The 57,671-nt window shown below is 44.9% G+C and carries 48 protein-coding genes (2 of these 48 cut by a window edge); 25 read left to right on the forward strand and 23 right to left on the reverse strand.

Features of this window, described 5'->3' with window-relative positions; all coding sequences use genetic code 11:
- The 3 genes in view from EYS00_RS00300 to EYS00_RS00310 are tightly spaced (each overlapping or abutting the next) and all read right to left on the reverse strand, a layout consistent with a single transcriptional unit that may run on beyond the window.
- On the reverse strand, positions 1 to 136 hold the 5' portion of the coding sequence (locus EYS00_RS00300; RefSeq protein ID WP_130634585.1) for a DUF3526 domain-containing protein. The gene continues 1,157 nt to the left of window position 1, outside the view; only the first 136 of its 1,293 coding nucleotides appear in the window; its start codon is at positions 134 to 136; its stop codon lies off the left edge, out of view.
- Positions 133 to 1,569: a DUF3526 domain-containing protein gene (locus EYS00_RS00305; RefSeq protein WP_130634586.1), complete on the reverse strand. Its 1,437-nt coding sequence runs from the start codon at positions 1,567 to 1,569 to the stop codon at positions 133 to 135. The genes EYS00_RS00300 and EYS00_RS00305 overlap by 4 nt, the downstream gene beginning before the upstream one ends.
- On the reverse strand, positions 1,569 to 2,288 hold the full coding sequence (locus tag EYS00_RS00310; RefSeq protein ID WP_130634587.1) for an ABC transporter ATP-binding protein: 720 nt from the start codon (positions 2,286 to 2,288) through the stop codon (positions 1,569 to 1,571). Before EYS00_RS00310 ends, EYS00_RS00305 begins: the two co-directional genes overlap by 1 nt.
- 329 nt (positions 2,289 to 2,617) lie before the next feature.
- On the opposite strand from EYS00_RS00310, the gene EYS00_RS00315 reads away from it, so the two are divergent.
- Positions 2,618 to 4,582, forward strand: a complete 1,965-nt coding sequence (locus EYS00_RS00315) for a methyl-accepting chemotaxis protein (protein WP_130634588.1) — start codon at positions 2,618 to 2,620, stop codon at positions 4,580 to 4,582.
- A gap of 9 nt (positions 4,583 to 4,591) precedes the next feature.
- On the opposite strand, the gene EYS00_RS00320 is transcribed toward EYS00_RS00315, so the two are convergent.
- The 3 genes from EYS00_RS00320 to EYS00_RS00330 form a co-directional block, all read right to left on the reverse strand.
- On the reverse strand, positions 4,592 to 5,593 hold the full coding sequence (locus EYS00_RS00320; protein WP_130634589.1) for a LacI family DNA-binding transcriptional regulator: 1,002 nt from the start codon (positions 5,591 to 5,593) through the stop codon (positions 4,592 to 4,594).
- 73 nt (positions 5,594 to 5,666) lie between these two features.
- Positions 5,667 to 7,211 (reverse strand): MFS transporter, encoded by a 1,545-nt coding sequence (locus EYS00_RS00325; protein ID WP_130634590.1) that lies wholly within the window; start codon positions 7,209 to 7,211, stop codon positions 5,667 to 5,669.
- Between the two features lie 47 nt (positions 7,212 to 7,258).
- Entirely contained in the window at positions 7,259 to 8,596 is a 1,338-nt protein-coding gene (locus tag EYS00_RS00330) for a GH1 family beta-glucosidase (protein WP_130634591.1), read from the reverse strand.
- A gap of 396 nt (positions 8,597 to 8,992) precedes the next feature.
- Between EYS00_RS00330 and EYS00_RS00335 the strand changes: the two genes are divergently transcribed.
- From EYS00_RS00335 to EYS00_RS00365, 7 genes are all read left to right on the forward strand, one after another.
- Positions 8,993 to 11,995, forward strand: coding sequence for a TonB-dependent receptor (locus EYS00_RS00335; RefSeq protein WP_130634592.1), 3,003 nt, complete (start codon positions 8,993 to 8,995; stop codon positions 11,993 to 11,995).
- A 99-nt stretch (positions 11,996 to 12,094) separates the two neighbouring features.
- Complete coding sequence (locus tag EYS00_RS00340) at positions 12,095 to 13,657, forward strand: tryptophan halogenase family protein (protein ID WP_130634593.1); 1,563 nt, start codon at positions 12,095 to 12,097, stop codon at positions 13,655 to 13,657.
- Between the two features lie 15 nt (positions 13,658 to 13,672).
- Complete coding sequence (locus tag EYS00_RS00345) at positions 13,673 to 15,181, forward strand: tryptophan halogenase family protein (protein ID WP_130634594.1); 1,509 nt, start codon at positions 13,673 to 13,675, stop codon at positions 15,179 to 15,181.
- 79 nt (positions 15,182 to 15,260) lie between these two features.
- Positions 15,261 to 15,665 carry a hypothetical protein gene (locus EYS00_RS00350; protein ID WP_130634595.1) on the forward strand — a complete coding sequence of 135 codons (405 nt, stop codon included), beginning with the start codon at positions 15,261 to 15,263 and terminating at the stop codon, positions 15,663 to 15,665.
- 137 nt (positions 15,666 to 15,802) lie between these two features.
- On the forward strand, positions 15,803 to 16,522 hold the full coding sequence (locus EYS00_RS00355) for a hypothetical protein (RefSeq protein WP_130634596.1): 720 nt from the start codon (positions 15,803 to 15,805) through the stop codon (positions 16,520 to 16,522).
- A gap of 450 nt (positions 16,523 to 16,972) precedes the next feature.
- Positions 16,973 to 18,079 (forward strand): ATP-binding protein, encoded by a 1,107-nt coding sequence (locus EYS00_RS00360; protein ID WP_130634597.1) that lies wholly within the window; start codon positions 16,973 to 16,975, stop codon positions 18,077 to 18,079.
- A complete protein-coding gene (locus EYS00_RS00365) occupies positions 18,079 to 20,259 on the forward strand; it encodes a S8 family serine peptidase (RefSeq protein ID WP_130634598.1) in 2,181 nt (726 codons plus the stop codon). The genes EYS00_RS00360 and EYS00_RS00365 overlap by 1 nt, the downstream gene beginning before the upstream one ends.
- A gap of 404 nt (positions 20,260 to 20,663) precedes the next feature.
- On the opposite strand, the gene EYS00_RS00370 is transcribed toward EYS00_RS00365, so the two are convergent.
- Entirely contained in the window at positions 20,664 to 21,527 is an 864-nt protein-coding gene (locus EYS00_RS00370; RefSeq protein WP_130634599.1) for a YicC/YloC family endoribonuclease, read from the reverse strand.
- Positions 21,528 to 21,774: 247 nt separating this feature from the next.
- Between EYS00_RS00370 and rph the strand changes: the two genes are divergently transcribed.
- From rph to tusA, 3 genes are read left to right on the forward strand one after another with little or no spacing between them, the layout of a single operon-like run.
- Positions 21,775 to 22,488 (forward strand): ribonuclease PH, encoded by a 714-nt coding sequence (gene rph, locus EYS00_RS00375; protein WP_130634600.1) that lies wholly within the window; start codon positions 21,775 to 21,777, stop codon positions 22,486 to 22,488.
- Positions 22,489 to 22,497: 9 nt separating this feature from the next.
- Complete coding sequence (gene pyrE / locus EYS00_RS00380) at positions 22,498 to 23,139, forward strand: orotate phosphoribosyltransferase (protein WP_130634601.1); 642 nt, start codon at positions 22,498 to 22,500, stop codon at positions 23,137 to 23,139.
- Positions 23,129 to 23,389, forward strand: a complete 261-nt coding sequence (gene tusA, locus EYS00_RS00385; protein ID WP_130634602.1) for a sulfurtransferase TusA — start codon at positions 23,129 to 23,131, stop codon at positions 23,387 to 23,389. Before pyrE ends, tusA begins: the two co-directional genes overlap by 11 nt.
- A gap of 8 nt (positions 23,390 to 23,397) precedes the next feature.
- Here the strand turns inward: tusA and EYS00_RS00390 are convergent, their stop codons facing one another.
- From EYS00_RS00390 to EYS00_RS00405, 4 genes are all read right to left on the reverse strand, one after another.
- On the reverse strand, positions 23,398 to 23,853 hold the full coding sequence (locus tag EYS00_RS00390; protein WP_130634603.1) for a hypothetical protein: 456 nt from the start codon (positions 23,851 to 23,853) through the stop codon (positions 23,398 to 23,400).
- Between the two features lie 173 nt (positions 23,854 to 24,026).
- On the reverse strand, positions 24,027 to 25,349 hold the full coding sequence (locus tag EYS00_RS00395) for an amidohydrolase family protein (RefSeq protein ID WP_130634604.1): 1,323 nt from the start codon (positions 25,347 to 25,349) through the stop codon (positions 24,027 to 24,029).
- Between the two features lie 120 nt (positions 25,350 to 25,469).
- Positions 25,470 to 26,039 (reverse strand): DUF1285 domain-containing protein, encoded by a 570-nt coding sequence (locus tag EYS00_RS00400; protein WP_130634605.1) that lies wholly within the window; start codon positions 26,037 to 26,039, stop codon positions 25,470 to 25,472.
- Positions 26,026 to 26,880, reverse strand: a complete 855-nt coding sequence (locus tag EYS00_RS00405; protein ID WP_130634606.1) for a DUF3014 domain-containing protein — start codon at positions 26,878 to 26,880, stop codon at positions 26,026 to 26,028. The genes EYS00_RS00400 and EYS00_RS00405 overlap by 14 nt, the downstream gene beginning before the upstream one ends.
- Before the next feature lie 252 nt (positions 26,881 to 27,132).
- On the opposite strand from EYS00_RS00405, the gene EYS00_RS00410 reads away from it, so the two are divergent.
- Positions 27,133 to 27,441: a DUF6482 family protein gene (locus EYS00_RS00410; RefSeq protein WP_130634607.1), complete on the forward strand. Its 309-nt coding sequence runs from the start codon at positions 27,133 to 27,135 to the stop codon at positions 27,439 to 27,441.
- On the opposite strand, the gene EYS00_RS00415 is transcribed toward EYS00_RS00410, so the two are convergent.
- The 4 genes from EYS00_RS00415 to EYS00_RS00425 all read right to left on the reverse strand — a co-directional run bounded on the left by EYS00_RS00415 (position 27,435) and on the right by EYS00_RS00425 (position 30,178).
- Entirely contained in the window at positions 27,435 to 28,340 is a 906-nt protein-coding gene (locus EYS00_RS00415; protein WP_373995549.1) for an ABC1 kinase family protein, read from the reverse strand. The two genes, EYS00_RS00410 and EYS00_RS00415, sit on opposite strands and share 7 nt — an antisense overlap.
- Positions 28,333 to 28,734, reverse strand: a complete 402-nt coding sequence (locus EYS00_RS21240) for a hypothetical protein (RefSeq protein WP_373995550.1) — start codon at positions 28,732 to 28,734, stop codon at positions 28,333 to 28,335. Before EYS00_RS21240 ends, EYS00_RS00415 begins: the two co-directional genes overlap by 8 nt.
- Before the next feature lie 106 nt (positions 28,735 to 28,840).
- Positions 28,841 to 29,113 carry a hypothetical protein gene (locus EYS00_RS00420; protein WP_130634608.1) on the reverse strand — a complete coding sequence of 91 codons (273 nt, stop codon included), beginning with the start codon at positions 29,111 to 29,113 and terminating at the stop codon, positions 28,841 to 28,843.
- Positions 29,114 to 29,188: 75 nt separating this feature from the next.
- Entirely contained in the window at positions 29,189 to 30,178 is a 990-nt protein-coding gene (locus tag EYS00_RS00425) for an AraC family transcriptional regulator (RefSeq protein WP_165399271.1), read from the reverse strand.
- Positions 30,179 to 30,450: 272 nt separating this feature from the next.
- Here EYS00_RS00425 and EYS00_RS00430 point away from each other — a divergent pair, with 272 nt between their 5' ends.
- Entirely contained in the window at positions 30,451 to 31,317 is an 867-nt protein-coding gene (locus tag EYS00_RS00430; RefSeq protein WP_130634610.1) for a DUF2306 domain-containing protein, read from the forward strand.
- Positions 31,318 to 31,397: 80 nt separating this feature from the next.
- Here the strand turns inward: EYS00_RS00430 and EYS00_RS00435 are convergent, their stop codons facing one another.
- Together EYS00_RS00435 and EYS00_RS00440 are read right to left on the reverse strand one after the other, a co-directional pair.
- Entirely contained in the window at positions 31,398 to 31,943 is a 546-nt protein-coding gene (locus EYS00_RS00435; RefSeq protein WP_130634611.1) for a DUF6702 family protein, read from the reverse strand.
- Positions 31,933 to 34,395, reverse strand: coding sequence for a M1 family metallopeptidase (locus EYS00_RS00440; RefSeq protein WP_130634612.1), 2,463 nt, complete (start codon positions 34,393 to 34,395; stop codon positions 31,933 to 31,935). The genes EYS00_RS00435 and EYS00_RS00440 overlap by 11 nt, the downstream gene beginning before the upstream one ends.
- A gap of 181 nt (positions 34,396 to 34,576) precedes the next feature.
- On the opposite strand from EYS00_RS00440, the gene proB reads away from it, so the two are divergent.
- Genes proB through EYS00_RS00455 form a run of 3 tightly spaced genes read left to right on the forward strand, consistent with a single transcriptional unit; the run spans position 34,577 to position 37,077 of the window.
- Complete coding sequence (proB, locus tag EYS00_RS00445) at positions 34,577 to 35,674, forward strand: glutamate 5-kinase (RefSeq protein WP_130634613.1); 1,098 nt, start codon at positions 34,577 to 34,579, stop codon at positions 35,672 to 35,674.
- Between the two features lie 51 nt (positions 35,675 to 35,725).
- Positions 35,726 to 36,166 carry a thioesterase family protein gene (locus EYS00_RS00450; RefSeq protein ID WP_130634614.1) on the forward strand — a complete coding sequence of 147 codons (441 nt, stop codon included), beginning with the start codon at positions 35,726 to 35,728 and terminating at the stop codon, positions 36,164 to 36,166.
- Between the two features lie 14 nt (positions 36,167 to 36,180).
- Positions 36,181 to 37,077 (forward strand): DMT family transporter, encoded by an 897-nt coding sequence (locus tag EYS00_RS00455; RefSeq protein WP_130634615.1) that lies wholly within the window; start codon positions 36,181 to 36,183, stop codon positions 37,075 to 37,077.
- 179 nt (positions 37,078 to 37,256) lie between these two features.
- On the opposite strand, the gene EYS00_RS00460 is transcribed toward EYS00_RS00455, so the two are convergent.
- Positions 37,257 to 37,529, reverse strand: a complete 273-nt coding sequence (locus EYS00_RS00460; protein WP_130634616.1) for a hypothetical protein — start codon at positions 37,527 to 37,529, stop codon at positions 37,257 to 37,259.
- A 185-nt stretch (positions 37,530 to 37,714) separates the two neighbouring features.
- Between EYS00_RS00460 and EYS00_RS00465 the strand changes: the two genes are divergently transcribed.
- Genes EYS00_RS00465 through EYS00_RS20470 form a run of 3 tightly spaced genes read left to right on the forward strand, consistent with a single transcriptional unit; the run spans position 37,715 to position 38,775 of the window.
- A complete protein-coding gene (locus tag EYS00_RS00465) occupies positions 37,715 to 38,212 on the forward strand; it encodes an RNA polymerase sigma factor (RefSeq protein ID WP_130634617.1) in 498 nt (165 codons plus the stop codon).
- Positions 38,205 to 38,606 (forward strand): hypothetical protein, encoded by a 402-nt coding sequence (locus EYS00_RS00470; RefSeq protein ID WP_130634618.1) that lies wholly within the window; start codon positions 38,205 to 38,207, stop codon positions 38,604 to 38,606. The genes EYS00_RS00465 and EYS00_RS00470 overlap by 8 nt, the downstream gene beginning before the upstream one ends.
- Positions 38,607 to 38,631: 25 nt before the next feature.
- Entirely contained in the window at positions 38,632 to 38,775 is a 144-nt protein-coding gene (locus EYS00_RS20470; RefSeq protein WP_165399272.1) for a hypothetical protein, read from the forward strand.
- A gap of 20 nt (positions 38,776 to 38,795) precedes the next feature.
- On the opposite strand, the gene EYS00_RS00475 is transcribed toward EYS00_RS20470, so the two are convergent.
- Positions 38,796 to 42,491, reverse strand: a complete 3,696-nt coding sequence (locus EYS00_RS00475; RefSeq protein WP_130634619.1) for a translocation/assembly module TamB domain-containing protein — start codon at positions 42,489 to 42,491, stop codon at positions 38,796 to 38,798.
- Positions 42,488 to 44,254 (reverse strand): autotransporter assembly complex family protein, encoded by a 1,767-nt coding sequence (locus tag EYS00_RS00480; protein WP_130634620.1) that lies wholly within the window; start codon positions 44,252 to 44,254, stop codon positions 42,488 to 42,490. The genes EYS00_RS00475 and EYS00_RS00480 overlap by 4 nt, the downstream gene beginning before the upstream one ends.
- 211 nt (positions 44,255 to 44,465) lie before the next feature.
- Here EYS00_RS00480 and EYS00_RS00485 point away from each other — a divergent pair, with 211 nt between their 5' ends.
- Positions 44,466 to 46,409 carry a S9 family peptidase gene (locus tag EYS00_RS00485; protein WP_130634621.1) on the forward strand — a complete coding sequence of 648 codons (1,944 nt, stop codon included), beginning with the start codon at positions 44,466 to 44,468 and terminating at the stop codon, positions 46,407 to 46,409.
- A gap of 168 nt (positions 46,410 to 46,577) precedes the next feature.
- Positions 46,578 to 47,813, forward strand: coding sequence for a multidrug effflux MFS transporter (locus EYS00_RS00490; RefSeq protein WP_130634622.1), 1,236 nt, complete (start codon positions 46,578 to 46,580; stop codon positions 47,811 to 47,813).
- Between the two features lie 76 nt (positions 47,814 to 47,889).
- On the opposite strand, the gene ilvC is transcribed toward EYS00_RS00490, so the two are convergent.
- A complete protein-coding gene (gene ilvC, locus EYS00_RS00495; RefSeq protein WP_130634623.1) occupies positions 47,890 to 49,368 on the reverse strand; it encodes a ketol-acid reductoisomerase in 1,479 nt (492 codons plus the stop codon).
- 155 nt (positions 49,369 to 49,523) lie between these two features.
- Here ilvC and ilvY point away from each other — a divergent pair, with 155 nt between their 5' ends.
- The gene (gene ilvY, locus EYS00_RS00500; RefSeq protein WP_130634624.1) at positions 49,524 to 50,387 is read left to right on the forward strand and encodes an HTH-type transcriptional activator IlvY; all 864 of its coding nucleotides are present in this window, start codon (positions 49,524 to 49,526) and stop codon (positions 50,385 to 50,387) included.
- Here the strand turns inward: ilvY and EYS00_RS00505 are convergent.
- Positions 50,369 to 51,883 carry a YifB family Mg chelatase-like AAA ATPase gene (locus tag EYS00_RS00505; protein ID WP_130634625.1) on the reverse strand — a complete coding sequence of 505 codons (1,515 nt, stop codon included), beginning with the start codon at positions 51,881 to 51,883 and terminating at the stop codon, positions 50,369 to 50,371. The two genes, ilvY and EYS00_RS00505, sit on opposite strands and share 19 nt — an antisense overlap.
- A gap of 524 nt (positions 51,884 to 52,407) precedes the next feature.
- On the opposite strand from EYS00_RS00505, the gene EYS00_RS00510 reads away from it, so the two are divergent.
- The 3 genes from EYS00_RS00510 (at position 52,408) to ilvA (ending at position 56,917) form a co-directional block, all read left to right on the forward strand.
- Complete coding sequence (locus EYS00_RS00510; RefSeq protein WP_130634626.1) at positions 52,408 to 53,340, forward strand: branched-chain amino acid transaminase; 933 nt, start codon at positions 52,408 to 52,410, stop codon at positions 53,338 to 53,340.
- Between the two features lie 191 nt (positions 53,341 to 53,531).
- The gene (ilvD, locus tag EYS00_RS00515; RefSeq protein WP_130634627.1) at positions 53,532 to 55,382 is read left to right on the forward strand and encodes a dihydroxy-acid dehydratase; all 1,851 of its coding nucleotides are present in this window, start codon (positions 53,532 to 53,534) and stop codon (positions 55,380 to 55,382) included.
- Positions 55,379 to 56,917 (forward strand): threonine ammonia-lyase, biosynthetic, encoded by a 1,539-nt coding sequence (gene ilvA / locus EYS00_RS00520; RefSeq protein WP_130634628.1) that lies wholly within the window; start codon positions 55,379 to 55,381, stop codon positions 56,915 to 56,917. The genes ilvD and ilvA overlap by 4 nt, the downstream gene beginning before the upstream one ends.
- Positions 56,918 to 57,040: 123 nt before the next feature.
- Here the strand turns inward: ilvA and plsB are convergent, their stop codons facing one another.
- Positions 57,041 to 57,671 carry the final stretch of a glycerol-3-phosphate 1-O-acyltransferase PlsB gene (gene plsB / locus EYS00_RS00525; protein ID WP_130634629.1) on the reverse strand. The gene runs 1,823 nt beyond the window's last position, so 631 of the gene's 2,454 nt are visible here — the last part of the coding sequence; the start codon falls outside the window, past its right edge; the stop codon is at positions 57,041 to 57,043.

The raw sequence follows: 57,671 nt of genomic DNA on the forward strand, positions 1-57,671 counted from the left end.
GTTGCGTCTGTGTTTCAGTAATACCGCTCCATACGGCAAAAACTGATAATAGAAATGCCGCAAAAATGAAAGCTACACGATATTTTTGCTTGGCGATGAAACCAGCTTCCCGTTTTATATCTTTGAAATAGCTCATGGTTTAACCCTCCTCACTGCAACAACAAGGAGGCCGACAGTAAGTAGTACCCAAAACAATAGTTGTGTTGCAGCGCTCAAACTTTGTTGTATTCGAGCTGCAGCAGGGTCAGGAGTAAACGAAAACGATGACAAGACCTGCCAGTGACTGGCATCAACTTTTGCTGCTTTCGCAGTATCCTCATTCTTATATCGATTCACGTCGTGGCCATAGTCTAAATGGTCTGCATGAACTTTATTGAGAGACTGAACAAAGTCGAATCGCAAGGTTTCTGCTTCCCGTAAAAAGCGATGATGGGTTTCGATATTGGTTCCCGCCATTGTCATAGAAAAGGTGCGAATGGCTACGGTGGGCGATAACCATCCAAACCATCGTGAAACTTGTGTTTGTGCAAGCTCGGTATCCATTCTAGCTTCTGCAAAACGATTGAGTACGTCGGTAAGCTTTTGCTCTGAATACTGTGCTACTACACCACGGAAGTTAACGGGAAGCTCATCAACATCATCTGCATCATATTGTGCAAGTAAATTCGCTTTTAGTGCGGCAAATGCGGGGTCTTGTGCATTGTGCCCGTCACCGAGTTTTCTCAGCTCTTCAAGCACTGCAAAGTCTGCCTCTAGTTTTCCTTGAGAGGGCTCAAGGGCCGCAGCTGTTGAGCTACCAATGCGAGGTACCAAAATACAAAGCAGCACCCACACGCTGATCAATGATGCAAAACTCGCACTACCCTTACCGCAAAGCGACGATATGCCAATTACCACGCCGCACCAAATGGCCATGTAAAAGCAATATCCAACAAAAAATCCTAGGGTGATCAGCGCGGCCTCGCCACTCAGTGTTGCTAAAATACTGGCAATGCCCACGGGTAAAATAAACAGCAAAGCGCCGCAGAATAGCGCTAGGTATTTACCCAAAATAAGTTGTGATACTGGCAAACCCTGAGTGATCATAATATTGAGGGTTCCCGCTTCTTTCTCACGAGTAAGTGCCGCAAAACCAATAATAATCACAAAGAGTGGCGCCAAGATTTGCAACAAAAAGCTTGGTGATAAGCTACTGAATCGCGTCATGCCACTCGATTGTCTCTGATCGGCGAACATTGCAGAGTTTTGACGGTGACCTTCCAAGAATATCGATGTTCCGGTATAGGCATCTACACCGGGCTCTACCGTACTTAGCTGAGACGGTGCACGAAACACATAATGCCCATAGTGCACCATGCGATGGGGGTGTCTGTCTGGTTGATCGACAAACCTCGCCTCGGCAGTTTTTTGCAGCTGTGTTCTCTCGTTAGCTGCGTGTTGAATATTTATGGTGTTTACTACGACAGCTGCGAGTGTAAGTAGTAAACCGATCACCAAAACTGTGATACCCAGTTTGGTTCGTTGCCAGTACCGCCACTCGTCAGCAAAAATATGCTTTATCGTTTCCATTAGTGATCTCGCATAGAAAACGCAGTGTGCACAGCTTCGGTATCTATGGTGTCGTTGGAGCCGCGCTCGAACATTCCTACTATGCCGCCCTTGTGAAGCAGTCCAATACGGTGAGCAATTTGACATGCACCATAAACGTCATGAGTGACCATGAATACTGTAGTGCCCTGTTCCGATAAACTTGCAACCAATTGGTTGAATTTATCAATTGCACTGGGATCTAAACCCGATGTTGGCTCGTCGAGAAACAATACCGGCGCTTCTCGAAGTAAAGCTAACGCAATAGCCGTCTTTTGGCGCATCCCCTTTGAATAACTCGATAGAGGCTTGTGCCACGCATTAACTTGCAATGCAACACGATTGAGTGCCTGTTTGATGTCATCTTCAGTTCGGTTGATACCGCCGAGCGAGAGGAAGTACTCGATGTTTTCAATACCCGACAAGTGACCATATAAGGTGACTGACTCTGGAAGGTAGGCGATGTTTTTACGAATGCTATTAATGTCTTTTTTGACTGACCTATCTAGCACGTATGCATCACCGGAAGTGGGAGATACCGTGCCCAAAAACGTTTTCAACGCTGTGGATTTACCGGCACCATTACCTCCCAGTAAAGCAAATACTTCACCTTGTTTTACTGAAAAATCTACGCAATCTAGCACAGTATGATCTGCAAAACTTACAGTTAAAGATGAAGCTTTGAGTATGTCTTTAGGCATGTTTCACTCAGTAATTTCATGAAATGTTATATTATAACGATTTGCATATGTTAGGTGGTTTGCGTAGTTAAAATCAACAACTCTGATGAGGACTGTTCAAAAAATACGATGAGTTGCAAAGAGTTAGACGCAACGGCTAAGAATTAATCATGGTATCGTTTTGTAAGTTAAAGGTTTTGTTAACCATGTTGCGACCATGTGCTGATTTTATAAACATTGTGGTCTTAGCCTAATTGTTAGTTGTTATCTCATAATTAGTGTGTAACGTAATGAAAAATATATGTTCTTTTTGTCGATTTATGGGTTATTACTCAATGTAGGGGCAAGGTGTGAGACAACTATTTTCAAAGTACATCAACTACGTAATTTTGCTTCCAGCGTCGATTTTGCTGATCATGTTGTTGTTTGACTCAGTCAACGCGGTTAAACGTATTCAAAGTTCCAACGCACTTTCAGATCACGTGTCGTTGGCAATTGTCACTAATCAGCTTGTACACGAGCTGCAAAAAGAGCGAGGGATGTCAGCCGGTTATATTGGATCAGGTGGTCGAAAATTTGCTGATCTTTTGCCTAAGCAACGACAACTCACCGACGGTGCCCTACAAGATCTGACAGAAGCTTTCTCAGAGCAAACATACAGTGAAGAAGTCACCGTTGAGCTAAACGCCGTGTTCCGCGCCTTGGAACAACGTACCAAGGTAAGGCGGGAAGTCGACAATTTGTCGATGAGCCTAGGTGAAGCACTTAGCTATTACACATCAAATAATACTCGTATTCTCGAGCTCAATGGCGTGCTTGCCGATTATGCACAAGATCCTGAAGTAAAACAGGCATTGATCACCGTGTTTAATTTTGCATTTGGTAAAGAACAAGCGGGTATTGAACGCGCCGTGCTCAGTAATGGCTTTGGGGCAGATAGTTTTAGCGACAATCTGTTTACCCGCTTTATTCAACTCACTACCAAACAGAGCTCATATTTAGGCGAAGCAAGCCTATTTAGTGAGGGAGAAGCGAAACGTGCTATTGATAGTTTCTTTTCATCTTCTGAACATAAAGCTGTATTGGAATATAGAGCTTTGTTAGACAACAAACGCTCTGGCTTTGGGGTTAATCCTGAAGAGTGGTTCAGCGCCAGTACAAAGCGAATCAATGTGCTGAAGAAAACTCAAGATGACCTACTTAACTATGTCATCGGACAGTCAGATGCAGCTGTAGCAAGTAGCTACTCTATGCTGTTGATGTATGCTGTCATCCTGTCTTTGTCTGTTGGATTGAGCTATGCACTTTTTGCAACCCTCAATCTAACCAAGTTACAGTCAGAGGAAATTGCGCGAGTAACCGATGATATCGTGAATAAAAAGGATGTATCAGCGCGGGTGGCTCGTATCAGCAATGATGCATTAGGTCAGGCAACAGAAAGAATTAACTACATATTGAGCTTGTTTCAAAAAGACCTCAAAAAATTCCAAGAATACAGTCATGAAATCGCCTCTGCGACCCACGAGACCTCAGCGTCTGTGGATCAAAGTGAGCGGAACTTAAGAGAGCAGCAGCGCGATGTTTTAGACATTGTCAAAGCGGCGGATGAAATGAGTGCGAGTGCCAAACGTATTATCGATCTAATGCAACTTAACTCAGAAAGCGTGAATCTTGCGAAGGATGAAACTCAAGCAGGTAATATGTCGGTGGAGCAGTCTGTTGGCGGTATTGAAGCATTGTCGAATGAGGTGGACGCGCTGTCTGGCACCATCGACAACTTGAGGTCTAAAACTGACAGCATTTCTTCTATGGTTGATGTTATTCAATCGGTAGCAGAACAAACCAATCTCTTGGCATTGAACGCAGCTATCGAAGCGGCACGTGCTGGTGAACAAGGTCGTGGTTTTGCAGTGGTGGCCGACGAAGTAAGAGCATTGGCGGCGCGAACTAGTCAATCAACGGAAGAGATTTCAACCATTGTAGAAGAGCTTCAAGAGGGCTCACGTAAAGCAGATGAAGCCATCGGTCGAAGCAAACACAAAGCAAGTGCCGCAGTGGACGACTCCACGAATATTCTTACTTCATTGAAAAATATCGTTGATAAGATGCAAGACGTTGACGGTGCAACCGCAACGGTATTCAAATCTGCTTTAGAGCAAACCGCCGCAGTTCGAAATATTACCGATAAAATTCACAGCATCGATAATCAGGCGGAAGAAAACGTGGCCGGTGCAACGCAAATTGGTCATGCGGCTCATCAACTCGCCGCCATCTCAGAAGACATGCAAAGCATGGTAGAAGAGTATAAAACCTAGTATTAACGCTTAGCCTTCGAACCGCATAGTCGACTCGCGTAAGATTAACTGCGGTTCGAATACTGGGCGTAAACTCAATGAATGGTTGTATACATTATTGAGAATAAAACGAGAGGCCATTTCCCCCATTTGATAAATAGGGTTACTCACTGTGGTCAATCTAGGAAATATATGGTGAGCAAATACCGCGTCATCAAACCCCACAACTGACAAATCGTGTGGCAAACTCATCCCCAAATCTCGAGCGCAACTCATCGCACCCGAGGCCATCCAGTCATTCGCGCACACCAGGGCTGAAAAAGGGATATCTTGAGAAAGGAGTTCGAGCAACCCAAGTTTGCCATCATCTTCGTTATAGTGCCCTTCATAGATAAGTGCTGGATTCACGGGAAGACCTGCTTCTTCTAGTGCGCGACGATGGCCAGCTAAACGTTGATTCGCATCTCGTTTGTCTGATGGCCCGGATATGTAGGCAATATCTTTATGGCCTAAGCTGATGAGGTGCTGGGTTGCGAGATAACCACCCATTTCATTGTCTAAGCTAATACAGCTATTTTCTAGGCCTTCTACTTGGCGGTTAACCACAGAAATAGGCAGGCGGGTGTCGTTAACTTCTTTTAAGTAGGCATCAGGCATGGCTTCAACATGCATAATTAGCGCATCACAATTTCTGCTAATGAGAAACTCAACGGCATCTTTCTCAGTTTCTAAATTATTGTGACCTACCGTAATAATTACGTGCTTATCAGCATTGCGAAGGGTTGATTCAATGGCTTGCATCAAATCGCCAAAGAAGGGAGTGTTTAACTCTGAAACAAGAACACCAATACTATCTGAGCGGTTGGTCGCTAAACTTCGCGCTACCGAATTGGGGCGATAGTTTAACTCGCGCATGGCTTGCTCTACTTTGGCTTTTAACGCTTTATTGACGGTTGTTTTGCCATTGAGAACACGAGACACGGTAGAAAGTGAAACTCCTGCCCGTTCTGCCACTTGATAGATTGTTGCCACGCGTTTTATTCCCCACTACATTAAAAGGTTCACACTTGTGCTCAACGTTACTATTGAGCACATAAGAGAACTATTATGCCGTGATTGTCTGTGCTTCGCTACGGCGCTTGTGAAGTGTGTCCGTTACTTCTTGTTGTTTGGCATCAGTGAGAGGGTAGAACCAAATGAGAACAGCACCAGCAATACCGAAACATGCGGGGATCCAGCTCATTAGTGCCTTCATACCTTCCAAAGACTGTGTAATAGTTTCGGGTTCCATGCCGTTATATCCATAGCTACCAAGAACCAGCAATACCAGTGCTCCCGCGAAACCACCACCTGTTTTTTGAACAAATGAACCGGCGGAATAGGTTAGCCCGGTAGCTCTTCGTCCCGTTCGCCATTCATTGTAATCGGCAGAGTCACCCAGCATAGAGAAGAACAGTGTAGGCATTATGGCGGCAAAGAACTCAGCGCCACATCCAAGAGCAAATATCCCCATTACTGCGTTTTCCGGAACAAAGTAGATGGCACCTGTTAATGCGCTACTAACGAGTAAAGAGAGTATGAAAAGCGGTTTTCTTCCCATTCTTTTGGCGAGTATTGGCGTGGCTAACGCGCCCAATATAGATACCACTAATAATGCTATGAAAAAGTAACCCGTTAACAGTTCATCGCCCATGTAATACTTAAAGTAGTAGGCAATAACCCCATACTTAATACCGTTGAACATCATTGTGAGAAAGCCCATTCCCAATAAAATTAACCAAGGTTTATTGGAAAGTAGGTCAATGATGTCTTGTTGTGAACGGCTATTTTGCGATTCCGGACGCTTAATGAGTTTGCGGATAGCCAATGTCATGGCGATCATGACGACAACAAAAACGGCACCAGTTTCTACGTTACGGTAGTAAAAGAATGCTGTGATAGCGCCCAGCGGAATAAGTATTAAGGGCAGTTGGAAGGAAAGGTCTTTTAATTCTTTAGACAAGGTCGTCGTTGTGTCTTGCGGAACGGAGATTCGTTCTTTGGTAGTGGCCACGGTAGTGAGCATTAAAGCGATAAGCAAAGCTGCAAAAACATACATGGTATATTGGTACCCTTGGGCAGAATTCCCTTCACCAAAAAATTCTACCAGCATGGGAAGGCAGCCCATAACAAGCAAACCGCCTGCAAATGCCCCTGCAAACCGAAAGCCAGACAATGAGGTTCGCTCTTTATCGTCTGTGGTCATAACGCCCATGAGTGCTGAATAGGGCACATTGTTTACCGTGTACGCCAGAGTCAAACCTATATAGGTTAAATAGGCATACACCAGCTTACCGGTGTCTGAAAACGAAGGTGTGGTAAAACACAACACCATAAACAGCCCGAGAAATGGTGTAGAGGCTAAAATCCACGGTCTAAACTTACCCAATGAAGTATTCGTTCGATCGGCAATCATACCCATAATGATATCGGTGATACCATCCGACAATCGAACCACTAAAAAAAGCATGGCTGCGGCGGCAGCCGTTAATCCAAAGGTATCGGTATAGAAAACTGCAAGATAAGCGAGTGCTCCACGCCAAACTAGATTGGCTGCTGCATCACCTAGGCCATAACCTACCTTTTCTTTCAGTGACAAGGATGTTTGCATGATCCTCTCCTTAGAAATATTGTAATTATCGTTTTCTATAAAGTAGGTTAGTATCTACTTACTAACAGCTTCTTGAAGGCTTTTGCACTGGCTTTTAACGTACGCTTTTGAGTCTCAAAATCTACGTGAACAATACCAAATCGTTTTAAGTATCCTTCTGCCCATTCAAAGTTATCCATGAGACTCCACGCAAAGTAACCACTTACTTTTACACCGTGATCAATCGCTTTTGAGACCGAAGTCATGTGCCCTGAAAAATACTCAATACGATCCATATCATTAACTTCTCCATCTACCATTTCATCGGCCATGGCCGCTCCATTTTCAGTAATGTAAATGGGGGGAAGCTGATAGCGGCTGTGTAAAGACGTTAACAGATCATAAAGGGCTTGAGGATAAATTTCCCAACCAATATCGGTTTTCGGTTGGTTGTGCTCGTGCTCAAAATAAAGCTTGCTTTGGTCTTTTGCCGCTGAGTAATGTAATCGTGTGTAAAAGTTAATGCCGAGAAAGTCGATAGGCTGACAGATTTCCTGCATGTCGCCTGGCTCTATTGGAGGCTTGTCATTGTCATCGACTAAGTCTATAACCTCTGGATACGCGCCCTCCATTACCGGCTGCATATACCATTGGTTGATATATTCATCAGCATTTTTAGTCGCTTCTAAATCCTCTCGCTTGTCAGAACTTGCGTAACATGGTGTAAAGTTGAGTACGATACCGCTCAATGCTTTGGGAGCATTTTTTCTCAGTACTTTCATACCTTTACCATGAGCAAGTAGTATATGGTGAGCGGCAGCACGCCCCAGTTTACGGCCCACTTTTCCAGGGGCATGAACACCAATCTCATAGCCTAGAAACGCCGAACAAAAGGGTTCGTTAAAGGTCGCATAAGAATACACTCTGTCACCTAAAGCTTTTGTGATTACATCCACATAGTGCTCAAATGCAAAAACGGTGTCTCGGTTAACCCAACCGCCTTTATCTTCAAGATATTGCGGTAAATCCCAGTGGTAAAGGGTGACAAAAGGCTTAATTCCAGCATCGTTTAAAGAATCAAGCAATTGAATATAGAACGAGAGCCCTTCTTCACGAAGCTCACCACTGGCACTGACTACACGTGGCCAAGATATCGAAAAACGGTACGCGTCTACGTTTAAGTCTTGAAGTAGTGCTACGTCATCTTTCCAACGTTCGATGTGCTCGCAAGCTCGAACACCATCAGACTTGTCAGCAATAGCACCCTCTTTCTCGCAAAAGGTGTCCCAAATGCAGGGCTCTCTTCCTGCAATATCACCTTCTATCTGAAATGACGATGTGGCAGTGCCGAATAGAAATGACTTTCTATTCATTTCGCTGTTAGAAGGTATAACGATATCTTTCATAATTTGGGTAAACCTTTTGACTCTTACTATCAATGGGCCTGTTTATAACATGAACAACTCTTATTGAGAAAGCGCTTTCTTTAAATTTGTTAAAACTTTTCTTATGTTGACGTACAGAGTCGTGATTATGTTCATTGATTTCCTAAATAAATTCTATGAATCTGAATGTCAATAAGTCTTTGTTTTTAATCGGTTAATGTGTATTTTTTGTAAATTTTATTATGCTGCTATACTCTTTGTAGTGAAATAATTGTAAAAAAGATGTTGATCTTTGTTTCCTGATCCCTTAGCTTGAGAAAGCGCTTTCTCTTTTGGGGTTTTTATTTCAGCGGTTGAGAAAGCCCTTTCTTGGGAGCGCGAAAACTCAACACAGCAACACAACAAGAGAGAAAGACCGTGACACAGAAGAAATTACATAAATCCAAATTAGCGACGAGTCTGTCTTTAATACTAGGGACTAGTCTGCTTGCACCAGTGTATGCGCAAGACACACAAGATGATGATGTAGAGGTTATCCAAGTAACGGGTATTCGTGGAAGTGTTCAAGAATCAATGGGCATCAAGCGAGACTCAGCCGGTGTCGTTGATGCAATTTCTGCGGAAGATATTGGTAAGTTCCCAGACACCAACTTAGCCGAATCACTACAACGTATCACTGGTATTTCAATTAGCCGAAATAACGGCGAAGGTGATCAAATTACAGCGCGTGGTTTTGGTCCAGACTTTAACATGGTGACGTTGAATGGCCGTACTATGCCAGGTTCAGCGTTACCCGGTGGTGGCGGTACACCAAACTCTCGCGCGTTCTCATTCTCTGATTTAGCCTCAGAAAGTGTTCGTGCGGTAAGTGTTTATAAAACCGGTCGTGCAAGTATTGCTAGCGGCGGTATTGGTGCAGTTGTTGATATTAGAACGGCACGTCCATTTTCATCCTCTGAATCTGGTTTCACTGCAAGCGTTGGTGCAAAAGCGCTAGCAGATACGACCAATCGTGTTGGCGACGACGTTACCCCAGAAGTGTCAGGCTTCATCAACTACGTCAATGACGACAATACCTTTGGTGTTACATTTACTGGCTCATTCCAAGATCGTGACAGTGCTGCTCAAGGCGCATTTGTTAACCAGTGGCGTGTGAATCCTTTTGATGGAACCATTCCACAATCACCAAGTGCTGATAACCCAGCAAGTGGCGATCCTGTAGTACTTAACAACGCACCAGCTATGGGTCAACTATTCGCAATCCCATCTGACTTACGTTACTACATGGCAGACCGTGAGCGTGACCGTACTAATGCTCAGTTAACATTGCAGTTTGCACCAAGCGATAAAATGACTGCAACACTTGACTACACCTACTCACGCCAAGACTTATTCGAAGCTCGCGCAGAACAGTCTATCTGGATGGATGACCGTTACTTTGCCGAACTTACGTTTGATGATGAAACGGTGAAAACACCGGTTCTTATCTCTCAAGAACGTCGTGACCTATTGCCTCGTGACTTAGGTTTGGCAATCCAAGAGCTAAACCAAGTTAACGAAAACAAATCGATTGGTTTTAACCTTGAATATTTCGTTAACGACGACCTAACCCTAGTATTCGACGTTCACAATTCATCTGCAGAAGGCCGTCCAGATGCACCTTATGGTACTTGGACTAACCTTGGTCTTGGTGCAAACGTTGTGCGTGGTCAAGGTGTTGATTTCCGTGGCGACTTCCCAATCATGCTTGTGGACTTCGATGACGTATCTCGCACTAACTTAAATGGTAATGGTGTTCTTGACGAGTCTGATGTTGGTACCTCTATTTTGGATATGAACTTCAGTAACCAAGATACTGAAATCACTCAAGCACGTATCGACGGTAGCTACACCCTTGATACAGGTAGCATCAACTTTGGTATTGAATCTCGTTCCATGGAGAGTACATCACTCCAGTCATTAACTCGTCATACTATGGGTAACTGGGGTATTGAAAACCCAGGCGAACTACCTACTGGTTCATTGACGCCTCTTGATCTTGCAAGTGAGTTCAGTGACTTCAATACTAACGGTATCTTTTCTCAAGGCTTTACAGGAAGTGTATCTGAAATTGGTGCATTCGCTGGTCAGGCATACGGCTTCAACCTTGTTGCAGACAACCCATTTGCGACTAACCGTACCATCGAAGAAGACATCACGGCAGTGTACTTCGAGTTCGACCTTGAAGGCGAACTCAGCGGTATGCCATATAACATTCTTACCGGTGTGCGCTATGAGAATACTGATGTAACTTCAGTTGCTAACATCAGTTTACCTAGCGGTATTGCATGGGAAGGTAACAACGACTTTAACGTACGCTTCGGTAGCGATATGGAAGATGTGTCGGTAGATTCGAGCTATGACCACATATTGCCTGCATTGGACTTCGATATTGAGCTGAAAGAAAACGTGATTGCTCGTTTCTCTTACAGCAAAACTATTGCTAGACCAACCTACAATAACTTAAGTGCAGCAGCGACAGTGTCACCACCGAGCGGTCCTACACTGATCACTGGTGAGGCTACCGCTACAGCAAGCTCAGGTAACCCATCATTGGTTCCGCTAGAGTCTGATAACCTAGATATCTCAATTGAATACTACTTCGATGAGACAAGCTATGTGTCGTTAGGTTTCTTCGACAAACGCGTTAAGAACTTCATTGGTAATGAGCAGGTAGAAGAGAGCATCTTTGGTTTAACCGATGCCACTGCAGGTCCTCGCGCACTTGCTGCGCAAGCGGAACTAGAGCGTCTTGGCATTCCATTGAGCGATACTACCTTGTTCAACATGGTGGCTGCGATGGAAAACAACGTAGACTACTTCTCATTAACGGATGAACAGTTTGAAGCTGCTTATGATGTGCTTCCAAACAGCAGTGACCCAGAATTAATATTTATTAATTCTAAACCTGTAAACAACAAGAGTGCGAACATCTACGGTTTCGAGATTGCCGGTCAACACTTCTTCGGTGATTCAGGTTTTGGTGTGATGGCTAACTACACATCGGTAACGGGTGATGTAGGGTTTGACAACAACGCCGACCCATCAATTACACAGTTTGCTCTCGTTGGTTTGAGCGATACCGCAAACATTATCTTGATGTATGAAATGGATGAAATTCAAGCACGTATCGCTTACAACTGGCGTGATGAGTTCCTAGATACAACGTCTCAATACGTTAATGAGCCGGGGTATACAGAAGCTTATTCGCAAATCGACTTCAGTGTTTCTTACGAAGTAATGGAAGACCTTACCGTGTCATTTGAAGGTATAAACATTACTGAAGAGAACCGTCGTCGTCACGGTAGAACAAGCGCTATGGTGTGGAATATTGACGAACTTGGTGCTCGTTATGCACTAGGTGTTCGCTACAAGTTCTAAAAAGTGTGGTGTGCCTTGCCCGCCTTTAAGCGAGAGTAGGTTGCTTTTTGGCGGGCACTTTTGTCATATTGATGTTAAATACAACAAAAGTGAAAGCATGTGAGTCAACAATCTATTAAAAATGTTGTGATTGTCGGTGGTGGAACCGCAGGCTGGTTAAGCGCTGGTGTGTTAGCTGCGAAACTCGGCCAGCAATCACTACAAAAAACATCTGCAATAAACGTAACCTTAGTGGAGTCTCCAGAGGTCTCAACTATAGGCGTGGGTGAAGGGTCTTGGCCTTCGCTCAGAGATACGCTTCTTGATATTGGTATAAAAGAGTCTGAGTTTATTACTCAATGCCACGCTTCATACAAGCAAGGGTCAACATTTAGTCGCTGGAAATACGACGACAAACCCCATCAATACCAACATCCATTTACTACTCCATCGGGCTATGTGGAAATGGATATTCATGCGCAGTGGCAAAATTTATGTGCCGAAGAATCTTTCGAGCAAAGCTTTTGCATTCAACCTGAAATGTGTGATTTAGGAAAAGCGCCTAAACAGGTAAAAACCCCTGACTATGCGTACGTTCTTAATTATGGCTACCACTTTGATGCCACGGCACTGGCTCATTTACTCACCAGTCACTGCGTGAGTAATTTAGGGGTTAACCATATTAAAGCGCATATTAGTTCGGTTAATAGCGCAGCAGATGGGAACATTGCGTCACTAACCACTAATGAAGGTGACGTGATAGAGGGCGACCTATTCATCGACTGTAGCGGCGGAAAAGCCCTACTGATTGGCGAACACTTCGGTGTTAACTGGCGCTCTATGTCAGGCGTGCTTATGAATAACAGGGCGATGGCGGTGCAAGTGCCGTATGAAGATTCTGATAACGACATATCATCTACAACAATTGCCACCGGAAAGCCTTTTGGTTGGACATGGGACATTGGTTTACAACACCGTCGCGGTGTAGGCATGGTGTATAACGACCAGTTTGCCTCAAGTGACCAAGTACAAAGTACCTTACTTGCCCATGTGGGTGAGCGTGCTTCGCAAGCCACCATAGATCAATGCACCATAAGGTCGCTTTCATTTGACCCAGGTTATCGAGAGCAATTCTGGGTGAAGAACTGTTTAAGCTTGGGAATGTCATCTGGCTTTATCGAGCCCCTTGAAGCGTCTGCAATCGCCATGATTGAGTTGGGATTGCGTATGTTATACGAACAATTCCCGAAAGATATGTTTCACATGGAACGTTTGTCAAAGCGCTACAATGATCGCTTTACCTATCGTTGGGAACGGGTAATCGATTTCCTCAAACTTCACTATATTTTGAGTGAGCGAAGCGACCCATATTGGTTAGCGCAAAGAGACCCAATGAGTATTCCCGATTCACTCAAAGAAATGATGGAGATGTGGAAATACCAACCTCCCAGTCGTTTCGACTTTATTCAAAACGAAGAAATCTTTCCTTCGGCAAGCTACCAATATGTGCTCTATGGCATGGGTTACCACACTCAGGTAAATCATTTGCTCAGCACAACGCCAGAAGCCAAAAAAGCCATGGCTATTCGAAAGCAATTAGAGCAACAACGGCCTCAGTTTATGGCAGGGCTTCCGACCAACAGGCAGCTTCTTGAACAGTTAGTTGCAATGCACAGTAAGTAACAAGGCAATAAAAAAATGATTAATGAGTCAGCACAGTACAATGTTAGCGCCAACGCAGTAAAAAAAGTGGTTATTGCTGGTGGTGGAACTGCCGGATGGATGGCAGCCACAGCATTGTCTCGGCTCATTGGAAAATCAGTGAGTGTAACGTTAGTTGAATCAAAAGATATCGGTATTGTGGGTGTTGGAGAAGCAACAATCCCGCCTATCCGAACGTTACACAAATTGTTGGGTATTGATGAATCACAATTCATGCAAGCAACTCAAGCTACCTACAAATTGGGCATAGAATTCGAAAACTGGCGTGACAAAGGTCATAGCTACATTCACTCCTTTGGTATTACGGGTAGAGAGTGTTGGGCTGGGGAATTTCATCACTTTTGGTTACGAGCACAGTCACTAGGGTTTGGAGGAGAGTTTGGCGACTACTGTGTTGAACTAAAAGCAGCACTTGAGAACAAGTTTGCAACCAGTGACAAAGCACCATTAAATTTTGCCTATCATTTTGATGCTGTAGCTTATGGTAAGTTCTTACGATCTATTGCCGAACAGTCGGGTGTAAAACGTATAGAAGGCAACATTGCTAAAGTTAACAAGTGTGTTGAGCGGGGCTATCTTACCTCGTTGCTCCTCGAGAGCGGCGAAGTGATTGAGGGTGACTTATTCATCGATTGCACAGGCTTTAAAGGCTTACTCATCGAGCAAGCATTGCATACGGGTTATGAAAACTGGCAACACTGGTTACCATGCGATACCGCAATGGCCATGCAAACTGAAGCCGTTGAACCACCTCCTCCTTACACCAAAAGCGTGGCCCACACTGCTGGATGGCGTTGGAAAATACCCCTACAGAGTCGCGTGGGTAACGGCTTGGTGTACTGCTCTAAATACATGACCGACGATGAAGCAAGGGAAACCCTAACTGCTCAGGTTACGGGCGCGCCGATAAACGATCCTCGAATTATACGTTTCACGCCAGGTAAACGCCGATTAGGTTGGAACAAAAACTGTGTTGCTTTGGGGTTAGCCAGTGGCTTTATTGAACCGCTGGAATCTACCAGTATTCACCTGATAATGACGGGTATTATTAGGTTACTCCGTAATTTCCCGTTCGATGGTATTACACAGTCTGCGATAGACGAATACAACAATAAGTTTAACAGTGAGATGGACGCGATTCTCGATTTCATCGTCATGCACTATAAAGTGACCAACCGAATGGACTCTCCGTTTTGGCAACACTGCCAAACCATGGATATACCTAAATCACTCCAACATAAAATAGCACTGTTTGCAGACACGGGCCGCGTGTTCTTGGATGATGGCGATATATTCCGTGTGGATTCATGGACCCAAGTTATGCTTGGCCAAGGACTTACACCTCGCCAGTATCACCGCGTGGCCGATGAGATGAGTACTGAAGAGCTACAACGCTTCATGGCTGGTTTAAAACAACATGTTGATCACCATGTGTCTCAATTACCCCAACACAGTGATTTTCTAAAACACAGGATGGGCGCTTAAAGCTAGGTGAAAGCTGATCCTATTTTGTCCCCTTTGGACTACACTGGATAATAAGTCGATGTAGCGTTTAGGAAGGCTTTTGAAATTTGGTCCACACGGGACATACCGTGTAACAAGAAAAGGCAATATTATTGAAGTCATCGCTATCGATGAATGGAATGATGTGACTGCCAATCAGCTATTTTCCGAAGTGAATATTCTACGAAAAGAGATAACAACGAGTACCTGGGCTACGCTAATCGATGTAAAAGATTGGGTGCTCGGCACCCCCGATATGCAACAACTCACCATGAATGGCACTAAGATTATGCACAGCAAGGGAATGCTCAAAGAGGCCTTTGTTACTGGCTTGAATGAAGGTTCACTAACAATGGCGCAACTACACGCGATGACCCCAACCTTAGATGGTTATGAACGCAAGTTCTTTAAAAGCCACTTAGAGGCAATTGCTTGGCTTCTCGATGAAGGATACACCCTGTCGTAGCTACCTCAGTATTCAATGCTCTGCCAATCACTTGATTTTTAAAATGCGAATTGATTAACCTCTCCCGCCGAAAATAATTCTTATTTTTCAATTGTTTATAATTTACCCGATAATAATAAGTACTATGGAAAGGTCAAATGAAAAAAGCGGTAAGCACCCTTCTTTTGCCTCTATTGGCATCATTTAACGTAAGCGCGTCAATCGTCACTATTGGTGCTTACGAATTAGATACTACGACTAATATCGTTACCGATTCGAATCAAAACCTAGAATGGATGCAATGGGACGAAACCATTGGAATGTCTATTTCTAGCGCGTTGACTCTGCATGCAACGGCGGGTTGGCGTGTGGCTACTCAATTTGAGATGGCGAGCTTGATCGGCAATATATTTGATGTATCTCTTTCAACGGCAAATCTCTATTTAGGTGATGGAAATACGTGGGACTACAGCCACGGTAGTGCAGAAAGCGAAGCATTTATATCTTTGTTTGGTGAAACGAATAGCCACTGTTATGAAGATGTCAGCCTAACTTGTGTCGATGATCCATGGGAATCCACCAACGCGTGGTTCTATGAGTCTTTTGAGAATGGTGTTAATAACGCCGCAAGAGCGCAAGTGGAAGCAACAACAAACTACCTATTTAACAACGCTCATTTAATAGAAAAAGGGCAGTACGTTGGTTACCGAGTTTGGTCCGGCGAAGAGGATTATTGGTCTTACGATGATTACGGAGTAGCTTTGGTTCGCGATACTGTATCAAGCAGCGCAGCTACTGAAGTCACCTCACCTTCTCCACTTGCTCTGTTATTGGCGGGTGTTGGGGTAGTAGCGTTTAGGCGATATCTTAAACGATAGCTAAATAAAAAAGCCATCGTGCTGATGGCTTTGGATCTACTCGCGAAATTACCATAAAATCCGATTTTAATCAGAATATTAAAGCAAGAAACCCAAAACCTTTCTCCACCTACCACCAAACTTCTCACCATTTCTTCTATCAAATTCGACTTTTGAGGTAAGCTCTATTTTCAACCGACTCAGTTCTGCTCCCTTATCCTTTGCGCTTTCCACCCCAACACTACAGCACCACCTTTTACTCTCACACCTATAGCACATAAGCCTTTAGTTTTCGTACACGTACAATTGCTTTCAAAACAAAGTCCTCACTTAATATTAGTATTAATTGGTCAAATACCTTAAGAAAAAACTCCACTTTTTTCGTTTTGAGTGCCATAATTTAAAATATGTAAGCCATAACTTGCATTAATTATAAAAATAAAGCCATAAATTAACCTGAGGAATACCAAAATGGGTAATAAGGTTTCCATAGCAGACGGTATGCTAATTGAAATACTCAGAGACGGTATGAAAGGCAGTCTGGATAGTCTTGCAATGCGAGGGAGAAGATTAGCCAGCAGCATTAGGAAAGATAACCCTGAGCTCGCCTCGCAAATTCAAGAGGCTATTGGCCATTCCTCTAACATACGAGGAATTCAAAGCCACAAACTTCCATTACCTGTCGATAACGATACTCGACAGAACTTACTTGTTGAGACTTATCCCGTCGTAATGGATGTAAAACCAATGTGGGAAGAAAGGACTTTCTCAACCCTCCTTGAGTTTGTTAGAGAGAGACAATTTTCAGATAAGCTTATAGATGAAGGGCTTCTTCCAGCTCGATCCATGCTACTAGAGGGACCTCCAGGCGTAGGAAAGACTCTTGCTGCCAAGTGGTTGGCTCACACTCTAGATATGCCACTTTTAACTCTCGATTTAGCAACAGTAATGAGTAGCTTCTTAGGCAAAACGGGAAATAACATCAGAGCTGTTCTCAAATATGCACAGTCTTTCCCTTGCGTTTTGCTACTAGATGAATTCGATTCAATAGCTAAAAAAAGAGATGATGATTCTGATGTAGGGGAACTCAAGCGACTAGTCACAGTTTTACTTCAATCCATTGATGATTGGCCTGCCTCATCAATCATGATTGCGGCAACAAACCATGCAGAGCTTCTCGACCCTGCTGTTTGGAGAAGGTTTGACAAGATAGTAAGCTTTCAAGTGCCAAACTCAGCCACAACAAAAAACTATTTAGTACTAAATGATGTTAATGAATTTTTAGCAGATTTGATAAGCCATTCAACTGCTGGCTGTTCTTTTTCAGCAATTGAGAAAAAACTGAACCAAGCAAAGAAAAATACCGTTTTACAGAATTCTTCCTATTCCAGTGAACTGCTTCGAATCTTTAATGTAAGTGAAACTGATTTAGGTGATAGTGAAAAGCTCAAAAAAGAGTTTAATATAATAAAAATGACAAACGAGGGTTACTCTCAGAGAAAGATCTCAGAGAAGTTAGGAGTATCTCGAGGCTACATTAAGAACTACTTAGTCCGAGTTGAGCAAGGAAATAGCTAATGGATAATATGAACTTACTTTTAGGATATGGCGAAACTTTAGCATATGACATCCCTACCCCAGGCGGCGGTGGGCCCAAAAAGCATCCCTACACATATGCAGAAGCAAAATCTGGCCTTATATCTAAAACGGATAATTTTCTTGAGGCTATCAGTAATTTGCCCGAACAAGCCAAGCCAAGAGGACAGGCGGTCGCAAAAGTGACACTACACCCCGCGTACCTAGCAAAGTCGTACTACCCTCAGAGCTTACTGCATAATTTTGGCTTGGTAGATCTTGGCAGTAAGTCCGTAAGAGTTACTCCGAGAAAACAAACGACAAAAGTTAAGAGAGAAAACTTAGAGACTTCTTGTTTCTATATTGCGGGAAATGAATGTTCATTCGAAACTCTAAGAAATAGCGTAGAGTCTGACAATCTTAATAAAGGCCTTCAAGGCGATATTATTAAAATTGAAGAGTTTGACTACTTTGATCCCGAAGAAAAAATCAAATCGCTAAATGAAGAGCACGTTGAAAGAAAAATTGAAGTCGCCCTACACACGCCGAATAAGGACATCATCATTATTGATAGCTTTTATGAATTTGCTAAAAGCTGCGGTGTTGATGTCCATATCGACCGAAAAATATCAACGGGGGGTTTAACTTTTATTCCTGTTATCGGCGATGAGGCCGCAGCTCACGCACTGGCTCAATTCACTTTCTTAAGAGCTCTGCGAGATATGCCCAGTTTAAGAGTGCATACTCCTACCATAATACGCTCAACTGTTAGCTCAAACGCCCCAACTCTCCCAACCGTAAATGCTATAAACCCAGACCTAAATGTTGCTATTTTTGATGGCGGGATTGGGACAAGTCTTGTTGATCAGTGGTGCACTGAAACAGTTTACGACACAGGACATCGCACTCACCCTGATTTACTCTCTCATGGGTCAGAGGTTACCTCTACAATCCTTTTTGGATTGGCTCATGATAGCTTACGACAGCTTCCTACACCTTACTGCAATGTCGACCACTACAGGGTACTAGATACTGTCACAGGAAATGATCCCGACCTCTTTGACGTGTTATTAAGAATTACGGATGCTCTTGATAACAAGGATTATCAATACATAAATTTGAGTTTAGGGCCAAGAATCCCTATCGAGGACGATGACGTAAATGTTTGGACATCTACGTTAGAAAAGTACCTATCTAGTGGCCAAACTCTAGCTACTGTTGCCGTTGGCAATGACGGTGAATTAATGGGCCAAAACCGCATTCAACCACCAGCTGATTTGGTGAATGCCTTATCAGTTGGCTCCGCAAACTCATATTCTCAGCACTGGACTAGGGCACCATATAGCTGTATTGGCCCAGGGCGCAGCCCAGGCGTTACAAAGCCTGACGGTCTAGCTTTTGGAGGCTCAATTGAGGAACCTTTTACAGTTTACTCCCCATTTAGCAATTCAATAGTAGGAACTGGCGGGACAAGCTTTGCTTCACCCCTTGTTCTTAGAAATGCCATTGCCATAAACACTCTGCTAGACGGCGACATTAGTCCACTGACATCTAAAGCAATAATAATTCACAACGCAGAGAAGTCTTCATTAAGCAAGGCGGAAGCTGGCTGGGGACGATTTAGCGACAATCCAGACCATATGATACACTGCGACAATAACGAAGTAACTGTGATCTATAGAGGTGAATTAATACCGTCTCAATATGTCAGGATTCCCATCCCCTTCCCTGATATAGAGCTTAAAGGTGATATTACACTTAAAGGCACATTCTGTTTTGCTACTGACGTCGACCCAGAGCATCCAATCAATTACACAAAAAGCGGCTTAGTCATTACATTTCATCCTAAAGCTAACACCAAAGACACAAGAAGCTTCTTCAGCCTGAAGAACTTATATCCAACTGAACAGGAACACCGATCTGACGGTCACAAATGGGAGACAACTCTTCACCATGAGCAATGTTATAGGAAAACCTCGCTAGATAACCCCTGTTTTGATGTTGTATATCAGGCAAGAGAAAAAGGGCAACCTGCTGAGCTTGAGGAGTTATCACCTCTTCCTTACACCCTTATTGTAACCATGAATATAAAAAACACCCCAGGGGTTTATAACGCCATTCGACAAAAATATCAGACTCTGGCTCCTGTAGAGTTACGACAAAATATTCAAATCCAGATCTAACCAACTTGGTTACGCAAACTAATTCTCAGTATAGGAAAACAAAACTTCCCTGTTACTTAACAATGGCGAAGGTTCTAGAAAAGGCGCAATCAAAGTCGCAACTTTTCTCAAAGAATCTCTTCGCTTTTGAAGATAGTCTTATCGTTCATAGAAACCTTCGTCCTAAACAGCCTCCTCAACGCATAATTAAGCATATCATCAAAGATATAACACCTCCGCTTACTGGAGCGCTTTAAAATTATGGCGGAAGGGCTTTATTCTATATATACATCCCTCAAATCTCTCACTATCCCTGTCACGAATAACTTGCAATTAAAAGATGAGGCATGAAATCAAATGAATTCTACAAACATTGCAAGCTATTGATTTTTGTAAAAAGTGGCCGCAATAAGTAAAATGAAACATCACTCAATATTTTGAATCTGCTCTCGCATCTGCTCAATCAACACCTTAAGTTCAACCGCAGACTGGGTAATGTCCTTGCTGATAGACTTTGAGCCGAGGGTGTTTGATTCGCGATTAAACTCTTGCATCATAAAGTCTAAACGACGACCAATCGCGCCGCCTTTCTTCATGATCTTACGCGTTTCTGCAACGTGAGCGTTGAGTCTGTCTAGTTCTTCGGCCACATCTACCTTTTGGGCTAGTAGAATCATCTCTTGTTCAAAACGCCCTTCGTCGAGTTCTACTTTGGCTTCTTCGAAACGGGTTTGAATTTTCTCTCGTTGCCATGCCATCACTTCAGGCATGCGTTCAGTCACCACACTCACTTCTTGAGTAATGGCATCTAGGCGCTGTTCTATCATGGCTTTAAGGGCGTCACCTTCGGATGCTCGGGCTGCGATAAAGTCATTGAGGGCTTGGTCAAACGCGGCCATTACGTCGGCGTGAATGGCATCCATGTCAGCCTCTTCAGCGGCAATAACACCTGGCCAACGCAGCACATCTAACGGGTTAACGCCGGTCGATTGCCCTTGAGACTGCACCCATTCAGCCGCGTTTAACACCTGTTTGGCCAAGGTTTCATTGAGGTTGAGTTTACTTACTGCAGCATCATTGGCACTGAATCGTAGCGCACATTCCACTTTGCCTCGCGCTAAACGCTTGCGAAAACGTTCTCTGAGTACGGGTTCTAACGAGCGGAATTGTTCGGGAAGGCGAAAGTAGGTTTCTAAGAAACGCTGATTAACTGAGCGAATTTCCCAGACGGCAGAGCCCCACTCTTTTTTAGTTTCGGTGCGCGCAAACGCGGTCATGCTGTAAATCATGTAATTACCTCTGTGTGAAAAGCACCAGAAAAACAAGGTTGCGGTCAAACTTGTGTGGTTTAAGAAGCTGGCTGGTGCCCGTAAACGACAATAGTAGCCTAAAAGCAGTGATTAGGGATATGTAAATGGGTAAAAGTTGATTTTTAACACACAGCATTAGTGGGTTATACTTCGGAGCTATTGTGTTGTTTCAAATAAATGGAAACAACACGTCCCTATTTAAAGCATTTACGTTGTGGAGAACACTATGCGTCCAAGCGGCAGAACCGCCAGCCAGATTCGTCCGGTTACTATTACTCGTCAATACACGTGTCACGCTGAAGGTTCAGTGTTGGTAGAGTTTGGTAACACCAAAGTTTTGTGTAATGCAACGGTTGAAGAAGGCGTGCCTCGCTTTATGAAAGGGCAAGGCAAAGGTTGGATCACTGCTGAATACAGCATGTTACCACGCGCTACACATACGCGAAGTGGTCGTGAAGCTGCACGCGGTAAGCAAGGTGGTCGCACGCTAGAAATCCAACGCTTAATTGCTCGTTCGCTACGCGCTGCTGTTGATTTAAAACTGCTTGGCGAAAATACTATTACGTTGGATTGCGACGTGATTCAGGCGGATGGCGGTACGCGTACTGCGTCTATTACTGGTGCGTGCGTTGCACTCGTTGACGCACTCACCTATATGCGTGCGAAAGGTATTTTGAAGGCCAACCCACTTAAGCACATGATTGCTGCATTGTCGGTAGGTATTTACGAAGGTACACCTATTGCTGATTTGGAATACACAGAAGATTCAGAAGCAGAAACTGACATGAACGTAGTCATGACAGAAACAGGCAAGCTGATTGAAGTACAAGGTACTGCTGAAGGCGAGCCGTTCTCTTTTGAAGAAATGGACGAAATGCTAACTATTGCGAAACACGGATTGCGCGAACTTTTCGATATTCAAAAAGCTGCATTGGCCTAAGGAGTCATTATGAAGTCGTTTCAGCGCGAATTTATCGCATTTGCCATTGAGCGTGGTGTACTTAAATTCGGTGAGTTCACTCTAAAATCTGGTCGTGTAAGCCCCTACTTCTTTAATGCGGGTTTGTTTAATCGCGGCGGCGATCTAGCAAAGCTAGGTCGCTACTATGCCGACGCGTTAATGGACGCTGGCGTTGAGTTTGATTTGCTGTTTGGCCCAGCCTATAAGGGTATTCCCATTGCAACGACAACCGCGGTAGCCCTAGCCGACCATCATGACAAAGATGTGCCTTATTGTTTTAACCGTAAAGAGGCTAAAACTCACGGTGAAGGCGGTAATTTAGTCGGTAGTCCTCTTGAAGGCAAAGTAATGCTGGTGGATGACGTTATTACCGCGGGTACCGCGATTCGCGAGTCTATGACTATCATCGAACAGCAACAAGCTACGCTTTCAGGTGTGCTTATTGCCCTTGATCGTCAAGAACGTGGTAAAGGCGAACTGTCAGCCATTCAAGAGGTTGAACGTGATTTTGGTACTGCAGTTATCTCGATTGTGAGCTTGGCTGACGTTGTTGATTATCTCACCGAACTGGGCGGTCACGACGAGCAAATTAGCGCTATCAATAAGTATCGCGAAACTTATGGCATCTGATTTTGAGGCGCTGTTTAGCAGCGCCACAACCCACTTAGATGCGCTAGGATTGCGCTGTCCTGAACCTGTTATGATGGTGCGATTGGCTATTCGCAAAATGGCAGATGGCGAAACCTTGGCAATCAGTGCCGATGATCCATCCACTGCCCGTGATATCCCGAGCTTTTGCCGCTTTATGGATCACACGTTAGTAGCATCGCAAACCGAAGTAATGCCCTACCAGTTTGTGATTCAAAAAGGCAAAGCCTGACGTTTTGTCTAGTGAATACAACTAGTGTTCACAGAGTATTTAGACTGATTTTCTGCCTGTTCTACTACGTGTAATAGTTTGCTGATGACTTCGCAGTTCTGTGGCAGTAAAGCATGCAGCGGCAGCAGTGCTAGCAATTGTTTTTGGCAATCAGAGAGCAATTCACTGCTCTGAAGTAAATCCCCTGTTCGCTCGAAAATACCTGACAAGTAAATACACAAGGTAACGTAGGTAAAATAGTCTTGCCTGATGTGAGATTGGTCCTCTTCTGTGGCAAAGGGCGTTAGAAGGACAACTTTTGCGATTTCGTAGGCACAAGAGCACACACTGCTTGCAGCCTGAAAGTCTCCGTTCTTACACAAACCTTGTGCCTGTTGTAGCATTTGTGTGCGGTGTAACCGAGCGTTGTGAACGTTCTTGTGTAGCCATTTTTTGTAAACTGGGCAAAGTGCGTTTTGATTCATAGCATCACCTCCTATTAATTACATTATTGCAAATGATAATTATTATCAATTGGTGTGTTGCACTTCTCTTAGACAAATTTGTTTTAACGCAAGGTAATAATAGTACTAAGCAGCAGAGGTTGCTCGATGGCTGGATAGCGACACTATCCAGCACTAATTTAGGGGACGTTTAGCTATAGCTTATGAACTACCCCGTCTTTCATTACAAAGCTCACAGATTCGAGTAATGTAATGTCGTTGAGTGGGTTTCCGGCTACCGCGATAATATCTGCTAACTTTCCTTCCTCTATGGTGCCTAAGGTTTCGCTGATTCCAAGCAAGTCAGCGGTGTTTACCGTAGCGCTAAGTATGGCATCAGCTTCTGACATACCCGCTTCAACCATAAGAGCAAATTCTTGTGCATTGTCACCGTGAGCAGATACACCACTGTCGGTACCAAAGGCGATATTTACACCAGCAGCATGGGCTCTAGCAAAGGTTTGTTGTATTAGTGGGCCAATGGCCGCTGCCTTTGGGCGCACAATAGCAGGAAAGTATCCGTCGACTTTGGCTTTATCGGCAACAAACTTGCCGGCCAATATTGTTGGTACGTAGTAGGTACCATGTTCAATCATGAGGGCTATGGTTTCTTCGTCCATATAGGTGCCGTGCTCAATAGAATCAACGCCGGCAATAATCGCTCGCTCCATACCTTCTTTACCATGGGCATGTACCGCCACTGTCATTCCATAGTCCTTTGCGGTGTCTACAATCGCCTTGAGTTCATCCATCATAAACTGTGGGTTTTGACCGCTTTTTGCCACACTCAATACACCACCGGTTGCGGTTATTTTGATGAGGTCAGCACCGTTCTGATAACGGGAGCGAATAGCCTCTCGGGCTTCCACTTCTCCGTTGACTACCCCTTGCTCTGGGCCAACATCAGGGCGAAGCATGTGTGACATGCCATTGCTAGGATCAGCATGGCCACCCGTTGTCGCTATAGATTTACCGGCAGTATAGATACGTGGCCCTTGGGCGATGCCACGGTTTATGGCGTTACGCAGGGCGATGGTCTCGTTGTAGCTGTCGCCGAGATTGCGCACCGTAGTAAAACCCGAATCTAAGGTGGTTAGTGCGTAATCTGCTGCACGCAGCGCACGATCGGCTTCGTTAAGAGTAAAACGCTCTAAGTAAGTGGTGGGGCCGCCGTGTTGGGACGACAAATGCACGTGCATATCCATCAAACCGGGCAAAATGGTCGCGTGCTTTAAGTCGATTACGGTGTCTTCTTGTGTCGCGTCAGTGTAGCCACTGACAACGCTGGTAATTTTGTTTCCGTCAACGGTGATAGTCACCGGCCCAGACAGTTGGCTTGAGGTGCCAGTGAATGCATTTCCTGCGTGAATAAGCGTTGCACTATGGCTAGACAAAGATAGTGACACGGTAGTTAAACCAATGAAGACGAGTGGAAGCTTTTTAAACAATCGACGTAAAAAGGGGTGATCTGGTTTCATGGATATTCTTCTTGTAATTACCTGAATGTTAGAGCTTTTAATGTAGAGCACAGGCGTCTACAACGCAAAGATCATTGCATTAAAATAGGATGAATAACATGGCTGTGTATAACAGTGAAGCTAGGTATTAGGAAGTGTTCCGATAATGAAGTCAGTACCGCTACTTTCAATCATCAGTAACGTGCTTTCTTCACTTTCGTGAACGCGTGCAGTATCGATAAGTTGGTAATACACGTTTTGATGGAGCCTTGCCCACAGATTTCGGCGCACTTTTACATAAGGTATGGGTGTGGCATCTGTGTCTTGCAGTGCTGCTGGTGGCGTTCGCAGTGCTAGCTGAGCTTGATTGGTGAGGGTAATGCTATCATCGGTTTGCGTAGTAAGAATTAACTGACCTTCTTGTTGCTCCCACTTGGTAACAAGAAAGGGAACATCTTCAACACGAATACCGACTTTTTCGACGGGAGTGACGAGGAAATAGCTGTCGCCTTCTTTTTTAAGTACCGAGGCAAACAGCTTGACTAGGCTAGCGCGGCCAATTGGGCTGTTTTCGTAAAACCACCGACCGTCTAGTTTAATTTCTAGATTAATGTCACCACAAAAATCTGGGTTCCAATCCTCAACAGGAGGAAGCGCGCGGCCATTCGAGGCCGCGGACGTTAGTTGGTGCTGAAACTTAGTTAGATCCATTCGCTAGCAACTGAACTTTTAGCTCACGTAGCTTGGCCTTGATGCGTCTCATATTGTCTGGGCCGGTGCGAAGCAATTGCTTTTGTGGCTCATCCAAGTTTTGTAAACGCTCATCAGCATACTTGTACATTACCGAATCGGTATACACTTCAACAGGCACGGGTACTTCAGGTGTATCTAGCAGGTGATCAATCGCTTGAACAAATACGCGGTCAAAATCTCGACCGGGATCACCAATTTCATCGTACTTTGCCTGAATATCTTGCTTGTAGGTTTGGTAGAGCGCTAATAGTGCGTCTGTGTCAAAACCTTCCAGCAAATTTACGTATGACGTATAACGTTTATAGCTCGCAGCATCAATCCACTGTTTGCCTGCTTGAGAGTACACTCTAAAGCTCTGTTGTGGTGGTGTAAGCAGTTGATGGTTAGGGGCCATTTCATGGTCAGCTAGGTTTGTAGTGGTTACTACAAAGCGTTGAAGCAAACTGTCACTCACAAGAATGCGATTTGCCTCTTCCTGTTCGCTACCCGAAATATCCATAAGCGCATTGCGTACTGCAATGTCACTGGTATCTAATGGCTCTGGTTCAATTTCCATGGGCTCCGGCAAATCATCTACCGTGTCAGTGGCTTCTAGCTCTAACACTGGCGGTGGTGGTGCTGGCGCAAATACTTCTTGTTCTGGCTCTGGTTCAGGCTCAGGAAGCGCTACTACAGGTTCAGGCTCAACAGGAGGAGCCTCTGGCGATGGCCAAAAGGCAACGGCGAGAACGCCCACTAGCAGAACTGCAGCGATAATTAAATACGGGGTAAAGCTCCGATTTTCTGATGTTTCGCTCATAATGTCTCCACTACTCATGATTCCTTTCGATAATACTATCAGAGATAACACTTAAATTTAGAATATAAAGCGCAAGAAATGTTCCTTACATCGCGAATTTTGTCTTTTATCTTCGTTCCACTCGCGATGATGACGTTTATTACATTACATGAAATTAGCTGAACAAGGGATTAATACTCTTCTCTTTGTTGAACTGAACTTAGTTTACCGCCGTAAAATCTCAAGACCCCTTATCAAAACCCAGAGGTACTTGTGGACAAGCTCTTTTTCCGTGACATCGAAAATACACCCACCAGCATTGAGTATCTAGAGGTGCAATCTTTTGAGATGAATGTTTATCTGGTATACGCCACTATTAATGGTCGCAGCGGTATGGTGTACGACAACACTGATAAACCCATGCGCTTTCACAGCGCTGGGCATATTCGAAAGTCTTTCTCTCATTGTGATGTGGTGCGTTCTGTGATGAAGCACGATTCACCCTATGATGAAATGATTGGTAACCCACCCAAAAGCAAAGAGCAAATGGCACTGCCTTTTAGCATGCAAGAGCCCTATTGAGCGCTATCATTTAGCCAAGCGCCAGCGGCATATTTCATATCGACTTGTGCCTTTAAGCGTTTGGCGAGCAAAAACAAGCCGCCAAGTTTGCGATGAATAAAAATCGCATCCGCTGGTGGCGTATGCCAGAAGTCTAGTTCGTAGGTTAGCGCCATACCGCAGTCATGTAATCGAGTGACTAAGTCGCTTTCGCCAAAATCATAACTAGCGTCAGCTCTTATTGCCTCACAGGCAAGCATGCCAATACTGACCACTGCGTCTATTTGCTCGGTGGTGTGACTGGGTAGTATCAGGCCGATTGCCAGCGCCGCAGACTTCATTGCCTCATGATCGTTGTGATAGGCCGCATTTAGCAGCGCTTGATAACCCTGAGCTATTTCATCGGGAATAACGCGAGTCGCACCAAAATCCAATAGCACTATTTTTGCTGTGTCGGGTTGGTATAGGTAGTTGGCTAAGTTCGGATCGCTCTGAAGTAACTTGAATGAAAACAATTCATCAAAAAACAAAGCCATGAGCGCTGTCATTAAAGTGTTGCGGGTTTCCTGGGGCGCATCGATTAATTCATCGATGGGAACACCATTGATGAAGTCCATCGCTAACACATTCTGGGTGGTAAGCTCTGGTGCTATCGACGGTACTATAAAATATTCTGAACCTTCGAGATTAGCGGCGTAGGCACTTAGCATTTTGGCTTCACGTTGATAGTCTGCTTCTTGCTGTAGCTGGGCCTTCGCCTCATTAAGCAGTGGCTGAGTGTCTAACGTCTTTGGAATAACACCTGCCAGCTTGATTAAGGTCGCCACGTTGTTTACATCGCTATCAATACTCTTTTTAATGCCTGGGTACTGAATTTTGATGGCCAACATACGGCCTTTAAGCGTGATTGCTTTATGCACTTGTCCTATGGATGCCGCAGCAACGGGAGCAAAAGAAAGTAAGTAAATCGTCGTTCCAATCAGTTCCCCATTCGTTATCCAGTACTTCTTGAAGCTGTGCCTTGGGCATTGCGTCTGCATCATCTCGAAGTTTGCCGAGAATATCTGCGAGCTCTTTTGGAAGAAAGTCTCCAGCATCCATTGACAGTAATTGACCGACTTTCATTGCAGCGCCACGCATTGTGGCGAGTTGGTCGGTGATGCGAGTAATATTGCTAGGCGTCAGTACTAGATCTTTGAGTTGAGGGCGATTGCCTTTAAGCCACTGCTCTGCGCCTGAAGTAACCACGTTACCTGCTAGCTTGCCTGCGAGAAGGCCGAGTCGACCTACCCGTCCGAGTCGAGAAGTAGGCACAGGTCGTTGTTTTTGTGATCCGTCATGTTTAGCCAAGTAATATTTTAGCGTTTATACGAACTCACTTTACATCTTGTTCATTACCGTCGCTAGCAACGTGACGCATTCAGAAAAACTGTGAAATGAGCTGAATGATAAAACCGGCAGCACTACCCATGGCAAAGCCTGTCCAGCCGCTGGCTTGTCGATATCTTGCCAGTGACGCGCCAAACAGGCCACACCATAGCATTGCAGCATACACTGATAGCATACCGCCACCTGTGCCCGTATCAGGCAGAAACAACATGACGACAAAGGTGAGTGCCATAGCGCCGCTCAAACCTACCCAAGTAAAGTTTTTCTTGTTTGAAAACGCGGTGTTTGCTGGATTGTCGGTCATGGTTTTACCCTTTATTCAAACGCCAAAATCTCATCCTTACACACTACATTTACACACAGCAATAAGACTTCAGGCTTATACGGTTGCAGATAGCTGTTTGCGATATTGGTTTGGGGTACAGCCTAATTGCTGTTTGAACACGCGATTGAATGTGGCAAGTGATGAGAATCCCGACTCCATACTCACCACTAAGATCGTCCATCGCTGACTGTCTTTGTCAGTGAGGAGTGATTTAGCATGCTCAATGCGATGGTGATTTACAAAGTGATTGAAGTTATCAAAGGTGGTTTTCTCACGCAGTACTTTACTAATTTTGTACTCTGGTTGTGACAACGCATGGGCCACGTCGAGCATTTTTAGTTCGCTATTCAAGTACACCCGTTGCTCAATCATGAGTTGCTGAAGAGCGGTATAAAGTAATTCATCTTCATCAATGTCATCTTCATTCTGGGCCTGATGTAATGAATGAGCGAGCCTATCTTTGTGTTGTATCCAAAGTACGAGAAGCAACGTAATGAGCATTGCCGATGCGGCGATACCTCGAACAGTAAGGTACACAAAACGGCTAGTGTCGGGTTCCAAAGGAAGGCTAGGTACTACTATCCGTGTGCTAAAAACAGCAATAAACATCGTTACAGCAAGGAGTAGTTTTTGACCGCGAACTCGTTTGTTGCTGGTTTGATAGCCACGAATGATTTCCCAGAACGCCATCAATAGTACACCTGACGAGAGTAAGCGAAGGCATTCAGAAAGTATTTGTTTAAACCATGCTACTGAATCTTGTGATAACCAATCTACGCCAACGAATATATCCACTACTCTGCTGATTAAAATGAGTGCCGCAATGCCGCCCGCTAGTGAGTAATGTACCTTGGTGAGTGAGGTCCCCTTTCTGAATAAGCAGCGAGTTAATAACCAAAACACATTACAGGTGGCAAATGTACCTAGGGCAATAAATTGCTGTTCTACAACGAAGGTGGCGGGTAGTAGAGCGCCAACTGCAAGAAACAATAATGATATTGCCAAAATGGCGAAAAGTAGGTTCGCCATTGTTCTTGGTCGCATAAACACTACGGCGACTATGCTGCATAAAGCAGTAGCTAGCAACAGCGTGTGTATGGCATCTAGCAACATGAAGTAATAACTGCGAATGGCTTAAAGTACGAAGTTTATGCTATCACAAAGTGCAATGGCCTCTGCGTTTACTCGTGAGAACATTGGTAAAAAAATGTATCTAACCATGAGGTTTATATCCTCAAATTCAGAATTTGCAGAGTTTTGCGCTGCTTTTAACGCCAATGTTAAACCTCTTTGAGATTTTACGATGAGGTCACACAATGGGCGAAAATACTCCGCTTTCAGCAACACCCCAAACAACTCCCAAAACAACAGAGGACACCCTGTTTCCTTTTCTTCATTCATGGTTTTCTGGCGGTATAAAAGCCTGGGTGAGTGCTGTGCTAGTCGGGCAATGGATGTTTGGTATTTACATCCTGTTTAGATTTACGCTTCCGTGGTTGTTCGACACCATAGATGAGTCCCAGTTTATTCATATGATCCGTGGTTATAAAAACGGAGAAACCTTTAACAACGCTATTCTGCTTTTACACGTGATCCCCGTTATGGTTATTAGCATGAGCGCCACACTACAACTGGTGCCAGCGATTAGAAATAGATACCGAAAGTTTCACCGATGGAATGGACGACTGTTTTTAGCGGTAGGTTTTTTTGGGGCGGTCAGTGGGCTCTATATGACGTGGGGAATTGGCAGCCGATTAAGTGATATAGGCGCTATTGGTGTTACGCTTAATGGTTTGCTCATTCTGCCTTTCGTCTATTTTACGTGGCGTACAGCTGTTAAAAAGCAGTTTACCTTGCACCGTAGGTTAGCCGTGCATGTGTTTATCCTGATCAATGGTGTGTGGAGTGTTCGTTTGTACCTAATGGGCTGGTATATGATTAACCAAGGCCCTTATGGCAATACTCGAAATATTGATGGCCCAGCAGATATCGCTATTTCTTTTGCATCGTACTTATTGCCTATGGCTACCGCAGAGTTGGCGTTTTGGGCAGAGAAGCGAAAATCGCCAAAAGCACTCTTTGTTGGCGCCGTGGCTGTATCCCTCATAGCAATTATCACCGCCATTGGGGTATTTGCGGCAAGTAGCATGATGTGGCTTCCTCGGATTATGGAGAGCCTGTAGTCGTACTAATAAAAAAGCCGAACCCACTCTGCAGTACATACAGATATAAGGCTCGGCTTTTGTTGTTACGTTGCGACTGTTTAGTGGTGATGGCCGCTAAATGATACTTCTAGCAAGGTAACGTTGTCGGTAAAGGTTAAGGTTTTCAGTGGGCCATTACCCTCAACATTCAGCGTGTTGACCTGATCTGGCCACAAGTCACGCAGTGCGTTGTGCTGAATCTTTAACCCTTCTAAACTCGGCGTTTGTGCAGTTTCTTGGTATACCCAAAAAAACTTACCCTCCACTTCAAAACCCACCTGCGAGAGTTCGAGTGGTTGGTCATCATTACCAAGCAATACAAAATGTTCACCCACATAGTCAGCAAATTCTTGTTGAGTGTCTGCAGACTTCATAATGTCGGCTTCTTTATCAAACAAGGCTTTAACGGCATGCTCTGCGTCGTGCAAGTTAAAGCGATGCATCACTTCGATGTTTTCTGTTCTTGGATTGAACAACACTGTGGTGATGGCAGCTTTAATTTGATGCGCTTGAGCAAAGCTACTGAATAAGCTTAAACAGGCGACAATACCAAGCAGAGCGAAAACGCTCTGCTGGCCAAAACGGGGCAAAAACTTACTCGTCATCACTCTCGTCGTCTGTATCTAGTTCAGTGGTGCTGTCGTGCATAATGTCGCGGTACTCGTAAGTGTTACGAGGCTTAGACTTATATGCTTCGATACGCGAAGGAATGATGCGACGTGGGTAGTGGTTGTTTTCTACGTCAACGTCGGCAGTTTCCCAACGAGGGTCAACCGTTACACTTACCAACACTTGGTCTTTTTCAGTGATGATAAGTTTGCTTACCGCTTTAGGTGTACGACGCCAAATTTCTGCAGGAATGCGCATTTCTTGTGTTGAGCCATCTTCAAACTCAAGCTCAAGAATAATAGGCATGACCAAACCACCTAGGTTACTGAAATCCATAACGTAGTAGTTTTTGTCTTCACGAACAGCACGCTCAAACGCAGTGCGCTCCCAAGGCTCTAGTTTCTCTAGGAAGCTCTTGTACTTATTGCGCTCTTTGTTAGTTACTGTGTAACGGTCATTTTCATCGTAGAAGTCAGAGATATCGTCGAAGCGATCAACCCAAAGCTCGATACCTTCTTGTTGGTTACGCTCTTCGGTCAGTGACCAAGGCTTGTCTTCGTGGGCTTGACGCTCACGAGCAAAGTCGATGTCTGGATCTTCAGTGTCTAAGCGAAGCTGATACACACGGTCAAGGCTAATGTCTACGTGATCTGTGCTGTAGAACCAACCACGCCAGAACCAGTCTAGATCAACACCTGACGCTTCTTCCATGGTGCGGAAGAAATCAGATGGCGTAGGACGTTTGAACATCCAGCGTTGCGCGTATTCTTTGAATGCGAAGTCGAAAAGCTCACGGCCAAGAATAGTTTCGCGAAGAATATTAAGCGCTGCTGCTGGTTTAGTATAGGCGTTTGGACCTAAGCGCAGTACAGAGTCAGACTGGGTCATAATAGGCACCTGAGTCTCTGACTTCATATAGTCTACGATATCACGCGGCTCAACACCCCATGGAATGTTTGGATCCCATTCGCGACCGGCAACGCCGTCTAGGAAGCTGTTAAGACCTTCGTCCATCCACGTCCACTGGCGCTCGTCTGAGTTAACGATCATTGGGAAGTAAATGTGACCAATTTCGTGGATAACTACGCCGATAAGGAAACGTTTTTCAGCCAGTGAATAAGTACGTGTACCGTCATCACGAAGCTCTGTACGCGGGCCATTAAAGGTGATCATTGGATATTCCATACCACCTACAGGACCGTTGACTGATTGGGCTACTGGGTATGGGTAGTCAAAGCTAAAGCGGCTGTACACTTCCATCGTGTGGATAACGGATTCAGTAGAGTACTTCTTCCAAAGATCGCCGCCCTCTTTCGGGTAGAAAGACATGGCCATTACTAGTGGTTGTGTGTTTCCACCTTGCTGATAGCCACGGGCATCCCACATGAACTTACGTGAAGAAGCCCATGCAAAGTCACGCACGTTTTCAGCACTGAAGGTCCAAGTTTTAACATCGTCAGTACCTTCTTTTTCGTTTTCTAGCGCTTCTTCTTCAGTCACGATGAAAACGATACGGTCAGCAGTTTCCGCTTCTTTTAAGCGGTTGCGCTGCGTGCGCGTTAGTACGTCATTCGGGTTTTGAAGCGAGCCTGTTGATGAAACAATGTGGTCCGCTGGAACAGTAATATCAACGTTGTAGTTACCAAACTCTAGCGTGAATTCACCGCGACCGATGAATTCTTTGTTGGTCCACGCTTCATAGTCTGTGTACGCAGCAAGACGAGGGAACCACTGGGCTAGCAAGAAGATATCGTTGCCGCCTTCACGCTCGTCATCTGGGAAGTGCTCGTAACCTGCACGTGCAGATACGGCATCTTCTTCAACAATGTTGAATGCAAAATCAATATCGAAAGTCACAGACTCGCCTGATTTAATTGGCGTAGTGAGGTCTACACGCATTAGCGTTCCAACGATAACGTGGTTTAAATCGTTACCTTTACTGTCTTCAACGCGTGAAATAACGTAACCCAACTCGTTGTCGTCAACGAATTGTTGGCGACGAAGCGCACCCATGCTCAAACGCGCTGGTGAATCACCACTCGCGCCTTGTGTTGCTGGGCCTCGGTTACCAATACCGCCAAAGGTTGTGGTAAGGGCAGACATAGAGTCATCGCGGAATTTGTTTTGGTCTAGTTGAACCCAAAGATACTTTAGGGTATCTGGAGAATTGTTCTGATAAGTAATGGTTTCAGTAGCTTCGATACGACGAGTGTCTTCGATAAGCGTTACATCAATATCGTAGTCTACTTTTTGCTGCCAGTACTGATGGCCTGGTTCACCCGCCGCATTACGGTATACATTAGGTGTGGGAAGAGATTCGTCAAGCTGTCTAAACTTGTCTTCAAAATCCCCTTTGGTTTGCTGAATAGCGGCGTTAGCGATGGGCAGCTGTATTAGCAATGCCACCACTGGCGCTAACCAGTATTTCTGTCGTGTGCGCTTACTCATTGAGGTTCCTTTGCTACTTTTTCGTATACGTTAGCCGATTAGTATATAAGGCTGCTCTGGTTAATCCTAGTTTTTGAACGTAACTTAAGCGGTGTTTAACGCAAAAAACTTGATCAGAGGCATTTGTTTGCTAGCGCTTCTGACGTATTCTTAACCGATTGTTTTATCTTCTTTTCCGTTTATGCAGCAATTTTCTTGGCAACGCGCCGTTATTAAAGTGGGAAGTGCATTAATTGCACCCGAGGGCGATCGGGTTAGCGCACGTTATTTACTATCTATCGCCCGATTTATCACCGCGAGCAGAGAAGCGGGGAAAGAGGTGATATTAGTATCATCGGGGAGCGTTGCAGCTGGGCGCAGTATGGTGCCAGTAAAGCACAACGCCTCTATTGCGGAAAAACAAGCCATGGCCGCTATTGGACAAACCCAAATGATGGCTAACTGGCAACGCTTCTTTGACTTTCCGTGTGCTCAAGTTCTATTGACTGCGGGTGACCTTCGGGATAGAACGCGTTATGTAAATATTAAAAATACCTTGCGAGAGTTGCTTAACCACAATGCCCTTCCCATTGTGAATGAGAACGACACGGTTGCAATCAATGAACTTAAAGTTGGCGACAACGATAATCTAGCGGCCTACACAGCTTTGGTGTCACAAGCTGATACTTTGATTATTTGTTCTGACATCGACGGTCTTTATACCGCCGATCCTAGAAAGGATGATTCGGCTACCTTAATCACCAAGGTCGATACCATTGATGAAAGTATTTACGGTTTAGCGGGTGGCGCAGGAACGTCGGTGGGTACCGGTGGTATGCGCACCAAGATTGAAGCGGCGGATAAGTGTGCGCAAAGTGGTATTCAAACGCTGATTGTTAACGGTCGAAAAGGCGATACTTTTGACAGCCTGATTGAAGGGTATGTCCCAGGTACTTTGTTTAGCGCAGAGGTCAACGCCACCAAAGCACGCCATTTGTGGTTAACTCATACCTTGAAAACCAGCGGAAACATTAATGTTGATGCTGGTGCAAAAAAGGCCCTTATTGAACGCGGCGCATCTTTGTTGCCCTCTGGTGTTATTTCACTGTCAGGGAGCTTTAAAAAGGGCGAAGCGGTAAATATTAGTTGTGACAATACGGTGATAGCCAAGGGGTTGGCACTGTATAACGCGCAAGAATTGGCGCAAATCAAAGGTTTGAAATCAAACAAAATCGCTGACGTACTTGGGTATGACAGTGGTGAAGTTATTATTCACAGAGATGACTTAGTTTTGCTGTAAATCCCATAGGTTTTCTAGCTAAGTCACCCCATTAACTTTGGCGAGTAAACAATGACGGATATAACACCTGCATTAACAGATTACCCTTATCACATTGCTATCGAAACTCGGTGGCAAGATAACGACGTATACGGGCACATCAATAACGTCACTTACTACAGCTTTTTTGATACCGCAGTTAATCGCTTTTTAGTTGAAGAGGCCAAGCTGGACATACATCACAGCCAAACCGTGGCGTACGTGGTGAGTAGTCAATGCCAATACATTTCACCTGCCGCTTATCCTGAAACCATTTACGTGGGAGTACGAGTAATAAAAATTGGCCGAAGCTCTGTGACCTACGGTATCTCCGTATACGCCGGTGAAGAAAAGCGAAGAGTGGCTCACGGCCAATTTGTTCACGTGTTTGTCGACAAAAAAACGGACAAAGCTGTGCCTATTCCTGCATCAATCCAACGTTGCTTGTCTGATATTCATATCGACACTATTTAGTGGTACTCAATTAGATGAACAGTGCACTATTGTTTGTGCTTTGTACCCTTATTTGGGGTTCAACATGGATAGCTATTACATTTCAAATTGGTGAAACCTCCGAAGTACTCGCCGTCGCGTGGCGCTACACTATTGCCAGTGTTTGTTTAGGCGTTTTTTGCTTGGTTAAGCGGGATACATTGTCTTACCCAAGGCACATGCATATTAAAATGGCGGCAGTAGGATTATTCCTCTTTTGTTTGAACTATACCCTGTTGTACATAGCCCAAGAGCATATTGTTAGTGCACTTTTAGCCTTACTCAGTTCATCGATTATCTATTTCAATGTGGTGCTTCGCTGGTGGTGGTTGAAACAACCGATTAAGCGAGAGGTGGTTATAGGGGCAACCTTTGGGCTTGTGGGAATTTGTTGTTTATTTGCCCCAGAGTTTTCTACGGTATCCATGAGTGAGGGGTTAATCTTTGGATTAGTCATTGCCATGGTGTCTTTCGTTTCTGCAGCCGTTGGCGGTGTGGTTTCAGAGCGCGTGTTGAACTTGGGCGTACCTGTTATGCCAATGAACTTCTATGCCATGACTTATGCGACGGTGTTTTTGTATATCGCGGCTTTAATCAGTGGTGGAAGCATGGTTATTCCTACCTCGCCATCATTCTACTGGTCACTCTTGTACTTAGCGTTGTTCGGCTCTGTACTTGCCTTTGGGGCATACATGAAGCTGGTAAAACAGATAGGGGCAGATAAAGCCGCCTATGTTGTTTTAATGTACCCCATTGTTGCGCTGATCATATCGACCTTTTTCGAAGGTTATTCGTGGAGCTGGTTATCGGTGCTAGGTGTAGCCGTGGTGTTGTGGGGTAATGCCATCGCCATGGGCAAAGTGGCGATGTTCGTGCGTAAACCCGCTGAGTAATTGTCACCATTATTCATCTGTGTACTGTAAGCGCGATAGTGACATAGTCGGGAGAAAGCGTAGGTTTTTCACAGCCGTCTGAGGCATGGATGCCGAAGCCGAGCCCCCACGGATGGGTTTACGGCGTGCAGTGAAAAGACCTATGCTTTCTCTCAATGCGAGCTCTTCAATCAATACTTTTACTTAAGTGCATTGATTTTTTGGTTCAGCTCGTATGCAGGCTCAGTGACTATCTTCTCTAGTACTTGAATACGCTCTGTTAGCTCTGCAATTTTTTGATCTTTCTCTTTCATGGTTTGACTAGACGCGCCGTTACTTTTTAAGAACGGGTTAACGCATCTGCCATTAAACCAATCGGTGAATCTATATTGGTATTTCGCGTCAATGTAGTTTGTTAGCAACATTATCGAAATTAGGCCAAGCATCAATAAAACAATACCGATTGTAGACATAATAGGTCTCCTGTAATTTGGTCACAAACGCGTAAATATCATTAGAAAGAACACACAGGGAATTTCACGATATTTACTCTAGTAGTCATTGCTCCCCAAAAAAAATTACACAACAAATGTAATTTTTTTCAAAAGCCCACGACTATCAATAACAAACACCTTGATTGTTGATTTGGAGATTTCATTTGTCGCAGCAGTTTGAAGCAATATTCTCAGAGTATGGCGGTTTACTGAGTCGTGTTGCGAGTAGTTACGAGGCAAATGAAGCGTTGCAACAAGAGCTATTGCAAGAGATTGCTGTAGCCGTATGGCAAGCGATAGGGCGATTCAATGGCGATAGCAGTATAAAAACCTACCTGTTGAAAATTGCACATAATCGTGCGGTAACTCATGTTGCTAGCCAGGTGAAGCGTATTGATACAGAAGCCTACCCCGAAGGTGCTGATGCGTTTATCGGGCATCATGCAACCCCTGAGTTAACAGCCAGTCAACAGCAGTCTCTTAACACCTTGTTGAGTGCGGTTCGCGAGCTTCCATTGCAATCAAGGCAAGTACTTACATTGTCACTAGAGGGCTTATCCTACGACGAAATTGCAGACGTTTGTGGATTAACCAAGTCGCATGTAGGGGTAATTTTAAAGCGAGCGAAAGCTTCAGTTACAAAAGGGCAAACCAATGAATGATAACGACAATGACTTGTCAGCACTGTGGCAAGCACAACCCGTTAACGCCATTGATGTTGAGGAAGTAAAGCGCACTTTTTTTACCGAACGTAAAAAGCAAAGGCTATTCATGGTACTCGACTTTCTTGGGGTAGTGCCACCTATGGTGCTTATTTGGTGGAAGTGGTCATCATTCAGTTTGGTGGCGGGTGGAATGATTTTAGCGATGTTAGTGCTATGTGTGCCGGTGCTCATTTATCAATTGTGGCTGCGAAGAGTGACGGCCTTTGGTGGTGATTTACAAACTAGAGGTTACCTAGAGAGCCTCATTAAGCAGATGAAGAACAATGCTCGCATCGCATGGATGACCAAGCATTCCTGTTGGGTTGCCATGGCGTTTTTATTTAGTTTTTAGTGCCGTTCTATATCACCAAGGTGAGATGACATCGACCGAACATATGATGAAGTTTACAGTGTTTATGGGGCTCACTGCTGTGGTTTTGGTGTTTGTTTATCGTTGGGCCAATCGTCGTCAACAACTTGCTATGTCACGGTTAAAGCGCTTTGAGTCTATGCAGCAGTAGCTAAATACCAAAAAGGTATTCTAGTTTTCCTCTGAATCCGCAGCCGGGTCTTCATGACGGAAGAATTCATAGTAGATGTCGACGGCAAACTCAGTTTGCTCTTCTATGGTGTTTTGCACTGCCTCTAAAAATAACTGTGGGTATAGGCTGTATTTCAATGCGAGATCTGGAGGAACCTGGCGACGTCGTATGGCATTATTTGAATCGTCGTTGCTCAAACCTACGTCAACATTATATTGCACAGACAGGCGATCATTAATTTGCCCTGTCACCGACAACATAGACTCATTAGTGCCCAACTGTAAGCTATCAATACCGAGCGTATCACCAATTTGGCTGGTCACCCCTTTGGTATTTGAAAGCCCAAATCCTAAGAGTAACGCTGCGTAATTAGGGTCGCTACTCGTGCCGTCTGGCCCCTGTCCGGTAAGCAGGTAAGACAATACGTTTTGTTGGTCCATTGATGGTGTAGAAAACAGCTCAATGTAGGGAGCAGAGGCATTGCCATCAATTCTCACGCCCGCTACCACATTATTATCTGTCTTTTCAGGGTCTCTTATGGCTTCAATGAGCAGTGAAGGGCTCTCTATCGGGCCATTAAACTGCACTTCCCCTTTGTTAATCAGTAACTGCTGTCCATAGGCTTTATATTCACCATTTAACACTTGTAAATCGCCGTAAGCGACAAGTGCTGGCTGAGTTTTAATGTCGATTAAACCGTGCAAATGTCCGGTTAAGCCAAAAGCATTAATAGATACACTGCTGCTTTTGCTTGGGTCTACACCTACCGATACATTGGCGAAGATAGTATCTAAGGGGCTAGGCTCCTTGGTTTCTCCACGCAAGTAAACGTCGTTTGAAGGAGACACCGCACTTTCAGGTAAGGTATCGATCTCAATCTGAGCAAAGGGTATGTCCAGGCGACCGCTTATGTCAGTTCGATTAATATCTGACACTATGGTGATATCTGGTGATAGGCGCAGTGTCATATTGGGTTGAAGCACTTCAAATGCCTCGCCTTTTAATGACAAATTAGCCAGTGGATTGTCAGACCAATCAATGACACCATTTAATTCGCCCTGTCCACCACCGAGAACGAATTGACCTTCTAACTCTGCTCGCTGGTTTTCGAGTCGTATCTGTTGCTCCCAATTTTCTAACGTTAGTGGTGCGTCTTGAATGGCAATACCGCCATTGGATATGGCGAGTTGCCCTGCAATCGAAGGTGCAGATGCTTGCCCTGTTACTGTCATTTCACCATTCAGTGTACCAGTAAAGATCCGAAACGAGTTGAACAGAGGCTTTAATGGCGCGACGTTCAAATCTTCAATTTCGGCGTACCCCTCGATAGGGTACTCCATATCGAAAGGGTCAGCGGCTAATTCAAGATTTACGCGACCGGCATTTTGAGTGGATAACGAAATACTAGTATTTAGCAAGCCGCTGCTGAACCGGCTTTCAGTCTTGAACTCGTTTATGGTGAGTTCAACGATACCTTGCTCGCCTAAATGCCATTTTGCCGGTGACAAGGATGTGGAAAATGCCGCAGTCATTGTGTCGAGATCGGTGAATTCTCCATCGGATGAAAAAGATAGCAAGGTATTCGCCGGCTCTCCAAAGTGCATTGGTGCTGCACTGTATAGCCATTGACCCGCCGGGAGCTGGCTGCCATGTAACTTCCATAACAGAGTACTGCTTGAATAACCCAATTGGTCAGCACATAGCTCACCACTGTTGACGTTACTCCAGCAATGAGAGGTAACGTCAAATGCTTGAGCCGCAGTTTTCAAGCTTACATCAAAAGGAGCAACTAACGCCCAGTGAGACCCTAATATATCAATTTCGCTTTCTGATACTTGTCCTTCCCAATCTCCATTTAGCAATGCCCCTTGGGCAATGGCCTGTACCGAGTAGTCCTTGAGCGCAATGTCTGTAGTTAGCTTGTGATCCTCGTATGTGCCCTCAAAAATGACGCTACCATCAATGGAGCCTAAATCAGCGCTCGTTGAAACTAACGCTTCTGACACGTCCATATCTACAATGTTTATTTCAGCTTTTATTGTGGGATTTTCCCAAGGCCCGCTGGCCTGAATATCGCCGCGAAGACGACCCTCAACGTTTGGATAAAGATGGGCCAAGTGAGGTAGGTTGAGTGATGACGTGGCATTCAGGTGACGCTTGTTAAATAGCTGTGCTGACAAGGATACAATGTTCTCTTCTTGTACTAGGTTTAACGAGCCCACTGCGAGATCACTAACACTGGAATACACAAGATTTCCAGTCGCTATCATGGGGTGGTTGTTAAGTTCCCCACTAAAGTTAATCTCAGAAAGCTTGGCATCGATGCCTTTGTCAGATAGTTGAAACAAGCTAGAGAAACTGCCACTTATGGTTTGCGGAGCATATTCTGAAAAGGTTTTTGCGTTTATGTTATTCAACTGAGTAAGCCCATCCCAAAACAGACTCTCGTCAAGGTACAAGCTTCCTGTGTTAATCACCTCGCCACCCAACAAGCCAGCATTGACCCGGTTAACGTACACGTACTTTGTTTTCAATGAGACATCGATATCTAATGCAACGTTTCCGATTGAGGGCAGTGTGATGTCGCCATTACTGATTAAGCTGTAGTCGCCCATTTCACCATTAAGAGATAGCACGCCAGGGGCTATGGCTACCGGCGTGTCAGACTGTTGAGCAATACCTTGTTGTTGCCACTTAGCATCGAGTGAAATGGGTAGCTTAGCGTCTAAGAAATTGGTTTGTGCGGTGAGCTCACCGTCAAAGGCACCTGATAAGGTCGTGTTTATCGTTAAATTAGAGAGTGGACCTTGTAAAAACACTCTGGCAGATTGGGTTTGTTCGAGCCACTGCCAGTTCGCATCCAACGAGACTTGCGACATGAATTCATTTTTTAATTCAGCATCAATGTCACCTGCAAGCTGGCCTTTATCATGCTCAATACCTAATGACTTTAAGGCGATGGTATTTTGTGCAAACTCTAATGTTTCAAGCGATACACTGAATCTTTGCTCACCCTCTAGTTTTGACAGGTACACAATATCGTTGAGGTTCACACCATATACTGCAATAGGCAGTGGAGTGGATACCTCTGGCAGCACTGGAGGTGTATAACTTAGCGCGTAAGAGGTAGGGATATCCGGTAGCTGCACGGCATGAGTTAACGACTTTTCATTGATAGTCAATTTGCCCAAGTTGATTTGCGTGATGTTCAGGTCATCTTTGATGCTTGCGTTGTCGATGGAAAGTTTATCGAGTTGAATACCAAATCGAGGTAAGTCTAAAGCAATATGACTAATCTTTGGTGCTACTAAAGACAGTGTAATTGGAAGCGAAAGGGGCTCTGTTGGTTCTTCTGGTTGAGCGTCTTCACTACTCTCACCCATTTGGGCGATTGCAACGTTTTCTATCAACAAATCATTGATAAATAGATGAGGCTCTCGCAAGTTAGGCCATGTGATATCCAGAGATATATCTTCAATGCTTATGGACAAACTTTCGTTTTTCCACTGAATACTATCGAAGCTTATGGTATCGATTAACCCGCCTTTCGCACCCTCAATAGTGAGATTTGGTGTAAATCTAGTGGCAATGTATGCCGCAAATTTCGACCCAGCTGGGCTGATGAGTAATGTGAATACAATGGCAGCAACCACGATAGGCGCAACCAATACAATTGAAACAATACGGCGCTTCATATTTCAGGCCCCAGCATAAGATGGAATTGCCGTGTATTGCCGTTATCGGGTGGAAAACCAACTGCAAAGTAAAGCCTTACTGGACCTATTGGGGAAATCCAATGCGCACCTGTGCCCACACTAAAGGTCAAATCAGTATCAATGGAATTACTCGCGGTACCTGCGTCGGTAAATAGTGCGATTCGCCATTGTTCAGCAATAGCATAGGTATATTCAACACTCGCATTCATCAAGTATTTACCGCCCACAGAAGCTGAAATTGATTCTCCAGTATTTGGGTCGAGGACGTTCTCAATAGGAGATATTTCTCTAAAGTCGAAGCCGCGAATGCTTTGGTCACCACCTGCGTAGAATCTAAGAGACGCAGGTACTTTATCAAAATCATTGGTGTACAAGGCGCCCAGTGTTCCTCGCACGCTAATGCGGTGAACTTGATGATAGGTATTGATATACAGGGCGGATGCCTGCGCTCTGAAAAAGTCTATATCTGAACCAAGATCAGCGCTTCCTCCCTGCACAAACATATTGATGTAATGCCCTTGATTGATATTCAGGTCGTCGTCTTTTCGCTTATGAGTAATTGCATAACCAGGCATCGCCAATAAGGTTGTGTTATTGGTGAGCTGTATTTGGTCGTAGGTTTCTCGCAGCAGCGTAATGCTACCATCGTGTTGCCATTCGGAGTTATCGGGTCGCCAATACCGATGGGCAGCTATAGACAGTGTTTCGCTTTCAAATCCCGTGTTGGCATAATCAATAAACTGATAGCCACCCTCAATTTTCACACTGTCATCGGTGGTATTTTTCATAGGTATCCGGTAGCCCACGGATACTGCTTGCTCAGGCTGTGATACAAAAATATCTGAGGTAATGGAATGCCCTTTACTATTTACCCATGGTCTTTCCCAGCCTAAACGGACACGAGCTCCAGTATCGGTGGCAGCACCTAAACTCACGTCAAATTTGTCTTTAGGTTTGTGTGTAACCGACACTTCAATGGGTACTAAAAGGCCGTCAGCGTTGCTCACAACTGGTCTGGCGATAACGCGGTCAAAATAGCCCGATTTATTGAGAATACGATTAAATTCGCGCAACCTGTTGCCATTGTATGGCTCGCCCGCGGTAAAGTTTCTTAGCCTATTGATAATGTCGGAAGCTTTATCGTCGCCCACAATAACCAGCTCTCCAAATTGATAACGAGCACCACTTTGCGCAATCAGTAGAATATTTGCCTCGCGATCTTCTCGGACGAGGTCGAGGCGGGTAGCTTGCCAGAAAAAGTCAAAGTAGCCATGCTCTAACGCGTAGTTGAACATAGAGGTTTTATAGGCTGAATAGCGTGGTTGCAGCAGTACATCGCCCTTTTTTAAAGGAAAGGCGTCATATGTGGCTTTAAAGTCAGGATCTTGTCTCCCCTCGCCGATAATTTCACGGGTGATATTGGCAACACGCAAAGGACTGTTTAGGGAGACAGTTAGCGCTAGTTCTGTGGGACCATCTAGCTCAAATTCAGTCTTACTGTTGTAATAACCATAGGGCTCCACAGCTTTTTCAATGGTTTTTGATAGCTCATCTTGCCAAAATGGATCACCTATTTGGTCTTCAGTGATATCCACACTGGCTAAGTGTAATGCAATATTGTTCCGTACTTCTTCGTTATCCACGCCTTGAACGACATAACTTAACTTTTCCGCAGCAATCGCCGGCAAAAATAAGAGATGTAGAGCGATGAAAGTAAGAAGACGCAATGCAGCCCGTCGCATTTCGCTGTGAGTTCCTAAGGTTAATCGTCCTGCCCGTTTGGGGGGTATCGGTAATAGTATAGTATTGTGTGATAACGTCGATAGCTAAGTCATATTTGGATACAAAGCTTTTTGATAAACATAAGCTGATATAGTTCAACCATGAGTTTGACACTGGTTCTGCATGGCGTCATTATGGATTTTCAGATGTTATATTTATAAAGGACGATAAATGTATAAAACAGGGACAGTTTTATTCATCGCACTGCTCGCTGCGATGTTTTCAGTATCTAGCCATTCTGCCGATGTGGCAAGCGAGTCTGCTTTTGACTATCGTGCTTTTAGTGCCCTCCCCGCTTATCAAAGACCAAGGTTGTCACCAGACGGCGGTAAGGTCGTCTACGTAAGAAACATTGTTCAACCCAAAGATTTGTCGCTGTTGATGACGTACGACTTAAACAAGGGCAAAACCTACTCTTTGCTCTTCTCTGACAATGAAAAGGTTAAGATTAATTGGTTTCGCTGGGTTAGCAATGAGCGGATTGTCGTTAGCGCCAGGTACGAGTCTCGTCGCGGTAATACAAAAGTCTATGACACACGGTTGTTTGCGTTGGACTATGACGATGAATCTGCAAAGCCACTTAACTTAATCAATTGGCGGCGATTACGCAGATTGTCAGACGATTTAAATCACGTTCCTCAGTTTCAGGATAGGGTGATAGATTGGCTCCCCGATGATCCCGATCACATATTAATGTCCATTGATGTGGAGGTGCCAGCTTTGCCTTCAGTATTTAAGGTGAACGTAAAGACGGCAAGAACAACACGTATTCAGAAAGGTCGAAAAAAAATAAGGGAATGGATTACCGATCAACAGGGTAATTTAAGGGTGGGTGTTTCTCTTGATTACGATACCGGAGAAAGGCAAGTGTATCTTAAAGATGGAGAGGAATGGCGCGTGCTCTATGAGTACAACACAATGACTGAGAAAGGATTTTATCCGTTAGGGTTTGGGTTAGATCCCAATGTACTTTACTACAGAGCGTATAAAGGGGATTTTCTTGCTTTGTATACCTTAGATATAAACACGGATACCCATACTGAAGTCTTGTCTGATGATAATTATGATGTTGACGGCGCTTTGATTTACTCGCCAAAGACGCGAGATGTAGTTGGGATTTTTCATAATGGTCGTCACTATTGGAATGACGAATATGAAGCATTTGAGAATGGGTTAGATGAGGCATTACCCGACACTTCCAATAGCATTGTGAGTTTTAGCGAAGACGAGAGAAAGTACATTCTTTACACAGAGTCGGATGTATTGCCAGGTGGTTATTATTTTGGCAACAGAGATGATGGCTCACTGAGCTTTATCTTTGACCAGTATCCTAGTATTGAACCCGATACGTTAGTTCCTCATCGATTAATAACCTACAAGGCAAGAGACGGGATGGAAATCCAAGGCTACTTGTCTCTTCCCAATGGCAAGGGTCCTTTCCCAACGATTATTCATCCTCACGGTGGCCCTGGTTCAAGAGACTATGATGGTTTTGACTATTGGACATCATATTTTACGAGTAAAGGCTATGCAGTTTTACGTCCTAATTTTAGAGGCTCAGAGGGTTACGGTTTCTCTTTTGCACAAAGCCAGATGCAGGCCTGGGGATTACAAATGCAAGACGATATCACGGACGCCGCTAATTGGATGGTGGAACAGGGCTACGCTGAACAAGACAAGATGTGTATCGTCGGAGCAAGTTATGGTGGGTATGCTGCGCTTATGGCAACGGTAAAAACGCCGGACCTATTTAAATGTGCTGTGAGTTTCGCTGGAGTGAGTAGCTTGAATCACTTGGTAATACATAGCCGGAAGTTTTTTAATGGCGAGCTTGTAGAACAACAAATTGGTGATGATCGTTCGGATTTAAAATCTCGGTCCCCCTATTACAACGTAGAGCCAATTAAAACCCCGATACTGCTGATTCACGGTGAAGAGGACCGTGTAGTTCGTGTACAGCAAAGTCGTATTATGGAAGACGAACTAGACGACGCTGATAAGGTGTTTACTTATGTGGAGCTTGAATCTGGAGATCACTATCTTTCTATACAGCGCAACCGACATCGAATGTTTGAAGAAATGGACGCCTTCTTAGAAGAGTATCTGTCTCATTAAAAGGCTTTCTTAGCGCACCTTCAAATGATCGTGCGCGTTTTCTGTTCCACATTGGAAACGTCAATTTTTATTAATTGTCGGATTTTTCATCACAACTAGGGTAACATCTCGCCTCTTTGCTGACTCACGGGTCAGTGTTTCCTCATAAAGTCACTCAGGCTAAAGGTCATGTCGAATACAGAAAGCGCCAACGTGCGCATAAAACCCCGTTTGGGATTGGTTGAGTTTGTTGCACTTATGGCGACGATGACTTCGCTAGTTGCTCTGAGTATTGATGCTATGTTGCCTGCACTTGAGCAAATTGGTGCATCCTTAAACGTTTCTGATCCTCATCAACCCCACCTTATTGTGACGCTATTTTTTCTCGGTATGGCTATCGGTCAGCCCTTCTTTGGCCCCTATGCTGACAGTAAAGGGCGCCGCGCCGCATTGCTTTTGGGGCTCTGTATATTCGTTGTTGGTACGGTGATTTGTATGTTAGCCACTAACATCGAAACTATGTTGGTTGGCCGTGTAGTTCAGGCGTTTGGTGTGTCGGGCCCTCGTATAGCAGCAATGGCTATTATTCGTGATTTGTATGTGGGTGACGCCATGGCTAAGGTCATGTCATTTATCATGATGGTGTTTATTCTTGTCCCCATGATCGCGCCTATCGTAGGGCAAGCCGTGATGATCATGTTTTCGTGGTTTCACATTTTTACCCTATTTCTTATCGTTGCTTTGATGTCGGCTATTTGGTTTTTCAGCCGTCAAGAAGAGACCTTACCAAAAGAAAAACGTAAGCCATTTTCGTTTCCTGCACTGATGACGTCATGTAAGTTTATTTTGACGCATATTTCTGTGATGGGATATTCGTTCTCTATGGCGGCTATTTTTGGCGCTTTTTTGGCTTACTTGAGCGCGTCTCAAACTATCTTCCAAGGGTTTTATGGCGTAGGTGATTTGTTCCCAATTATTTTTGCCACGCTAGCGTTTTCTATCGGCTTAGCGTCCTATTTTAATGGCAAAATGGTGATGAAATTTGGCATGCACAAGCTGTGTAGAGTTGCTATTAAAGGCGTCATGGTGTTTGCTATTTTCTTCCTGGTGCTTTTGTTCGCAAACGATGGACTTCCCAACCTTTGGGTAACTGTTTGTACGCTTTTTGTTGGCTTCTTTTTTATTGGTATTTTATTCGGAAACTTGAATGCTTTAGCCATGCAACCTCTCGGTGAAATGGCTGGAGTAGGTGCTGCAATCATTGGCTCACTGTCTAGTTTGTTTTCCGTACCTATTGCTTTGTTTATCGACAGTTTTTTAGAGGACGATTTATATCCAATAGGTATTGGCTTTGTAGTGTTTTTTGCTATTGCTGGTGTTTTGATGCACTACGCAGAAAAAGATAGTGTGGCTAGTGGGCACTGATTTACAGGCATAAAAAAGCCCGACCAAAATGGTCGGGCAAGAGGGCTTAGTTAAGCACCTAACGACAGAAACTGTCTTAACCTATAATGGCCTTCATGTCAGTCATGTAGCCACGCAAGGTTTTACCTACTGACTCAACGCCGTGTGAGCGAATTGCTTCGTTCACTTCTACCAAGCGCTTATTCTCAACTTGGTTTGAAGCAGCGTCTAAGCCTTTACCGATAACACTAGTATCGATGGTAGGCATAAAGCTTTCACGCATAAGCGGGATTGCCGCATTTGCGAATAAATAGTTACCGTATTCCGCTGTATCAGAGATAACCACGTTCATTTCATACAAACGCTTACGCGCGATAGTGTTAGAAATTAGTGGAGTCTCATGTAGTGACTCGTAATACGCTGACTCAGGTAAAATGCCTGCCTCTACCATTACGTCAAATGCTACTTCAACACCACATTTGATCATGGCAACAAGCAAAATGCCGTTGTCGAAAAATTCTTGTTCGCTAATCTCACCTTCATAAGCAGGTGCGTTTTCAAAACCAGTTTCACCAGTCTCTTCGCGCCACTTAAGTAAGTTAGCGTCGCCATTTGCCCAGTCTTCCATCATGGTTTTAGAGAATTCACCGCTGATGATGTCATCTTGGTGCTTCTCGAACAGTGGACGAAGTAAATCGGTCAGCTGTTCAGACAGTTCAAACGCTTTAACTTTTGCTGGGTTAGATAGGCGGTCCATCATATTGGTTACGCCACCAATCTTAAGTGCTTCAGTAATCGCCTCAAGGCCGTACTGAATAAGTGCACCCGCATACCCTGCATCAATGCCGTCTTCTAGCATTTTCTCGTAAGCTAGAACGGCAGCAACTTGTTGCATACCACAAAGAATCGTTTGCTCGCCCATTAAGTCAGACTTAACTTCAGCAACAAAAGACGACTCTAGAACACCCGCACGGTCACCGCCAGTTGCACTAGCTAGTGCCTTTGCAGTATCCCAACCTTTACCCTCAGGGTCGTTTTCTGGGTGTACAGCAATTAGTGTAGGAACACCAAAGCCACGCTTATATTCTTCACGTACTTCTGAGCCGGGGCTCTTAGGTGCACACATAACAACAGTGATGTCGCTACGTATTTGCTGGCCTTCTTCTACGATGTTGAAACCGTGAGAGTAGCTCAACGTTGCACCTTGCTTCATTAGCGGCATCACTGCTTCAACAACGCTTGCGTGCTGCTTGTCAGGCGTTAGGTTATAAACCAAATCCGCGTCGCCAATAAGCTCTTGGTATGTACCTACCGCAAAACCGTTTTCGCTAGCACGTACAAAAGAGTCTCGTTTCTCATCAATTGCGGCTTGACGCAATGCATAAGAAACATCAAGACCCGAATCACGCATGTTTAAACCTTGGTTAAGGCCTTGTGCGCCACAACCTACGATTACGATCTTCTTGCCTTTTAAAAAGTCGCAACCCTCAGAGAATTCGTCTCTTGCCATAAAGCGACAGCGGCCAAGCTGATCTAACTGCTGGCGAAGAGAAAGGGTGTTGAAATAGTTAGCCATAAAAATTTCCGAACAACATTCATTTTCGTCATTATCAACGTCCAACCGTGGCGTTGATGACCTCGTCTATGACGACTTGATGAGAAGACTAGAGCATTTCTTTTGTTTTGAAAAATGATATATTTGCAAGATAATATTGCAAAATGTGAAACGTCATGGATTTTAGAAGCCTACAGCTCTTTACACACCTAGCGACAAGCCTACATTTTGGCGACACTGCACAGGCCATGTATGTGTCTCCGTCTACCCTGAGTCGCGTAATTCAGCGACTTGAGGATGAACTCGGGTGTACCTTGTTTAAACGGGACAATCGCAAAGTGGCGTTAACCCACAGTGGCCATAAGCTACTCGCCTTTTCAAAGCATGCACTGAAAGACTGGCAACAACTCAAAGTCGATTTAAAAGAAGATAGCGAAGCCTTACAGGGGGAGCTTAGTTTGTTCTGCTCTGTAACCGCGAGCCAAAGTCATCTGCCAGATTTGCTGCGTCGTTTCAGGCAAACTCACCCAGGTGTTGATATTCGCTTGGTCACAGGTGACCCTGCTCTCGCTATCAACAAAGTGAAATCCAATGAGTGCGATTTGTCGTTGGCCATTCACACGCCTGACTTCCCAACTGACTTGCACTTTGTGCCTCTTGCGAACGTGCCACTGCTGTTGATTGCCCCCAAAGAATGGCGTTTGACCCAAATAGACCAAGTCGATTGGACAAAACACCAAGTAATAATGCCGGAGCACGGTCCTACCCGTCGAACAGTGTACCACTGGTTCGCCGAACACGGCATACGCCCCAATGTGTATGCATCGGTAGGTGGTAACGAGGCTATCGTTAGTATGGTTGGGTTAGAGTGCGGTGTAGGCTTTGTACCCAAAGTTGTACTCGACCATTCAAGTATGGCTGGGCTGGTGACACAAGTTCAGGTGGAGGATATTGAGCCCTATTCATTGGGTGTGTGTTGCTTGCAGAACAAGCAGAAAGAACCTCTCATCGATGCCTTTCTTCAGCTTGCTGTGAGTTGACGAATAAGGTTGTCTAACGCTCTGTAGCCCAGTGCTTCTGCTATATGCACCTGATTTACTCGCGGCTCTTGTGCTATATCCGCGAGAGTTCTGGCAACTTTGAGTGTGCGGTGAAATACTCGCATCGACAGGTTGAGGTGTTTTGCTGCGGATTGCAAAAACGCCAGATCTTTGGGCGTAGGGTTACAAAAATGGGCAAGCTCATTGGGAGAAAGGTGGGCATTCACCTTGCCTTGGCGATCTAGTTGAATTTGTCGTGCGGTATTCACTTGTAGGCGGGCTGATTCGAAAGAGTCTTTTGACGATGTAGTACCATGACTCAGCTCAAACTCTTTAAGTTTAGGTACTTCTACTTGAATATCAATCCGGTCGAGGAATGGCCCTGATAACCGATTGAGATAGTTCAGTTGTTGCTGGGGGGACATTCTGTTGTCGTCAATATCTCCCGTAGGGCTTGGGTTCATCGCTGCCACTAGTTGAAATTTCGCCGGATAGCACACGTGTGATGCAGCACGGGCGATATTCACATCACCGGTTTCTAAGGGTTCTCTAAGCACATCAAGGGCTTTACGACCAAACTCTGGAAGCTCATCTAAAAACAAGACGCCATTATGGGCTAGTGATATTTCTCCCGGCGTTGGGTGAGAGCCGCCTCCCGTCAGCGAAACCGCAGACGACGTGTGATGGGGAGAGCGAAATGGAGGCCTGAAAAAGCGATCGTGCTGGACCGGCAGACCTTTTATGGAATGCAAGGACGCTACTTCGAGGGCGTCTTTTTCTGAAATATTGGGTAGCAACGAGAGCATACGACCTGCGAGTAAGCTTTTTCCTGTACCCGGTGGGCCTACCATCAATAGGTTATGTGCACCTGCCGCAGCAATAATCAACGCTCGTTTTGCTTGGTGCTGACCTATTATATCGTCCCATTGATGATGGTTTTCATTCGCTGTGTTTTGCGGCATGGGGCGCCCGGGTTTGAGTGGCTGCTCACCCGACAGATGATGATAAATACTGGTGAGGTCAAAACAAGGAAGGCGCTTAGCGTTTGATACAATGCTAGCCTCTACATCATTTTGCCCCGGGAATACCAGTGCAGAATCTTGATGCGCTGCAGCCATAAGTACCGGAACAATACCCGTAATAGGTCTAACTTCTCCGTTTAAACTCAATTCTCCAATGAAGCTGTGATTCTGCAGACAACTGTCATTGATGTAGCCTGCAGCCACCATGATGCCAACCGCTATGGGCAAATCAAATCGCCCACCGTATTTGGGAATATCTGCAGGAGCGAGGTTGACAGTAATACGCTTTGCTGGAAATTCAAAACCACTATTTACCAGCGCACTTCTCACTCGTTCTCGCGCTTCTTTAACACTGGTTTCGGCCATTCCAACCAGCTGAAACCCGGGAAGACCATTCGCTAAATGCACTTCTACCAGAATTTCAGAAGCCGTTACTCCCTGCCCTGCAAAGGTTTTGATCACGGCAGTGCCCATGATGCGCTCCTCAAATAAAAAAGGACTCTACGGCAGGGAGGAATTGACCACTACTGAACCAATTAATAGTTTTTTAGATGACGCAATTGAGAGGTAAATCACTTGATTGTGCAGATGGTTTTGTGCTATTTCTTTGCGCAAGAGTACTGACAGCAGGCCAACTGTTAGTTAAGCAGCCTTCGTGTTGCAACGCTCATTATCGAACTTCATTACATTTTATAGCAGTAAATCAATGGATTACGTGCTGCTTGTCATTTTTAGAACTGCATTGAAGCAGTTGCCTATTCTTTCTATGCCGATGGTGATAGCACAGTGCTGAACAATTTCAGCGAGAAAACTGTTGTCACAAAATGCGCTTTTGATGCTTGGCCAGAAAAAATTTAGCTGTAAATTTTTATGTCCGTTTTGACTATCAGTCACGCGCGATAGTTGGGCGCTTGCTGGCTGTCATGTATCATTTGTCACGGTATTAATATTCCGCTACGGCGGCTTGGGGTTTTCACCCACAATTGGAAGGATTTTACATGGCTAAGCAACCTGCTGATTACATTTGGTTTAACGGCGAAATAAAACCGTGGAAAGAAGCAACTGTTCACGTAATGACACATGCGATTCACTATGGTTCATCTGTGTTTGAGGGCGTTCGTGCATACAACACCCCAGACAAAGGCACCTGCGTATTTCGTTTGAATGATCACAACCGCCGTTTATTTGATTCAGCGAAAATCTATCGCATGACGATTCCTTACACGCTGGAAGAAATCAATCAAGCGACCCTAGATATCATCGCAAAAAATGATCTGAAATCAGCTTATATTCGCCCTATCGCTTACTACGGCGATATCGGTATGGGTCTAGCCGTACCTTTTGGCACAGAAGCGGAAGTGACTATTGCCGCCTTTGAATGGGGCGCTTACTTAGGTGAAGAAGCCCTTAAAAACGGTGTGGATGCCGGTATTTCTTCTTGGAACCGCTTAGCTGCTAACACTATGCCAACTGGCGCTAAAGCAGGTGGTAACTACCTGTCTTCTCAGCTTATCTCTATGGAAGCACGTCGCCATGGTTACGGTGAAGGTATTGCTTTAGACACTAACGGCTTTATCAGTGAAGGTGCTGGCGAAAACATCTTTGTTATTCGCGACGGTGTAGTAAGTACAACGCCAAAAACGGCGGCAATTCTACCTGGCATCACTCGTGATACGTGTATCACTTTACTGAAAGAGTTGGGTTATGAGATTCGCGAAGAAAACATTCCTCGTGAAGCTATGTACCTAGCCGACGAAATCTTTATGTGTGGTACGGCTGCTGAAGTTACACCAGTGCGCAGCGTAGATGGCATCGAAGTTGGCGCAGGTGGCCGTGGCCCAATCACTAAAGAAGTACAAGATATGTTCTTCGGTCTTTTCAACGGTACCACCGAAGATAAATGGAACTGGTTAACACCGGTTTATAAGTAAAAATTCCATTGTTGTACGCGTTGCAACAATTTTGGGGTAAGGAAACATTAGAATGAGAGCGTCGCTGGCATGGATGCCAGCGCCGAGACTACAAGGAAGTATTCACGGCGTTTCTCATACTGATTTTCCTTCACCCCAGCAATGCAGATGCATGGTATTCAGCAATTTTATTTAAGAAACGGGAAGGATTTATGCCCAAGTTACGTTCTGCAACGACGACTCAAGGTCGCAATATGGCTGGCGCTCGCGCATTGTGGCGTGCAACAGGAATGAAAGATTCGGATTTTGGTAAGCCTATTATTGCCATTGCCAACTCATTCACGCAGTTTGTACCCGGGCACGTTCACCTCAAAGACCTCGGTCAATTGGTGGCTCGCAGCGTAGAAGCAGCAGGTGGTGTGGCAAAAGAGTTCAATACCATTGCGGTAGATGACGGTATTGCTATGGGCCACAGCGGTATGTTGTACAGCTTGCCTTCCCGTGAAATTATTGCTGACGCAGTTGAGTACATGGTGAACGCCCACTGCGCCGACGCTATTGTATGTATTTCTAACTGCGACAAAATTACTCCGGGAATGTTAATGGCATCGATGCGCCTTAATGTGCCGGTTATCTTTGTATCTGGTGGCCCCATGGAAGCGGGTAAAACTAAGTTATCTGATCAGCTTATTAAGCTTGATTTGGTTGATGCTATGGTTGCCGCTGCTGACGACAAAGTATCAGATGCCGACTCTGAAGAAATCGAACGCTCAGCTTGCCCTACTTGTGGTTCCTGCTCAGGTATGTTCACCGCTAACTCAATGAACTGTCTTACCGAAGCCCTTGGACTCTCCCTACCGGGTAACGGCTCCATGCTAGCAACTCACGCAGACCGTGAGGGCTTGTTTAAAAAAGCAGGTTCACAAATTGTTGAGCTGTGTAAACGTTACTACGGTGACAATGACGAAAGCGTACTGCCACGTAATATTGCTAACTTCAATGCGTTTGAAAACGCCATGAGCCTAGATATTGCCATGGGTGGTTCAACTAACACTATCCTTCACTTGCTCGCTGCGGCAATGGAAGGCGAAGTACCTTTCACTATGGCAGATATAGATCGCCTTTCTCGTAAAGTACCTCACTTGTGTAAAGTCGCACCATCTACACAAAAGTACCATATGGAAGACGTACACCGCGCAGGTGGTGTATTGGGTATTCTAAACGAACTTAATAAAGCGGGTTTGCTTCACGGTGACTCAAAGCATGTATTGGGCAAGTCTATGGCTGAAGTCATCGCCGACTGGGATATCACTAACCCAGAAAATACCGATGCAATTACCTTTTATCGTGCGGGTCCTGCAGGAATTCGCACAACGCAAGCGTTCAGTCAAAGTTGTCGTTGGGACGATGCTGACAGCGATCGCGAAAACGGTTGTATCAGAACCGTTGAAAATGCCTACAGTCAAGAAGGTGGCCTAGCCGTATTGTTTGGTAACCTTGCCGAGGATGGTTGTATTGTTAAAACCGCCGGTGTTGACGAGTCTATTCTAAAATTCAACGGTACTGCGCGTATTTATGAAAGCCAAGATGACGCCGTTGCAGGCATTCTTGGTGATGAAGTGAAAGCGGGCGATGTCGTATTTATTCGCTACGAAGGACCTCGTGGTGGGCCGGGTATGCAAGAAATGCTTTACCCAACGTCATACTTGAAATCAAAAGGCTTAGGTAAGTCTTGTGCTCTAGTTACCGACGGTCGTTTTTCCGGTGGTACCAGTGGTTTGTCTATTGGTCACTGTTCGCCAGAAGCCGCAAGTGGCGGTGGTATTGGTTTGGTTGAAGATGGCGATAAGATTGAGATCGACATTCCTAACCGCAGTATCAACATTGTCATTAGTGACGAAGAACTGGCCGCACGTCGTGATGCCATGAATAAGAGCGATAAACCATGGCGCCCGAAATATCGCGTGCGCGAAGTTTCAACATCACTGAAAACCTTTGCAGCATTAGCGACAAGTGCTGATAAAGGCGCAGTGCGAGATGTATCCAAACTGGAAAATTTATGAGTGTCAGCGACCACGACTATCTAAAAAAAGTCTTACTGGCACCCGTATACGACGTAGCAGTTAATAGTGATTTAGCGTACCTATCTCGTTTTTCAGCCGAGATAGGCAATGACGTTTTCTTAAAGCGAGAAGACCAACAACCGGTTAAGTCGTTCAAGTTACGTGGTGCATACACTCGAATGAGTGCGCTCAGTGATGAGCAAAAAGCGGCGGGTGTCATTGGTGCATCGGCGGGTAATCATGCCCAAGGCTTAGCTTATGGTGCGCGAAAGCAAGGTATTCAGGCGACTATCGTCATGCCCGAAACTACGCCCGATATTAAGGTAGACGCTGTGCGCCGTTTTGGTGGCGACAACGTGAATGTTGTCTTGCATGGCACTAGTTTTGACCAAGCCAGCGATCACGCCAAAGCCTTAGGTGCAGAGCATGGCTTAACCTTTGTACCACCCTTTGACGACCCGGATGTGATTGCCGGTCAGGGCACCATTGCTAAAGAGCTTTTAGAGCAAAACCCTAACCTCGATATCCTGTTCGTTGCGATAGGCGGCGGTGGCTTAATGGCGGGTATTGCCGTTTATCTCAAACAGCTAAAGCCAAGCATTAAAATTGTTGGTGTAGAGTCCAGCGAGTCTGCCTGTTTTGAGGCGGCAGTGGCAGCAGGTAAGCCTGTACCTCTGGATACTGTTGGTATATTTGCTGACGGTGTTGCTGTAAAAATTATGGGCGAAGAAACCTTTAGACTCTGCAAGCGCTTTGTTGATGAGACTATGACAGTCACCAACGATGAAGTGTGCGCAGCCATCAAAGATATCTTTGACGACACTCGCGTTATTGCTGAACCTGCTGGTGCCCTATCAGTGGCAGCTATTCGCAAATATGCGAAGCAGCATAACTTAGAGGGTAAAAAGCTGGGGGGAATTTTGTGTGGAGCGAATATCAACTTCCACACCCTGCGATATGTGTCTGAACGTTGCGAGCTAGGCGAGCAAAAAGAGGCGGTTTTCGCGGTTAAAATTCCTGAGCGCAAAGGTGCATTTAAACAGTTTTGCGAGTGTGTTGGAGCGAAGGCCATCACAGAGTTTAACTATCGCTATGCCAACGACCAAGAAGCACACATTTTTGTGGGCGTTAAGCTCAAAGGTGGTAAGCAAGAGCTAGCCGAGCTTCAGCAAAGTTTGATTGAGAAAGACTACGGTTGTTTTGACCTCTCAGACAACGAACTTGCTAAGCTTCACGTTCGTCATATGGTAGGAGGGAGACCGCCGTCCATACTTAACGAACACGTCTTTAGCTTTACCTTTCCCGAGCGTCCGGGGGCATTGCTCAATTTCCTCAATACGCTAGGTGAGCGATTTAACATCACCTTATTCCATTATCGCAATCACGGTGCTGCCGATGGTTTGGTGTTGGCGGGCTTTGATATCAACCCTTCCCAACGCGATGCTTTCAACACCTATGTCGCCGAATTAGGTTATGACGCAGAAGAAGTAACAGATAACCCTGCGTATCAGTTCTTTTTGTCTCATACGAATTAGTAAGCCAGTTCTAGCTTCGCATCGCTTCACATTGAACATTGTTTACTGTGGGGCGATCTGAAGCGCCCTAATAAAAACGCCCGAACGATGTCGGGCATTTTTTATTGGAAGACTAGTTTTAGGCTAGTGCTCGTGGCTAAGCACTACATTCTCTAAATGCTGGGTCATTTCAGGCCACACGAGTGCCATAACGTCTTCTCTAAGGGCTTCACATTCCTCAGAGTATTTCATGCTGCCGTCTTCTGCCGTGTCGATCCAATGGTTCTCTTTGAGTGCCGTGATAAAACTAGACAATACGTTCTTGTCATAAAACTCTGGCGAACTTAAACCATATAAGGCTGATAAACGCTCAGCCACTTTACGGCTGGCTTTTTCCAGCTTGCTGCGGCTAATGACTTTTTCTCTGTCTAACATGGTTAATACCACGGCATAGCGCTGGAAAGTTTCCTGCATACAGCGGCTTAATAACCATGCAGAGTGGAACTGCTTACTCTGAGTTTGTGGTGGATACACGTTGCCATCCAGAGTTCTCAACAGACCTTTATCAAGCATCGCAGTAATTAGCTTGTCGGTATATGCCAAGGCTTCGTCTTGCGTCATGTACAAGAAAAGCTCTCGCTGTAGCAATGGATAAAGCGCGGCCACAAGGCGAAGTAAGGCGTCTTTAGTTGTCCCTTTATTGGCAAATACCGAGGCCATCACCAATCCCGGAAGGGCGAATAAGTGCAATATATTATTGCGATAGTAGGTGAGA

This window comes from Alteromonas sp. KUL49, from assembly GCF_006538345.1.
Lineage (GTDB): Bacteria > Pseudomonadota > Gammaproteobacteria > Enterobacterales > Alteromonadaceae > Alteromonas.

What these genes read in the sequence shown, in the direction of transcription:
- EYS00_RS00305 (WP_130634586.1), bottom strand. Translation starts at nt 1,569, where the DNA reads ATGGAAACGATAAAGCATATTTTTGCTGACGAGTGGCGGTACTGGCAA.
- EYS00_RS00310 (WP_130634587.1), bottom strand. Translation starts at nt 2,288, where the DNA reads ATGCCTAAAGACATACTCAAAGCTTCATCTTTAACTGTAAGTTTTGCA.
- EYS00_RS00325 (WP_130634590.1), bottom strand. Translation starts at nt 7,211, where the DNA reads ATGCAAACATCCTTGTCACTGAAAGAAAAGGTAGGTTATGGCCTAGGT.
- EYS00_RS00330 (WP_130634591.1), bottom strand. Translation starts at nt 8,596, where the DNA reads ATGAAAGATATCGTTATACCTTCTAACAGCGAAATGAATAGAAAGTCA.
- EYS00_RS00345 (WP_130634594.1), top strand. Translation starts at nt 13,673, where the DNA reads ATGATTAATGAGTCAGCACAGTACAATGTTAGCGCCAACGCAGTAAAA.
- EYS00_RS00355 (WP_130634596.1), top strand. Translation starts at nt 15,803, where the DNA reads ATGAAAAAAGCGGTAAGCACCCTTCTTTTGCCTCTATTGGCATCATTT.
- EYS00_RS00360 (WP_130634597.1), top strand. Translation starts at nt 16,973, where the DNA reads ATGGGTAATAAGGTTTCCATAGCAGACGGTATGCTAATTGAAATACTC.
- EYS00_RS00365 (WP_130634598.1), top strand. Translation starts at nt 18,079, where the DNA reads ATGGATAATATGAACTTACTTTTAGGATATGGCGAAACTTTAGCATAT.
- EYS00_RS00370 (WP_130634599.1), bottom strand. Translation starts at nt 21,527, where the DNA reads ATGATTTACAGCATGACCGCGTTTGCGCGCACCGAAACTAAAAAAGAG.
- rph (WP_130634600.1), top strand. Translation starts at nt 21,775, where the DNA reads ATGCGTCCAAGCGGCAGAACCGCCAGCCAGATTCGTCCGGTTACTATT.
- pyrE (WP_130634601.1), top strand. Translation starts at nt 22,498, where the DNA reads ATGAAGTCGTTTCAGCGCGAATTTATCGCATTTGCCATTGAGCGTGGT.
- tusA (WP_130634602.1), top strand. Translation starts at nt 23,129, where the DNA reads ATGGCATCTGATTTTGAGGCGCTGTTTAGCAGCGCCACAACCCACTTA.
- EYS00_RS00390 (WP_130634603.1), bottom strand. Translation starts at nt 23,853, where the DNA reads ATGAATCAAAACGCACTTTGCCCAGTTTACAAAAAATGGCTACACAAG.
- EYS00_RS00395 (WP_130634604.1), bottom strand. Translation starts at nt 25,349, where the DNA reads ATGAAACCAGATCACCCCTTTTTACGTCGATTGTTTAAAAAGCTTCCA.
- EYS00_RS00400 (WP_130634605.1), bottom strand. Translation starts at nt 26,039, where the DNA reads ATGGATCTAACTAAGTTTCAGCACCAACTAACGTCCGCGGCCTCGAAT.
- EYS00_RS00405 (WP_130634606.1), bottom strand. Translation starts at nt 26,880, where the DNA reads ATGAGCGAAACATCAGAAAATCGGAGCTTTACCCCGTATTTAATTATC.
- EYS00_RS00420 (WP_130634608.1), bottom strand. Translation starts at nt 29,113, where the DNA reads ATGACCGACAATCCAGCAAACACCGCGTTTTCAAACAAGAAAAACTTT.
- EYS00_RS00425 (WP_165399271.1), bottom strand. Translation starts at nt 30,178, where the DNA reads ATGCGACCAAGAACAATGGCGAACCTACTTTTCGCCATTTTGGCAATA.
- EYS00_RS00430 (WP_130634610.1), top strand. Translation starts at nt 30,451, where the DNA reads ATGGGCGAAAATACTCCGCTTTCAGCAACACCCCAAACAACTCCCAAA.
- EYS00_RS00435 (WP_130634611.1), bottom strand. Translation starts at nt 31,943, where the DNA reads ATGACGAGTAAGTTTTTGCCCCGTTTTGGCCAGCAGAGCGTTTTCGCT.
- EYS00_RS00440 (WP_130634612.1), bottom strand. Translation starts at nt 34,395, where the DNA reads ATGAGTAAGCGCACACGACAGAAATACTGGTTAGCGCCAGTGGTGGCA.
- proB (WP_130634613.1), top strand. Translation starts at nt 34,577, where the DNA reads ATGCAGCAATTTTCTTGGCAACGCGCCGTTATTAAAGTGGGAAGTGCA.
- EYS00_RS00450 (WP_130634614.1), top strand. Translation starts at nt 35,726, where the DNA reads ATGACGGATATAACACCTGCATTAACAGATTACCCTTATCACATTGCT.
- EYS00_RS00455 (WP_130634615.1), top strand. Translation starts at nt 36,181, where the DNA reads ATGAACAGTGCACTATTGTTTGTGCTTTGTACCCTTATTTGGGGTTCA.
- EYS00_RS00460 (WP_130634616.1), bottom strand. Translation starts at nt 37,529, where the DNA reads ATGTCTACAATCGGTATTGTTTTATTGATGCTTGGCCTAATTTCGATA.
- EYS00_RS00470 (WP_130634618.1), top strand. Translation starts at nt 38,205, where the DNA reads ATGAATGATAACGACAATGACTTGTCAGCACTGTGGCAAGCACAACCC.
- EYS00_RS20470 (WP_165399272.1), top strand. Translation starts at nt 38,632, where the DNA reads ATGACATCGACCGAACATATGATGAAGTTTACAGTGTTTATGGGGCTC.
- EYS00_RS00475 (WP_130634619.1), bottom strand. Translation starts at nt 42,491, where the DNA reads ATGAAGCGCCGTATTGTTTCAATTGTATTGGTTGCGCCTATCGTGGTT.
- EYS00_RS00480 (WP_130634620.1), bottom strand. Translation starts at nt 44,254, where the DNA reads ATGCGACGGGCTGCATTGCGTCTTCTTACTTTCATCGCTCTACATCTC.
- EYS00_RS00485 (WP_130634621.1), top strand. Translation starts at nt 44,466, where the DNA reads ATGTATAAAACAGGGACAGTTTTATTCATCGCACTGCTCGCTGCGATG.
- EYS00_RS00490 (WP_130634622.1), top strand. Translation starts at nt 46,578, where the DNA reads ATGTCGAATACAGAAAGCGCCAACGTGCGCATAAAACCCCGTTTGGGA.
- ilvC (WP_130634623.1), bottom strand. Translation starts at nt 49,368, where the DNA reads ATGGCTAACTATTTCAACACCCTTTCTCTTCGCCAGCAGTTAGATCAG.
- ilvY (WP_130634624.1), top strand. Translation starts at nt 49,524, where the DNA reads ATGGATTTTAGAAGCCTACAGCTCTTTACACACCTAGCGACAAGCCTA.
- EYS00_RS00505 (WP_130634625.1), bottom strand. Translation starts at nt 51,883, where the DNA reads ATGGGCACTGCCGTGATCAAAACCTTTGCAGGGCAGGGAGTAACGGCT.
- EYS00_RS00510 (WP_130634626.1), top strand. Translation starts at nt 52,408, where the DNA reads ATGGCTAAGCAACCTGCTGATTACATTTGGTTTAACGGCGAAATAAAA.
- ilvD (WP_130634627.1), top strand. Translation starts at nt 53,532, where the DNA reads ATGCCCAAGTTACGTTCTGCAACGACGACTCAAGGTCGCAATATGGCT.
- ilvA (WP_130634628.1), top strand. Translation starts at nt 55,379, where the DNA reads ATGAGTGTCAGCGACCACGACTATCTAAAAAAAGTCTTACTGGCACCC.